The organism is Pseudorhodoferax aquiterrae, assembly GCF_014652235.1.
GTDB classification, from domain to species: domain Bacteria; phylum Pseudomonadota; class Gammaproteobacteria; order Burkholderiales; family Burkholderiaceae_C; genus Pseudorhodoferax; species Pseudorhodoferax aquiterrae.
In genome coordinates this window covers 55,234-110,195 of the sequence record NZ_BMYK01000023.1, presented here as the reverse complement: position 1 = coordinate 110,195, position 54,962 = coordinate 55,234, and the positions used below count along the sequence as shown (strand labels likewise).

Genomic DNA, 54,962 nt, shown 5'->3' with positions numbered 1-54,962 from the left:
GCAGGCTCCAGTTCGCCCGCTTGCTGGACGGCTTTCACGGTAACGGGGTGGTTCCATGTCAGTCCGCCTTGGCGCCCGAGGTCTTGACGATCGGCGTCCACTTCCTGACCTCGGCTTCGATCAGGGCCTTGAACGCGGCCGGCGTCGTGCCCTCGATCAGGAAGCCGCGCGCGGCGAAGAAGTCGGCGATCTCCGGCGTCTTGATGGCCTTGTTGACCTCCGTGCTGATCTTGGCGACCAACTCGGGCGGCGTGGCGCTCGGGGCAAACAGGCCCTGCCAGGACAGCGCCTCGAAGCCCGGGTAGCCGCTCTCGGCCACGGTCGGCACCTTGGGCAGCATGGGGTGGCGCTGTTTGGAGGTGACGGCCAGCGCGCGCAGCTTGCCGGCCTCCAGCTGCGGCATCACCACCAGCAGGTCGCCGAAGGTCGCCTCGATCTGGCCGCCCATGAGGTCTTGCAGCATGCCGGCGCTGCCGCGGTAGGGGATGTGCACCATCGAGGTCTTCGTGGCCTGCTTGAACATCTCGCCCGTCAGGTGCATGGAGGTGCCGTTGCCGGCCGAGCCGTAGCTGATGGCGCCGGGCCGGGCCTTGGCCAGCGCGATGAACTCGGCGAGCGTCTCGGCCTTGACCGTCGGGTTCACGGTGACCACCAGCGGCGAGCTCACGACCATGGAGACGGGCGCGAAGTCCTTCACCACGTCGTAGGGCAGCTTGGGGTACAGCGCCTGCGCAATCGCGTTGCTGCCGGTCACGCCCATCAGCAGCGTCATGCCGTCGGGCGCGGACTTGGCCACGTAGTCGGCGCCCACGGTGCCGCCCGCGCCAGCGCGGTTCTCCACGATCACGGTCTGGCCCAGCGCCACCGACAGCTTCTCGCCGATGCGGCGCGCCAGCAGGTCGGTGCTGCCGCCAGGCGGAAAGGGCACGACGATGCGCATGGTCTTGCCGCCCTGGGCGCGGGACAGCAGCGGCGCGGCGGCCAGGGCGGTGCCGGCGGCCAGGCGGCGCAGGGACTGGCGGCGGGAGATGGGCTGGGTCATGGGGCACTTTCGGAGATGGAAGGGAATCGGGGCGGGCGTCATGCGGTGGCCTCGGGCGCTGGCGGCCCCCAGCCGCCGCCGCCCGCGGTCTCGACCACGAGCCGGTCGCCGGCCTGCCACTGCGCGCGGGCCTTGGCGGGCAGATGTTCGACGCTGCCGTCGGCGCGCTCGATGCGTGCGGCCGCGCAGGCACCGGGCAGGCCGCCGGCCGCGCCCTGGGGCGCGATGCCGTGGCGCTCGCCGCGGTAGGAAATGCTGCCGCTGCCGTGCAGCAGGCGGTAGACGCGGACCACGCCGTCGCCGCCGCGGTGGCGGCCCGCGCCGCCCGAGCCCGCGCGCAGCGCCACGCGTTCCACGCGCAGCGGCGCCTGGGCTTCGATGGCCTCGGCCGGCGTGCTGCGCGCGTTGCCCACGTCGGTGGACACGCCCGAGCCGCCCCGCCCCGTGGGTGCGCCGCCGGCCGCCGAGGCGATGATCTCGGTCAGCAGCCAGGGTGTGCCGTCGGGCCGCGTGCCGCCCAGCGAGAGCACCACGGCCTCGGCCGCGTTGGGCGCTGGCATGCGTGCCGGCAGGGCCTGCGCCCAGGCGCCCAGCAGCGCGTTCGCCAGCAGCTTGACGAGGTTGGTGCGCGCGTTGACGGCGGCCGGGAAGGCCGGGTCGGCGATGCTGCCGGGCCGCGTGACCAGCGTGAGCGGCGCGAGGCTGCCGTCGTTGGGGGCGGCCTGCGGCGCGAGCATGCGCGCGAAGTAGGCCACGGCCGCCTGCACCGCACCGCGTGCGGCGTTCACGGGGCCCTGGGTCTGGTCGGCGCAACCCGAGAGGTCGAGTTCCGCGCGGTCGCCGCGCTTGCGGATGCAGACCGCTACGCGCACGGGGTTGGCGCTGACGCCGTCGCCATCGAGCGCGTCCTCGAAGCGGTAGTCGCCATCGGGCGCGGCGGCCAGTGCGGCGCGGGCCGCCGCCTCCGAGGCCGCCAGTGCGTCCCGGCACTGCGCGGCCGCTTCGGGCGTGCGTTGCCACAGGGCGGCCAGCTCCGCGGCGCCCTGCGCAAGGCAGGTCCACTGCGCCGCCAGGTCGCCTTCGAGGTTGTCGGGCATCCGGCTGTTGGCGCGCAGCAGGCGCAGCAGCGCGGCGTCGACCGCGCCGGCGCGGACCAGCGGCGTGGGCGGGATGCGCAGGCCCTCCTGCTGGATGCTGGTCGCGTGCGTGGGCACCGAGCCCGGCGTGATGCCGCCCACGTCCTGGTGGTGCAGCACGCAGGCCACGAGCGCCACCGTGCGGCCGGCCACGCAGACCGGGCGCACGAGCGTGAGGTCGGGCAGGTGTGTGCCGCCATGCCAGGGGTCGTTGAGCAGGTAGCCGTCGCCTTCGGCCATGGTTTCGGCGGGGTACAGCGCAAGCAGCCCGGCCACGGCCGGCGACAGGCTGCCCAGCAGCAGCGGCAGCGTGCGGGCCTGGGCCACGAGCCGGCCGTCGGGCAGGAAGATGGCGGCCGCGCAGTCCATGGCCTCGCGCACCACGCTGGAGACGGCCCCGGCCACGAGGCGCTGCTGCATGCGATCGGCCAGCGCCTCCAGCTGCTGGGGCAGGCCATCGTCGGGCGCGGGTGCAGGGGGGGCGGCCGGCGCCTGCAGTCCCAGCGCCTGCACGGTCGCGAGCGTGCGCTCGTACTCGCCGTCCTGCGCCAGCACCGCGTGCGAGCAGGCCACGGGCAGGTCGGGCCACAGCTGCGCGATGCGCTGCGCCAGCGCCTGCTCGTGCGCGGGGTTGCGGTGGGCGAACAGCAGGCAGATCGCGATGCCGGTAGGCGGACGCGGCAGCGCGGCCAGCGCGTCGAGCACGCCGGCCATGTCCAGCGGCTCGGCCTCGGCGCCGGCCGCGTCGATGCGGCCGCGCGCCTCGATGCGCCAGGCGGCCGGCAGCAGCTGTGGCCAGGGCGAGGCCTGCACGTGCAGCGCGTAGGGGTCCGCGCGGTTCTGCCGTGCCAGCGTCAGCACGTCGGCGAAGCCTGCCGTACAGATCAGCGCGATGTCCGGCATCTCAGAAGCGGTCCGGTCGGAACGGCGTGAGATCGACCTGCGTGGGCCGGCCCGCCACGAGGTGCGCCACCTCGCGCCCCGTGCTCGCGCCCATGCACATGCCCATGTGGCCGTGGCCGAAGGCCAGCCAGGCGTTGTCGGCGTGGCGGGCGCGGCCCACGACGGGCAGGCTGTCGGGCAGGCAGGGCCGGTGGCCCATCCACTGCGTGGTCTCGCTGGTGTCCAGGTGCGGGAACAGCTGGCGGCCCAGGCGCAGCAAGGCCTGCGCACGCTCGTAACGCGGCGGCGCCTTCAGGCCCGCGAACTCCACCGTGCCGGCCAGCCGCAGGCCCATGGCCATGGGGTTGACCATGAGGTTGTTCTCCACCGCCATCACGGTGTGGCGCAGCCGCAGGTTGGAGCTGCGCACCGTGACGTGGTAGCCGCGCTGCGTCTCCAGCGGCACGCGCGAACCCAGCTGGGCCGCGAGCGGGCCCGACCAGGCGCCGGCCGCCACCACCACGCCGTCGACGGGCAGGCAGGCGCCTTCCTCGGTGCGCACGCCCGTGATGCGCCGGCCCTGGCGCTCGAAGCCGGCCACGCGCTTGCGCAGGTGAACGGCCCCCTGCGCCATGCAATGCGCGTGCAGGGCCTTGACCAGGGCCGAGGGGTCGGTGGTGGAGCCGTTCTCGGGCGCCAGGATGCCGAAGCGAAAGCGGCCCTTGAGGTCGGGCTCCAGCTCCTCCAGCTCGTCCTGCTCCACGTCGCGCATCTGCACGCCCAGCGAGCGGCGCAGGTTCATGCCCCAGGCCCATTGCGCGGCCTTCTCGCGCGAGGAGTAGACGTAGAGGCAGCCGCTGCGGCGCACCAGATCCGTCGCCTGGGCGTCCTGCAGCAGCGGGCCATAGCAGTCGAAGATGGGCACGAGCAGGCTGCGCAAGGCGGTGGCGATGCGCGTGACCTCCTCGCGGGAGGAATGCCGCAGCATGCGCACCAGCCAGGGCAGGACCAGCGGCGCATGGCGCCAGCGCACCGTGAGCGGACCCAGTGGGTCGAGCAGCCAGTTCGGCACGCGCTTGGCCATGCCCGGCATGCCCACGGGCAGGCAGGCGCTGGGCGAGAGCGAGCCCGCGTTGCCGAAAGAGCAGGCCTCGCCTGGCTCCAGCGGATCGAAGAAGGTGACCTGGTGACCGTCGCGCTGCAGCCAGGCGGCGGTGCAGGTGCCGACGATGCCGGTCCCGATGATGGCGACATGCATAGGCGGCGGATTGTGCGAGCCCTGAGCACATCAGGCCAACGAATTCATTTGATTTGTGCATCAGGATTTCTGATTCACAGGCCGCGTCGGCGCCACAATGGTGCGGCCATGAACATCACCCTCCGCCAGATGCGTGCGTTCTCGGTCGTGGCACGCAGCGCAAGCTTCACGCTGGCCGCGCGCCAGCTGCACCTGACCCAGTCGGCCGTCAGCATGCTGGTGCAGCAGCTCGAGGAAGAGTTGGGCGTCAAGCTGTTCGACCGCACGCGCCATGCCGTCACGCTGACCGAGGCCGGCCAGCAGCTGCTGCCGCTGGCGCGGCGCATGCTCGACGACCTGCGCCAGATCGAGGAGGGCGCGGGCGACCTGCGCAGCTTGAAAAGCGGCGTGCTGCGCGTGGTGGCGCCGCAGCTGATGGCCTGCACCTGGGTGGCCGGCGCGCTGGCGCGGTTCGAGCGCGCGCACCCGCAGGTGGGCCTGCGCATCGTCGACGGCTCGGCCGACGACATCGTGGGCACGGTGCGCCGCGGCGACGCCGAGCTGGGAATCGGCCCGGAGCGCGCCATCGGCGAGGACGTCACGCGCAGCTTCCTCATGCACGTGCCCATGCGCCTGGTCTGTGCCGCCGCGCACCCGCTGGCCGGCCGCGAGGCCGTGCAGTGGCGCGAGCTGCAGGGCGAGCGCTGGGTGGTGTACTCGGGTGATTTCAGCCGCTATGTGGAGCAGCGCCTGCAGGAACACGATGCCTCGCTCTCGATGCAGACCGCGACCGAGGTGCGCTACCTCACGACCGCGCTGGCGCTGGTCGGCGCCGGGCTCGGCGTGGCCATGGTGCCGGACTACGCGCGCAGCTTCGCCGCCAACTTCGGCATCCGCTTCCTGCCGCTGCGCGCGCCGGCGCTGAACCGGGAGTTCTTCGTCTACCAGCGCCGCAGCCTGGCGCTGTCGCCAGCGGCCCAGGCCTTCGCCCAGATGCTGCGCGCGCAGTCGCGTGAGCGCTGATCCGGCGCGGCCGCCTCAGCGGAACGCGCCGGCGTGGTCCGCCATGTACTGCGCCAGCGTCCGTGCCGGCCGCCCCGTCATGCGCTCGACCGCGTCGCTGACCTGGGCGGTTTGGCCCGCGCGCACGGCCGCGAACAGCCCGGCCAGCATGCGGCCATGGTCTGCGGGAACGCCAGCGGCCTGCAGGTTGGCCACGAAGCGCGCGTCGTCGATGGCCTGGTAGACGATGCGCCGGCCGGCGGCCTGCGACAGCAGCGCGGCGGCCGCGCCGTAGTCCAGCGCCTGCGGCCCGGTCAGCGTGAAGGCCTGGCCGTTGAAGCGGGTGCTGGTCAGCGCGGCCAGCGCGCAGGCCGCGATGTCGCGCGCATCGATGAAGCTCGACGCGCCCGTGCCGGCCGGCAGCGCGATGACGCCCTGCGCCACGGCGGGTGCCCACATGCCGTGGAAGTTGTCGGCGAACCAGTTGGGGCGCAGGACCACGGCGGACGGCAACGCGCGCTGCATGGCCAGCTCCACCTGGCGGTAGGGGTTCTGCGGCTCGTGCTCCACGCCCATGACGGACTGCAGCACGGTCTTCACGCCGCGCGCTGCGGCCGCGGCGATGACGGGCAGCAGGTACTGCTCCACCTGCAGGTTGTCGGCCGGCATCAGCAGGTAGAGGCTGTCGATGCCGTCCAGGGCCGGCCCCAGCGTGGCCGGATCGGCGAAGTCGAAGCGCGCCGCCTCGGCGCCCGCGAAGGGCCTGGCGTGGCGCGAGGCGGCGCGCACGCGCTGGCCGGCCGCGACCAGCGCCGGCACGAGCAGGGAACCCACGGTGCCGCTGGCACCCAGGACGAGAATGTTCTGCATGGCATGGTCCTTTCCGATATTGAAGTGCAGATGAATGAGGCGTCTACGGTACGGTGCGCCTGTCATTGGCGGAAGTCGCCACGGCGTGCAAGCTGCGTTAAGCTGGGCTTCACGATGGACGACCTCAAGCACTTCGCGCTGTTCGCCGAGGTGGTGCGCGCGGGCTCGCTGAGCGCGGCCGCGCGGCACCTGGGCATCAGCACCTCGGCCGTGAGCCAGCAGCTGCGCGCGCTCGAGCAGCGCCATGGCGTCACCTTGCTGCACCGTTCCACGCGCAAGCTCGGCCTGACCGAAGCCGGCCGCAACCTGGCCGAGCACTGCGCGGCGCTGACGGCCACGGCCACGCGGGCGCGCCAGCAGCTCGCGCTGGCGCGCGATGCGCCCGAGGGCGAGCTGCGCATGTCGGCGCCGGTGGGATTCGCGCGCTGTGTGGCGCCTGCCCTGGCACCGTTGCTGGCCGACCATGCCGCGCTGCGCCTGCACCTGGAGATCGACGACCGCATGATCGACCTTGTCGATGCGCGCATCGACCTGGCCATCCGCGTCGGCGAGATGGCGGACTCGGGTTGGAGCGCCAAACGCCTGTGCGGCGTCGCGCTGTTGCTGTGCGCGGCGCCGGCCTACCTTGCGCGTGCGGGTGTGCCGCAGTCGCCGCACGAACTGCCGTCGCACCAGTGGCTGACGCCTCGCGGCCGCCGCGCCATGCCTGTGCAGATGACCGGGCCCGACGACGTGACCGAGTCCATCGAGGTCGTGCCGCGCATCACGAGCAACAGCCAGATCTCGCTGCAACAGCTGTGCGTGTCGGGCCTGGGTCTGGCCTTCGTGGTCGGCACCGAGGCTGACGAGGATCTGCAGGCGCGGCGGTTGGTGCAGGTCTTGCCCGCCTGGCGTGTGCCACCCATGCCGTTGTGGGCCGTGACGCCGCAGCGCGACGCCAAGCCGGCCAAGGTGCGCCACGCGATCGCGGCGCTCCAGGCATACCTGCGCGGCTTTCCCGGCACGTCCGACTAAGCCTCAGCGTGGCACGCGCGCCGGGATGAAGTGCGCCAGCACGCCGGCCGCCGCGAAGGCCACCAGGCCGATGCTCGCGATGCCCCAGCCCAGCGACAGCGCGCCGGCCAGGAAGGACAGCAGCGCCGGGCCGCTGGACGAGCCGATGTCGGCCATCAGCCGCCACACGCCCAGGAAGTGCGCGCGGCCGTGGCGCGGCGAGTGGTCGGCGCCCAGCGTCATGATCAGCCCCGAGCCGATGCCGTTGCCAAAACCGATGGCCAGCGCCGCGGCCAGCAGCGTGTTGAACCCGGTGGTGAATGGCATCGCCAGCAGGCCCAGGCCCATGATGACCATGGACGGCACGGCGACCCAGCGCCGGCCCTTGAGGTCCATGAGCTTGCCCGCCGGGTAGAACACCAGCATGTCGATGCCGCCGGCCAGGCCGTAGACCAGCGAGGCCACGGCTGGCGCCAGCATCAGGTGGTCGGCCCACAGCGGGATCACGACCTGGCGCGAGGCGCGCACGGCGCTCAGCAGCGTGACGCCCAGGCCCAGCGTGAGGAAGGTGCGGCGGTGGTCGCGCAGCGTGGAAGCGATGCTGGTGGCGGCCGGTGCGGCCTGCCCCGGCGGCGCCTTGGGCACTTCGAGATCGGGCACGCGCGAGCCCAGGGCCGCCGCGGCCAGCACGCCCGCGATGCCCACGCCGTAGGCGCCCGACAGGCCGAAGGCATGCACGGCCGCCGCGCCGAGGAAGGGGCCGACAAACATGCCGATGCGCATCACGCCGCCCAGCGTGGACAGCGCGCGGGCACGGTACTGCAGCGGCACGGCCTCGGTCATGTAGCTCTGGCGCGCGAGGTTGTAGACGGCCTGCGACATGCCCACCATGAAGCAGCCCAGCGCGAACAGCGCCAGGTGCCCCGTGAACACGCAGATCGCCATGCCCAGCGCGCTCCACAGGCCGGCGGCGACGATGGCGCCGCGTTCGCCCCAGCGCATGGTGAGCAGCGAGGCCGGGATGTTGCTGAGCAGCGAGCCCAGGCCGATCAGCGTGACCATCAGCGCAGCGGCGGGCACGGAGCCGCCCATCTCGCGCACCATGAGCGGCACGATCGGCAGGATCGCGCCCTCGCCCAGGCCGAACAGCAGCGAGGGGCCGAAGGCGGGGATGGCGATGCGGCGGAAGGAGAACGCGGGGGAGGAGGCGGGCGCGGCAGGCGGGGCGGACATGCGGGAGGCGGCGGTGCGGGCCGAAGGGAACGGGGTGCGGGGCGCGATTGTGGCGCTGCCCGAATCCTCCTGCGTTGCGCTCAGGCTCTGCGCGGTGCCGCGGTCATGGCGTGCGCCGCGTGCGCGGGCGCTTGGATGTCGTCGCCTCGGGCGCGCTCAGCGCATAGAACTCGTGCAGCTTCGCCGCCAGCAGCTGCCGGTCTGGCAGCTGCGTCTGGTACTGCGCGACCAGCGCGGGCGACAGCGTGCGGCTCAGTGCGTACTCCACCACCTCCGCGTCCTTGCTCGCGCACAGCAGCAGGCCGATCGCCGGGTTCTCGTGCGGCTTCTTCACGTCACGGTCCAGCGCTTCGAGGTAGAAGTTGAGCTTGCCCAGATGTTCCGGCTCGAAGCGGTCGACCTTGAGCTCGATGGCCACCAGGCAGTTCAGGCCGCGGTGGAAGAACAGCAGGTCCAGGGCGAAGTCCCGCCCGCCCACCTGCAGGGGGAATTCCGAGCCGACGAAGCAGAAATCGCGTCCCAGCTCGATCAGGAAGCTGCGCAGTTCGGCCAGCAGGCCGCGGTGCAGGTCGGCCTCGGTGTGGCCAGCGGGAAGATTGAGGAATTCGACGGCATAGGCGTCCTTGAACGCCGCCGCCGCCGCATCGCCGTGGATTTGTGTCAGCGCTGCTGACACTTTTGGTGCAGCCAGCACCACCTGTTCGAAGGCGCGCAGGCGCAGCTGCCGCTCCAGCTCCCGGCTGCCCCAGCGTTGCTGGATCGCCATGCGCAGGTAGAACACTCGTTCTTCCGCGCGTTTGGCCTGGCTCAGGATCAGGAGGTTGTGCGTCCATGGAAGTTGTGTCAGCAGTGCTGTCACCACTTCATCGCCGCGGTAGGTCTCGAAGAACTGGCGCATGCGGAACAGGTTGCGGCGCGTGAAGCCGCGCTGCCCGGGCAGCGTGCGCGCCAGGTGTGCTGCCAGCTTGTCCACCACGCCTTCGCCCCATTCGGAGGCGGCCAGCTTGCCACTGATGTACTCGCCGATCTGCCAATACAAGCCCACCAGTTCGGTGTTGACGGCCTGGTAGGCGCGCTGGCGCGCCTGTTCGATGAGCTGTACCACTTCGGCGAAGGCAGACTCCACCGGTAGGGACGCGACTGCGCCAGGCTTCTTGGATGACGGCTTGCGGGGACGCATCGTTGGATTGTCATCCACCGGCCTCCCCGCATCACCTCACCCCGCCGCCAGCATCCCTTCGACCACCCGCCCCACATGCAGCACCAGCTCGTCCGCATAGCGCCGCCCCACCACCTGCAGCCCGAACGGCAGGCCCTGCGCGTCGCGCCCCAGCGGCAGGCTCAGCGCCGGCTGCTGCGTGAGGTTGAAGGGGTAGCAGTAGCCGTTGCCGGCGAACCAGTTGCGCGGCTGCGTGTCCGGCGCCGCAGGTAGAGGTGGCGCCACGGTCGGTGCGGCCGGCGTCAGCAGCACGTCGATGCCGGCGAACTGCTGGGCCAGCGCGCCGGCCAGGCCGCGCAACTGGGCACGGGCGCGCGCCAGCCGCGCGGGCGCGACTTCGGCGCCCTGTTCCCACAGGCGCTGCAGCGCCGGGGCCAGCGCGGCGCGCTGCGCGTCGCTCCAGTCGACGAAGGACTCGTGCACGCGCGACTGCCAGACGGTCCACATGGCCTGGTCGGCGTCCAGGCCCAGCGCCGGCAGCGCCACCAGTTGGTGGCCGGCCGCGGCCAGACGCTCCAGCAGCGCCTGCAGGGCCCGGGCGATGGCCGGGTCCAGCGGGGTCGGCGCGCCCAGCGCCAGGCTCCAGCCGATGCGCAGCTGCGCCGGACGCTGCGCGGGCGTGCGCGGGTACAGCGAGGCCGGGTCGCGTGCGTCGGCTTGGCCCAGCACGGCCATGGCGCGCGCGCAATCGGCCACGCTGCGCGTGAGCGGGCCGAAGTGCGCGAACTCGGCGAAGGCGCTCTGCGGCGCCGCTGGGATCGCGCCGAAGGTCGGCTTGAAGCCGACCACACCGCACCAGGCGGCGGGGATGCGCACCGAGCCGCCCGCGTCGCTGCCCACGGCCAGCGGGCCCCAGCCGGCGGCCACCTGGGCGGCCGCGCCGCTGCTGGAGCCGCCTGCGCAGCGCGACGCATCACGCGGGTTGCGCGTGGTGCCGGCGTGCGGGTTGCTGCTTTCGATGGTCCAGCCGAACTCGGTGGTCGTGGTCTTGCCGAACAGCACAGCGCCGGCCGCGCGCAGCTGGGCCACGAGCGGTGCGTCCTGCGCGGCGGGCGGGTCGCCGGCCGTGGACAGCGAGCCGCGCCGCGTGGGCCAGCCCGCCACGGGCAGCAGGTCCTTGATGGAGACCGGCACGCCATCCAGCGGGCCCAGTGCCCGGCCGGCCTGCCAGCGCGCGGCCGAGGCCTGCGCCTGGGCCAGCGCGCCTTCGGCATCCAGGTGGCAGAAGGCGTTGAGGCCCTGCGCGTCGGCACCGACCTCGGCCAGCAGGGCCTGCAGCACGGTCACAGGCTCGTGCACGCCGCGCGCGTAGGCGGCGGTCAGCGCACCGATGTCCAGCTTCAGGGCCTGGGCGCTCATCCCTTGGTCGCCGGGTAGGTCTCGAATTCCACGTTGGCCAGCACCTCGCCGACCTTTTCGACGCGGCGGATGTACTGGTCCTGCACGATGTCGCGCGTCTTCGCGTCGATGGCGATGCGCCCGCGCGGGCTGTCCAGCTGCAGGCCCTGCATGGCCTGCAGCAGCGCGGCGCCGTCGGCGTTGCCGCCGGCCTTCTGCAGGGCCGCGTAGATGGCGGCCATGCCGTCGTAGGCGGCCACGGCCATGATGGTGGGCCGCGCCTTGGCGTCGCGCTGGGTCTTGAAGTCGCGCACGAAGCGGGCGTTCAGTTCCGACTTGTGGTGCATGGAATAGGGGTAGACCGTGGTCAGCCCCAGTGCGCGCTCGCCGATGGTCTCGATGATGGCCTCGTCGACGATGTCGCCCGTGCCCACGAGCTGGATGCCGGCCTGCTCCAGGCCCTTTTCTCGGTACTCGCGGATGAAGGCCGGCGCCACGTCGCCGCCATTGACGAAGGCGAACAGCAGATCGGGCCTGGCGTCCTTCACACGCTGCATGTAGGGCGAGAAGTCCAGCGTGACCAGCGGCGTGCGCACGCTGCCCACGATCTCGCCGCCCGTGGCCTTGTAGGCAGCCAGGAAGGCGGCCTCGGCGTCGTGGCCGGGCGCGTAGTCGGCCACGATCACGTAGGCCTTCTTCGAGCCCTTCTGCGCGGCCCATTGCGCGATGGGCGGCACGGTGTTGGGGTAGTCGAACGAGGTGCGCACCATGAAGGGCGACTTCTCGGTCAGCCTGGCCGCGGCCGCGTTCATGACCACCATGGGCACCTTGGCCTGCGTGGCAATGGGCGCGACCGACAGCGCATTGGGCGTGAAGCCGAAGCCGGCCAGCACGCTGACCTTGTCGCGCACGATGAGTTCCTGCGCGTGGCGCTTGGCCAGCTCGGGGTTGGGGCCGGCCACGTCCTTGACGATCACCTCGACCTTGCGGCCCGCGACGCTGTCGCCGAACTGCTTCTGGTAGACCGCGATGCCGGCCTGCATCTGGCGGCCGAACTCGGCGAAGGGGCCGGACATCTCGGCGATGAGACCGATGCGGACGGGGTCCTGCGCAGCGAAGGCGCGGGGCAGGGCCAGGCCGAGGGCGCTGGCGGCGAGCAGGTGGCGACGGTGGAACATTGGGGGACTCCTTGGAAAGGGTGGGCTGCGTCAGGCGGGCTCTTCCTCGATGCCGACGCCGAGCAACTTGTCGAGCAACGCGTGGTCCGCGGCCAGCGCGGCACTGGGGCCGGCATGCACCACCGTGCCGCGCTCCAGCACGATGGCCTGGTGCGTCATCTCCAGCGCCAGCACCGGGTGCTGCTCGACGACGATGGAGGCCAGCCCCTCGCTCTCGCAGAGCCGGCGGATCGCCTCGGCGAGTTCCTCGACGATGATGGGCGCCAGGCCCTCCATGGGCTCGTCTAGCAGCAGCAGCAAGGGGTTGGTCATCAGCGCGCGGGCGATGGCCAGCATCTGCTGCTCGCCGCCCGAGAGCTGGTTGCCGTAGTTGCCGCGGCGCTCGCGCAGTCGGGGAAACAGGCCGTACACGCGGCCGAGGTTCCAGGCGCCGGGGCGGGCGACGACGGTCAGGTTCTCTTCCACGGTCAGCGAGGGGAAGACCTCGCGTTCCTGCGGCACCCAGCCCAGGCCGGCGCGGACGCGCTGGTGGGCGGGCATGCGCGTGATGTCCTCGCCGCGCCAGCGGATGGCGCCGCCCGTCACGCGCGTGTTGCCCATCAACGTCTCCAGCGTGGTGGTCTTGCCCACGCCGTTGCGGCCGAGGATGGCCAGGCTTTCGCCCGCGCGCAGCGAAAAGCCGAGTCGGTCCAGCACCACGGCATTGCCGTAGCCGGCGGTCACGCCATCGAAGGCCAGCAGTTCAGACATGGGTGGCCTCCTTGCGGATGTTGACGTGGGTCTTGCCCAGGTAGACCTCGCGCACGCGCGGGTCGTGGCCGATCTCGGCCGGGCTGCCTTCGGTCAGGACGCGCCCGGCCACGAGCACCGAGATGCGGCGCGCGAAGCGGAACACCAGCTTCATGTCGTGCTCGATGAACAGTACGCTGATGTCGTCGGGCAGCTCGGCGATGACGTCGAACAGCTCACCGCTCTCGTCCTCGGGCACGCCGGCGGCCGGCTCGTCCAGCAGCAGGATGCGCGGGCGCGCGGCCAGGGCCAGCGCGATCTCCAGCAGCCGCTGCTTGCCGTAGGGCAGCTCGGCCACGGGCACGTCGGCCAGCGTGTCCAGCCGCAGCCGGGCCAGCAGCGCATGGGCTTCGTCGAAGGCGGCCTTGCTGCGACAGAAGGGGCGCCACCAGGTCGCGCCCTGGCCTTCGCGTTCATGGATGGCCAGCACCACCGACAGCAGCGGCGTGAGGCTGGGGAACAGCGTGTTGATCTGGAAGGTGCGCGCCAGCCCGCTGCGCGCGCGCCGGTCGGCCGGCCAGGCCGTGATGTCCTCGCCGTTCATGCGGATGCTGCCGGCGCTTGGCTTGTAGATGCCGGTCAGCAGGTTGATCAGCGTGGTCTTGCCGGCGCCGTTGGGGCCGATCAGGGCCTGGCGTGCGCCGGGCTCCAGCGAGAGGTTCACATCGGCCACGGCATGGAAGGCGCCGAAGCGGATGCCCAGGCCTTGCGTCACGAGCGCGCTCATGCCGAATGCTCCTTGGTGCGGATGCGGCGCGACAGCGCGCCCATGATGCCGCCGCGCCCCAGCATGACGGCCGCGATCATGAAGATGCCGAGCCAGAACATCCAGTACTCGGGGTTCATGTCGGCGAACCAGTCGTGCACCAGCATGTAGACGATGGCGCCGACCAGCCCGCCGTACAGCCGGCCCGTGCCGCCCAGCACCAGGATGATCAGCACCTCGGCCGAGCGGTTGAAGCCGATGGACTCGATGCCCACGAACTGCGTGGTCTGTGCCAGCAGCGCGCCGGCCACGCCGGCCACCGCGGCCGAGAAGCCGTAGGCCATGCGCAGCCGTGCCTCCACGGGCGAGCCGATGGCCAGCATGCGCTTGCGGTTGTCGTGGATGCCGCGCAGCGCCAGACCGAAGGGCGAGCGCAGCACCAGACGCACGAGCCCGAACATGGCGAGCACCACGCCGAAGGCGTAGAGGAAGGCGGTTTGGCCGAACAGGTCGAACTCGAACACGCCGAACACGGGCGACACGTTCATGCCCTGCAGCCCGTCGCTGCCGCCCGTGATGGACGAGAGCCGGTTCGCGAGTTCGTACAGCAGCACGCACACGCCGATGGTGATCATGAGCCGCGTGAGGTCGGCACCGCGCACGATCAAATAGCTCAGCGCATAGCCCAGCGCGCCGGCCACGAGCAGCGCGGCCAGCAGGCCGCTGAAGGGTTCGCCCCAGCCGTGCTTGGCCAGCAGGCCCGCCGTGTAGGCGCCCGCACCGAAGAAGGCCGCATGGCCCACGGTCAGGATGCCGGCGTAGCCCAGCGCCATGTCCAGCGCCACGGCGAACAGGCCGAAGACCAGCACCTGCGAGAGCAGCGTGAGATGGTTGGGCGCGAGGAAGAAGCTGGACGCCAGCGCGAGCCAGAACAGGACCTCGGCCGCGCGCAGCTGGCCCGGGCTCAGGATGACGGGTTTCATGCAATGCCCTTCTTGGGGACGATGCCGTTGGGCCGCAGCAGCAGCATGGCGATCATGAACACGTAGATCAGGAAGGCGCCAGCCTCGGGCAGGTAGTACTTGCCGGCCACGTCGACGATGCCGACCAGCAGCGCGGCGATGAAGGGCCCGGTGATGGTGCCGGCCCCGCCCACGCAGACCACGATCAAAAAGTACACCATGTACTTGAGCGGGAACGAGGGCTCCAGGCCCAGCATGCCCAGGCTCAGCGCGCCGCCCAGGCCGGCCAGGCCGCAGCCCAGCGAGAAGGTCAGGAAGAACAGCCGCTGCACATGGATGCCGGTGCCGCCCGCCACGCGCTGGTTGTCCACCGCGGCGCGCACCATGGCGCCGTAGCGCGTGCGGCCCATGGCCAGCATCAGCAGCACCAGCACGGCCACGCCGCAGACGATCAGGAAGGCGCGGTAGCGGCTCAGCTCCAGGCCGGCGATGCCGAACTGGCCTTGCAGCGCGGGCGGCAGGTGGAACGGCAGCATGGTCGGGCCGAAGAAGTAGGTCAGCGCGGCGATCGACACGAACACCACGCCGATGGACAACAGCACCTGGTCCAGCGGGTGCGCGCGGTACAGGCGCCGGTAGAACACCAGCTCCAGCACCGCGCCCAGCAGCGCCGCCGCCACGAAGGCCGCCGCGAGCGCGCCCCAGTAGTTGAGGCCCGCCTGGTTCATGAGCACCGCGGCCGTGTAGCCGCCCACCACCGCGAAGCTGCCGTGCGCGAGGTTGACGAAGTTCATCAAGCCCATGGTGATGGACAGGCCCACCGCCATGAGGAACAGGAGCATGCCGTAGGCCACCCCGTCGAAAAGGACGATTCCCATTGGATTCCCGATGCGGGGCACGCAGCACCACCGCGGGTGCCACGTGCCGGGTTCAGCGCCTTGGCGCGCGCTTAGGCCTTACTTCGCTTCCTTGGCCGGGTCCTTCACGCGGTCGAACTTGTCGAACTCCACGTTCACGAGCTTGCCGTTCACTTTCTCGGTCTTGCGGATGTAGACGGTCTGCACGATGTCGCGCGTGGTGGCGTCGATCTCGATGGGGCCGCGCGGGCTCTCGAACGCCAGGCCCTTGAGCGCACCCATGAGCTTGTCGCCGCTCGCATCGCCGCCGGTCTTCTTGAGCGCGAGGTCGATCGCGGCCATGGCGTCGTAGGCCGTCACGGCGAAGTAGCTCGGGCGCATCGCGCTGCCGAACTGGGCCTCGAAATCCTTCACGAACTTCTGGTTCTTGGCCGAGGGGTGGCCGTAGGAGTAGTGGTGGCTCGTGACGAGGCCCAGGGCCACGTCGCCCGTGGCGTCCAGGTAGCTGTCGTCGGTGGCCTCGCCCGTGGCGTAGAGCTTGATGCCGGCCTCTTCCATGCCGCGCTCCTTCCAGACCTTCAGGAAGGCCGGCGGCATCACGCCCGAGGGGAAGAAGAAGAACACGGACTGCGGCTTGGCGTCCTTGATGCGCTGCACGTAGGCCGAGAAGTCGGGGTTGTTCATGGGCGTGCGCAGCTCGCCCACGACCTTGCCGCCACCTTCCTCGAAGGCCTTCTTGAAGGCCGTCAGCGCGTCCGTGCCCGAGGCGTAGTCGGCTACGACCACGTAGGCTTCCTTGGTGCCGTTCTTGAGCATCCAGCGCGCCATCGGGTCGGACACCTGCTGCACCGTGAACGACAGGCGCGCCACATAGGGCGAGCTCGTCGTGATCGCCGAGGACGAGGCGTTCATGACCACGGTCGGGATCTTGGCCTGGGTGGCGATGCCGGCCACGGCGTAGGCGTTGGGGCTGAAGTCCAGGCCCGTGAGGATCTGCACCTTGTCGCGCACGATGAGTTCCTGCGCGATGCGCTTGGCGGCATCGGGCGCGGGGCCGGCCGTGTCCTTCTTGACGATCTCCACCGTGCGGCCCGCGATCTTGCCGCCATGCTCCTTGAGGTAGAGCGCCACACCGGCGTCGAACTGGCGGCCGTAGTCCGCGTAGGGCCCGGAGTAGGTGCCGATCAGGCCGATCTTGAGTGCGTCCTGGGCGTGCGCGGCACCGGCGATGCAAGCCAGCGCCGCCATGGCGGAGGCGGCGAGGAGGGAGCGTTTGGTCATCGTCATCGTGGGGAACTCCGTGGGGAAGGATCAGCCGCGGGGCTGGGGGATGGAAAAGGGTTTGAGATCGGCCGCGGGGTCGGCCAGAACCTCTGCTGGGATCTGTGCCGCGTTGGCGATCAGCTTGCGCGCCAGCATGTGTTCGGCCGGCCGGTTGACCGTGTGCGCCGCCACCACCGCGCCATCGCGCAAGTAGAACAGCGTGAAGCGATCGCTGGCCATGTCGCCGCGCAGCACGGTGGGGTCGCCGTGGGCTGGGATGCCCGCCATTTGCAGCTTGAGGTCGTGCTGCTCGCTCCAGAACCAGGGCACGGCCGTGAGCGGCTGCGGTTGGCCGACCAGCACCGAGGCCGCGGCGCGCGCGCCGTCGTTGGCGGCCTGGATGGATTCGAGGCGCAGGCGGCCAAGATCACCGGGCAGATGCGGCAGTTCCATGTTGGCGACGTCACCTGCGGCCAGCACGTTCGGCGCGCTGGTGCGGCCGCAGCCGTCGACGAGGATGCCCCCCGCGCAGGCGATGCCGGCGGCCTCGGCCAGCTCCACGTTGGGCAGCACGCCGATGCCGAGCACGACGAGGTCGCAGGGGAGCGTGCGGCCGTCGTCGAGCAGGACCGACTCGACATGGCCAGCGGCGTTGCCCAGCAGCGCCTCGACGCCCCGGCCCAGTTCCAGCGCCACGCCGCGTTGGCGGTGCGCCTGGGCCACGTAATCCGACATGGCGGGCGGGAAGCTGCGCGCGAGCAGGCGCGTCTGGCCTTCGAGCACGGTGACCTGGGCACCGGCGGCCGTCAGCGCGGCCGCGACTTCCAGGCCGATGAAGCCGCCACCGACCACGCAGGCGCGCGTGCCGGCGCGGGCGCCCGAAACGGCGCCGTGCACGGCCAGCGCGTCGTCCAGCGTGCGCAGTTCGTGCACGCCTTGCAGCGCAGCGCCGGGCACGCGCAACGGCCGGCAGCGCGCGCCGGTGGTCAGCGCGAGCCAGCCATAGTCCAGGTGGCTGCCATCGGCCAGCTGCACGCGCCGGGCCGCGAGGTCGAGCGCGGTGGCGCGCGTGGCGAGGCGCAGTTCGATCTTCTGTTCCGCGAAGAAGCCGGGCCCGCGCAGCGCGAGCTGGTCCACGGCCGTCTTGCCGGTCAGCAGGCCCTTGGACAGCGGCGGGCGCTGGTAAGGCGCATGCACCTCGTCGCCGAGCAGCACGATGGGCGCGTCGAAGCCCAGTTCGCGCGCGGACGCCGCGAGCTGCACGCCCGCGTACGACGCACCGACGATGACGAGCGCATCCGCCATCAGACCTGCGTCTCCGGCACGCGCACCGTGAGGCCGTCGAGGTCCGCCGTCACCGGGATCTGGCACGACAGCCGGCTGTTGGGCGCGCGCGCGCTGGCCGTGCCGTCCAGCAGCTCGTCTTCCATCTCGTCGGGCGGCGTGAGCTTGCCGAGAAAAGCCTCGTCCACGTAGACATGGCAGGTCGCGCAGGAGCAGCTGCCGCCGCACTCGGCGTCGATGCCGCGGATGTTGTGGTGGATGGCGGTCTCCATCACGCTGGCGCCGGGCTTGGCCTCGACACTGCGCGTGCTGCCGTCCTTGAGGATGTAGTGGATGGTGGGCATGTCGTTGTTTCTAGAACATATCGAAGTACTCGCGGTGTTCCCACTCGGTGACTTCGAGGTTGAACCTGGCGATCTCGGCCTGCTTGATGTGGCAGTAGTAGTCGACGAAGCCTTTGCCCAGGCCTTCGACCAGCACGGGATCGGCCTGCAGCGCGGCCAGAGCGGCGTCGAGCGAGCGCGGCAGTTGCTCGGCCGGCGTTTCGTAGGGCACGTCGGCCGAGGGGCCGGGGTCCATGGCCTGCTCCACGCCATCCAGGCCCGAGAAGATCTGCGAGGCCAGGTAGAGGTAGGGGTTGGCCGTGGGCTCGCCCACGCGGTTCTCGATGCGCGAAGCGGTGTCGCCGGGCGCGCCCAGCACGCGCAGCATGGCGCCGCGGTTGTCCTGGGCCCAGATCGCGCGGTCGGGCGCGAGCGAGAAGGGCCGGTAGCGCCGGTAGCCGTTCAGCGTGGGGCTGGCCAGTGCGGCGGCGCCGACGGCATGGGCTTTGAGGCCGGCCAGGTACTGCATGCCGAGCGGGCTCAGCGGATGCGCATCGGCACCGCCGACCGCGGGCATGAAGGCGTTGGCGCCACCCTGGGTGTGGCGCAGCGACTGGTGCAGATGCCAGCCGCTGGACATCACGCTCGGGATCTTGGGCCGGCACATGAAGGTGGCGTGGTAGCCATGGCGCTGGCAGATCTGCTTGATCGCGCTGCGCAGCAGCACCATGGTGTCGGCCGGCAGCAGGCCCATGGTCGGGCCGAACACGAGCTCGAACTGGCTGGGGCCGAACTCGATCTCCAGCGAGTGCAACGGCAGGCCCAGGGCCTGCAACTGCTGGCGCAGCAGGTCCATGAGCGCGTCCACGCGGTCGTAGCGCAGCTCGGTCAGGTACTGGTGGCCGTGCGTGAGCAGCGAGACGGCGGGCGGCGTGCCGGGCTGGCCCGCGTCGCTGAGCGCCATCGGAGCCTGGTCGAGCTTGAACACGTGGAACTCGACCTCCAGGCCGGCCACGAACTCCAGGCCGCGCGTCGCAAGGCGGTCGATGGCGCGCTGCAGGATGCGGCGCGTGGCGAAGGGGCAGGCCTGGCCGTCCTTCATGTAGGCGTCGCACAGCACCCAGCCCGTGCGCGGCGCCCAGGGCAGCATGCGGAAGGTGGCCGGGTCGGGCAGCACCGTGAAGTCGGCCCCGCCCTGCAGGCCTTCGAGCGCGAAGCCGCCGCCGGCCGAGAACACCGGGAACACCGAGCGGTGCGAGGTGTCCTTGGCCAGCAGCGTGGTCGTGAGGTTGATGCCGCTGGCCAGGGCGCCGCGCGCGGCCGCAGCCACCAGCGTCTTGCCGCGCAGCACGCCGTGCTGGTCGGGCCAGGCGAAGCGCAGCACGTCGAGTTCGCCCGCGTCGATGCGGGCGACGATCTCGGCGGCCTGGGCCTGTTGGTCGGCGCTCCACAGGCCGAAGCGTTCGGCAAAGCTGCTCATGTCAGGCCGCCACCAGGCGGGCCGCGGCCCAGTCGGAGCCCTGGCGGCGCGCCAGGTCGGCGTCGAGGCAGTAGCTGTCGGTCTTGTCCGCCGCGGCCACGCCGTCGATGGACGGCGGGCCGGTGAAGCTGCCGGCTTGCTCTGCAGTCGGGTGCATGGGCACGGCCTCGCCGGCCTGGGCCGCCTCGATCGCCTTCACGAGCTGGCGCCGGTACAGCATGATGCCTTTGTCCGTCGTGCCCAGGTGCTCGCGCGTGCGGTCCTGGATGCTGCCCATGGATTCGCAGGCCCACTGGTCGTGCACGTTGATGTCCTCGCCCATGCCCGTGTAGGTCTTGGTGCGCTGTTCCTCGGCGCTGTAGCCGTACTGGTTGCGCTTGTTCTTGCGCGAGGTGTAGTCGGGCAGGTCGATGGTTTCCAGGCGCTGCGCGCGCATCTGCGCCTTGTCCACCGGGCCCGTGAAGCTCGTGAAGATCGCGTACCAGTAGCAGCTGTGGTCGTCCACGGGCACGTGCCACTGCGAGATCGTCATCTCCGTGCTCATGGGGATCACGAAGGCCTGCGGGAACACCACGTTGGTCACGCGCACGTGCGTCTGTTCGGGCGAGAGCGTGCGCAGCGTGGTCAGGCGCATGCCGTAGGGCGCGGCCTCGGCGCGGATCTCGGGGCGGTCGTACTCGCGCAGCACCTGGGTGATGGCCATGTCGGAGTCGGCCGAGGCGCCGCGGAACTGTTTGCCGTAGCTCTCCGCCGTGTCTTCGTCCTCGTAGAAGCGGTGCAGGAAGGAGGCGTGGGCCGGGTCCATGCCCACCTCCAGCGCCTGCAGCCAGTTGCATTCCCACAGGCCCTTGAACGCGAAGGTGTGGCTGTCGGGCGCGACGAAGCAGTCGAAATCGGGAAAGGCCGGCGGCTCGCCCTCGCCGATGTAGGCGAACACGATGCCGCTCTTCTCCACCACCGGATAAGCGCCCTGCCGGATGCGCGTGCAGAGCTTGCTGCCGGCGGGCTCCGCCGGCGTCTCCAGGCACTGGCCGCTGGCGTCGAACAGCCAGCCATGGAAGGCGCAGCGCAGGCCGCCGTTCTCCAGCCGGCCATAGGCCAGGTCGGCACCGCGGTGCGGGCAGTCGCGGTCCAGCAGGCCGAGGCGGCCCGTTTCGTCGCGGAACAGCACGAAGTGCTGGCCCATGAGCTGCACGGGCTTGAGCGGGCGCGGTCCGCGCAGTTCCTCGGACAAGGCCACGGGCTGCCAGTACTTGCGCAGCAGGGTGCCGGCCGGCGTGCCGCGGCCGACGCGGGTCATGAAGTCGTTCTGTTCGGCGCTGATCATCGTGGGGGCTCCAGGGGTGAGTTCAGGTCTGCACGCCGTTGCATGCAATGGGATTCATTGTCTGCATGATCTGATCTGCGTCAAAGCCTTGTCACACTGGATTGCTCGGGTTTTGGGGCGGAAGGCAGGGTTTGCGTTGCGTCAAAGTGGTGCGTGCGCGTTTGCTCTCTTGCATTTTGAAATCTATGCATGCAGAAATCGGGCCAAACAGCCTGGTGCTGCGTGCATCGAAGCCGACTCCTACAATCCCTGGCGGAAACTTGCATGCAACGAGGCCCCTCATGGACTCCCAACAATCCCGCGTGCTCGTGCAGCTGCGCGACATGATCCTGAAGGGCGAATTCGGCCCGGGCGAGCGCCTGGCCGAGATTCCCCTGGCCGAGAAACTGAATGCCTCGCGCACGCCCGTGCGCCTCGCGCTGGCCAGCCTGGAGCACGAGGGGCTGATCGAGCCCTCTCCGGCCGGCGGCTACCAGATGCGGCGCTTCACTTCGCAGGAGATCGCCGACGCGATCCGCGTGCGCGGCGTGATCGAGGGGCTGGCGCTGCGCCTGCTGGCCGAAGACGGCGCGCCGCGCCAGCTGCTGCGCGAGCTGCACGACTGCCTGGACGAGGGCGACAAGGCCGTCAACAAGCCCACCATGGAGCTGGACGACTACGCGGCCTATGTGGAGATGAACGACCGCTTCCACCGGCTGGTGGTGGAGGGCTGCGGCAACGCGGCCGTCAAGCGCATCATGGATCTGCTGGACAGCCAGCCCTTCGCCGCGCCCAGTGCCATGCTGCCCATGCAGTCCTCCATGCAGGAGGGCCAGCAATGGATGCAGCAGGCCCACCGCACGCACCACGCCATGGTGCAGGCGATCGAGAAGGGCCAGGGCTACCGCGCCCAGGCCCTGGGCGAGGAGCATGTGGAGATCGCGCGCATGAACCTGGACTACGCGCTGGAGCGGCCCGAACTGGCGGCCGAACTCATGCCGGGCATGAAGCTGGTGGCGGCGCGGCGCTGAGCGCCTGGCGATGTCGATCCGGCCCGCCCTCGTTCGTCGAGGGGGACGGGGTGTGCCTGGACGGGCGCGCCGACCGTTCAACCCAACCGGAGTCAAGACATGTCCTACATCGATGGTTTCGTGATCGCCGTGCCTACCGCCAACAAGCAGAAGTTCATCGAGCACGCGCGCCAGCTCGACCCGATCTTCCTCGAGCTGGGCGCGCTGCGCGTGATCGAGGGCTGGGGCGACGACGTTCCCCCGGCAAGCTCACGGATTTCTACCGCGCCGTGCAGGCCACGCCCGAGGAGACGGTGGCGTTCTCCTGGGTCGAGTGGCCGGACAAGGCCACGCGCGACGCCGGCATGAAGAAGATGATGGAAGACCCGCGCATGGACCCTTCCGCGCCGGGCAACCCGCCGATGCCGTTCGATGGGAAGCGCATGATCTTCGGCGGCTTCGCGCAGGTGGTCGAAGTGAAGAAGGACTGAACGGCGCGGCAGGGCCGTCCGCTAGCGCCGGCCACGGGCTGGGACGCTGGCGCCGCTGCTCAAGGTCAGCGCAGTGATCACGCACAGAGCGCCCAGCCATTCCTGCGCTGCCGGGTGCTGGCCCAGCGCCGCACCCATCAGCAGCGCTGAGACCGGCACCCCGTTGAGGAACAGCGAGCCCCGCGCCGCGCCCAGCTGGCGCACACCGTAGTTGAAGGCCAGTACCGCGGCGACCGTGGGGACCACCGCGATGTAGAGCAGCTGCGGCAGCACGGCGGACAGCTCCGACCAGCGCGGCGCCTCCACCACGCCGGCCGCCGTGGCGCTGGCCGAGACCAGCAGCAACACCGGAACCGCCATCACGGCCGTCAGACCCGAGTACTCCAGCGCGCTGAAGCTCGGCCACCGCGCACCGCCGCGGGTGTAGAGCACCCAACCGACGGTGCCCAGCAACATGATCGCGTCGCCGGCCAGGGCGCGGGGCGTGGTCGCGGCGCCGCCGGCCAGCCCGGACACCAGCACCACGCCGGCCAGGGCCAGCACCGCCGCGCCCGCCACGCGCGGGCCGGGCCGCTGGCTGTCCAGCGCCCAGCGCAGCAGCAGCGTGGTGAGCGGCACCGTCGCCATCAGCACGGCGCCGTGCGAAGGCTGCGACAGCAACAGGCCCGTCATCGTCGCCACGCCGAAGAAGCCATAGCCCAGCAGGCCCAGCACAGACAGGCCGGCCCAGTGCTGGCGCAGCTTGCGCCAGGGCCGATCGCCCAGGCAGCACAGCAGCAGCGACAGCGGCAGCGCCGCGAAGACATAGCGCAGCGTGGTGAACCACAAGGGCGAGACGCGCGCGACCACCGGCTTGCTGACCAGGAACATGCTGCCCCAAGCGCAGGCGGCGAACAGCAGGGCCAGCACCGGCGCGAGGCCCGGCGTGGCGCGAACAGGAAGGGTGCTCATGGCAGTGGGAATTCCGTGCGGTGAAAGAAGGCTGCGCAGTCTCCTGCGAAGGCCGCGAGCCGGCCATGCGTTTGAACGGGCGTTCGAGGAAACCGAATGCAGCGCAGGCTGCCGCGCCACACAATCGCCGCCATGGAGCTCTACCAGCTGAAAAGTTTCCTGGCCGTGGTGGCCGAGCGCAATCTCACGCGTGCCGCCGAGAAGGTCTTCACCAGCGGCCCCGCCGTCAGCGCGCAGATCAAGGCGCTCGAAGAGGAACTGGGTATCCAGCTGTTCGAACGCAGCTCCCGCGGCATGTCGCTGACGCCCGCCGGCGAGCGCCTGGCCGACGAGGCGCGCCGCACGCTGGACGCTGCACAGCGCCTGCGCCAGGCGGCGGCGCAGATCCGCGGCGAGGTCGAAGGCGTGCTGCGCATGGGCACGGTCAGCGACCCCATTTCGCTGCGCCTGGGCGAAGTGATGGTGCGCCTCGCCGAGCGCCATCCCAAGGTGGCACTGCAACTGCACCAGCGGCTCTCTCTGCACAGCCTGCAGGCGCTCCAACGCGGAGACGTCGACTGCGCCTACGTCCTCAACGGGCAGGATGCGGTCGAAGGCGTGCGGATCCAGCGCCTGAGCCAGATCGAACTCGCCGTCGTGCTGCCGACGCGGCTCGCGGCATCGGCCTGGCCCCAGGATCTGCCGCAGCTGCTGGCGCTGCCATGGGTCGCCACGCCACCGGACTGCGGCCTGCGTCCGGCGATGGAGGCGCTGTTCGGCGCGCAGTCGCGCGAGCTGCCCCAGGGGCTGATGGCCGAAACCGAAAGCGCAGTGCGCGGCATGGTCGCCAGCGGCCTGGGACTCGGCCTGCTGCGGCGCGACCAGGCCGAGGCGGCCGAGCGCGCCGGCGAGTTGCGCATCTGGCCGCACTGGCAGGGCGCCACGTGGCTGTGCTGGTTGCAGCGCGCGTCGCCGCACGAAGAGCCCGCGCTCGCAGCCTTGCGCGAGCTGGTGACCGAGGTCTGGCGCTGAGGTCGGGTGGGCACGGGTCCGCGCGCAGGTGGGCTCAGCACGTACGCCGCCCGGGCGGCCCACGACCGCCTGCCCGCTGTCGGTCCGCGACTACAGCGCTTCGCGGCAGCGGCCGGGCGGCATGGGCACGGCCGCGGACGATCATCGGCTCCTGTACCCCGAGAGCGCCATGACCTTGTCCCACCGCCCCCCACGCCGCCACGGCGAAGACGATGGCGAGCCCGAACCGGGCGGCATGCCCGTGGAGCCTGGCGACGGCGCACCCGAGCCCGGCCGGCCAGCGGAGCCGGACCCCGATGGCGCGCCGCCGCAACCAGGTCCTTGAACGGGCGGGACGGCCCGACCGCCTCGCGCTGCTGCTGGCCGACCCGGCTGGCTTCGCCTGGCGCGTGCTCAAGGCCTTCAAGGCCAACCAGGGCCTGCTGCTGGCCGGTGCGGTGGCCTACTACGCGCTGCTGTCCATCGTGCCCATGCTGATCCTGACGGTCATCGCGCTCTCGCACTTCATCGACGAGGCCGCGTTGCTGGCCACGTTGCGGCATTACCTGGCCTGGCTGCTGCCGGGGCAGTCGGGCGCGGTGGTGACCGAACTGGCCAACTTCCTCGCGCACCGCGAGGTGCTGGGCTGGGTGCTGCTGGCCAGCATGCTGTTCTTCAGCTCGCTGGCCTTCACGGTGCTGGAGAACGCGATGTCGGTGGTGTTCCACCACCGCGTGGTGCGGCGCCGGCACTTCGCCGTCTCGGCCGTGCTGCCCTACGTCTGCATCCTCGTGCTGGGGATGGGCCTGCTGGTGGTCACGCTGGTGTCGGGCGCGCTGCAGGCGGTCGGCCGCGAGGAACTGCATTTCCTGTGGCTGAACTGGTCGCTGGACCATGTCTCCACGGCGCTGTTGTACCTGCTCGGCTTCGCCGGCGAGGTGTTCGTGCTGACCGCCATCTACCTGGTGTTGCCGGTGGGGCGGCCATCGCCCGCGCATGCGCTGATGGGGGCACTCGCCGCGGCCGTGCTGTGGGAGATCTCGCGCCGCGTGCTGGTCTGGTACATGGCCACGCTATCGCAGATCGGCCAGGTCTATGGCTCCCTGACCACGGCCATCGCGGTGCTGTTGAGCCTGGAACTGGCGGCGGCGCTGCTCTTGCTGGGCGCGCAGGTCATCGCCGAGTTCGAGCGGCTCGGCCACGCTGAACCCGCGGCGGCTGCGGGTTTTCGCACGCCCAGCGCGTCGCACGGGTAGGCTCGCCGCATGTCCGCGCCCTCCCCTGGCCAGCCCAGCCAGCGCCTGTGGCAGATCGACGCGCTGCGCGGCCTCATGCTGGTGCTGATGACCTTCACGCACCTGCCCACGCTGTTCGCCTCGCCCACGGGCCAGCCCTTCGGCTTCGTCTCGGCGGCCGAGGGCTTCGTGCTGCTGTCGGGCTTCATGGCCGGCATGGTCTATGCGGGCCGCGAGCGCAAGGAGGGCGAAGAACGCATGCGTGCGGCCTTTTACCGCCGCGTGGCCAAGATCTACCTGTGCCAGGCCGCCATGCTGCTGTTCCTGTTCAGCGTGGTGGCGCTGATCGCCGTGGTGCTGCAGGAGGACGCCATCACCGGCCTCATGAAGTACTACCTGCACGAGCCGCTGCACGCGCTGGTCGGCGCGCTGCTCTTGATCTACAGCCCGCCTCTGCTTGACATCCTGCCGCTGTACGTGCTGTTCATGCTGATCAGCCCCATGGTGCTGCTGCACGGCCTGCGCCATGGCTGGGGCGGCATCCTGGCTTGCAGCGTGGCGTTGTGGCTGGCGGCGCAGTTCAAGGTCGGCGCCTGGCTCTACGAGGCGCTGGCGCCGGCCGCCGGCATCCGCGTGCCGCTGGTGCAGACCGGCGCCTTCGACGTGCTGGCCTGGCAGTTCCTCTGGATCATGGGGCTGTGGATGGGGGCCGAGCGCGCCGCCCAGCGCCCGCCCGTCGTGTTCCCGCGCTGGCTGCTGCACACCGCGATCGTCTATGCGGCGGTGTGTTTCGTCTGGCGCCACGTGGTCGGCCAGGTGCCCATCCCGCAGGACGCCGGCTTGAACATGCTGTTCGACAAGTGGCAGCTGGCGCCGCTGCGGCTGTTCAACCTGTTCGCCCTGCTGGTGCTGGCCATGCACTACGCGCCATGGCTGGCCACGCACCTGCCGCGCGTGCGCGCACTGGAGACGCTGGGGGCGGCCTCACTGCCGGTGTTCTGCGGCCACCTGGTGTTGGCGCTGCTGGCACTGGCGCTGTTCGGTGCGCCCACGCCCGCGCGCAGCGCGTGGATCGACGTGGGCATCGTGGTGGTCTCGTTCGCCGCGCTGTACGGTGTGGCGCTGCTGAGCCAGGAGCTGGACCGCCAGGCGGCCGCGCGGCGCAGCGCGCGCGCCGCGCGCCGCATCAAGGAGCAGGCGGGGCCGACGCCGTCTTCCGCAGCGCTGCCGCGTTGAGCCCGGCGGCCTGGGGCTGCTGCGGCAGCAGGTGCGGCGTGATCGTGCTTTTCCAGATCGCGTAGCCGGCCGGGTTCATGTGCAGCGCGTCGGCCGAGTAGAGGTCGGTGCGGGGCTTGCCATCGGCATCGAGCATGCGCGAATAGATGTCGATGAAGTCCAGGTTGGGCGTGTTCGCGCTGTAGCCCGCGATGAGCGCGTTGGCCTGCATGGCCTGCGGCATCAGCGCCGCGCGCGAGGGGCTGGGCTTGATCGACAGGTAGGCGATGCGCGTGTGGGGCAGTTCGGCGCGCACGCGTTCCACGAACTCGGCGAAGCTGTCCAGCACCTGCTGCGGCGTGCGGCCTTCGGCCAGGTCGTTGTCGCCAGCGTAAACGACGATCAACCGGGGCTTGTAGGGCAGCACCAGCTGCTCCACATGGGCGGCCACATCCAGCATGCGCGAGCCACCGAAGCCGCGCTTGATCACCGGCATCTTGTCGAACTGGGTCTCCAGATCGTCCCAGAGCCGGATCGAGGAACTGCCGACGAACAGCACGCCGCCGGTCTGCGGCGCCTGCTGCAGGTCGGCCGCGGCGAAGGCGTCGAAGCTCTCCTTCCAGCGCGTGTCCACGGCCGTGGCGGCGCGCTGCTGGGGCGCCCCGCGGCCGGTCTGCAATGGCATGGTCTGCGCCCCTGCCGAGGCGCCGAGTCCCAGGCTGTACAGCGCGAAGGCGAGCTTGGTCAGGCGGCGTTTGGTTGTGCGCATGGACGCAGCATGCCACGGCAGGTCGCCCGCAATGTGTCGGAACAGGCCCACGCCGGCTGTGCGGCCGTGCGTACGGAAAGGCATCTCTAACATAGCAATCTGCTATAAAGTGCTGTGCCGACCAAGTTGATCTCCAACCGCGCGCTGCGTGAGTTCGCCACTGTCCATGCGGATGCGGCGCAGCCTCTGCAGGACTTCCGGCGCAAGATCGAAAAGGGCAGCTTCGCGCACTTCGCCGATCTGCGGGCGGTGTTTCCCGCGGTCGACAAGGTCGGCGAACGCTATGTGTTCAACATCGGCGGCAACAAGTACCGCCTGGTCGCCGCGCTGGATTTCGCGCGGCGCATGCTGTGGGTCAAGGCCGTGCTGACGCACGCCGAGTACGACAAAGGAGCCTGGAAATGAACGTGCGCGATGTGGCCGGCCATTGGGTGGCGTTGCATGAAGCCCTGGGCCTGGGCGCTCCCATTGCGGACGAGGCGGCCTATGCGCAGGTGCTGGCTTTTATCGACCAAGTGTTCGACCAGGTGGCCGCCGACCCTGCCCACCCGCTCGGTGGCCTGGTCGAACTGCTGGCCGATCGCGTGCGCGAATACGAGGACCGGGTCCACCCCTGGCCCGACACCAGCACGCCGGCCTCGGTGCTGGCCAGCCTCATGGAAGAGCATGGCCTGAAACAATCCGACCTGCCCGAGATCGGCGCCCAGAGCGTGGTCAGCGCCGTGCTGGCCGGCAAGCGGGCGCTGAACCTGCGCCAGGTCAAGGCGCTGGCACAGCGCTTTTCCGTGCCGATGGAGATGCTGGCCTGAAGCCTCAGCGCATCAGCGCCTCGATCTCGTCGGCCTTCACGGGCACGCCGCGCGTGATGAGTTCGCAGCCGTCGGCCGTGACGATGGCGTCGTCCTCGATGCGGATGCCGATGCCGTGGAACTGCTCCGGCGCCTCGGTGCCGGGCCGCACGTAGATGCCGGGCTCGATGGTCAGCACCATGCCGGGGCGCAGGATGCGGCTGGGGCGGTCGGTGATGGTCTCGCCCGACAGCGCATCCTTGCGCTGGCTGCCATTGCCGATCTCGCTGGGCTCCACGTAGCTGCCGCAGTCGTGCACGTCCATGCCCAGCCAGTGGCCGGTGCGGTGCATGTAGTAGGCGAAGTAGGCGCGCTTCTCGACCACGTCGTCGACGCTGCCGACCTTGTTCCTGTCCAGCAGGCCGAGGTCCAGCATGCCCTGGGCCAGCACCTTGACGGTGGCCTCGTGCGGGTCGTTGAAGCGCTTGCCCGCCCGCGTGGCCGCCACGGCCGCGTCCTGGCTGGCCAGCACCAGGTCGTACAGCGCGCGCTGCGGGCCGGTGAATTTGCCATTGGCCGGGAAGGTCCGCGTGATGTCGCTGGCGTAACCGTCGAGTTCGCAGCCGGCGTCGATCAGCACGAGTTCGCCATCGCGCACGGGCGCGGCGTCGGCGCGGTAGTGCAGCACGCAGGCGTTGGCGCCGGCCGCCACGATGGAGCCGTAAGCCGGGTACTGCGAGCCGCCCATGCGGAAGGCGTGCAGCAGCTCGGCGTCCAGGTGGTACTCGCGCACCTCTTTGCCTTCGCGCAGCATGCGCGCGCTGGTCTGCATGGCGCGGATGTGGGCCTCGGCGCTGATCTGCGCGGCACGGCGCATGATGTCCTGCTCGTGCGCGTCCTTGACCAGCCGCATCTCGTCCAGGATGCCGCACAGGTCGCGCTGCGACTCGGGGCACAGCGCGCCGAAGCGCACGCGTGCGCGCACCGAGGACAGCCAGCCGTCGATGCGCGACTCCAGCCCCTTGTGGATCGCGAACGGGAACCAGACCGTGCCGCGGTTCTCCAGCAGCTTGGGCAGCTGGGCGTCCAGCGTGGCCACCGAGTGGGCCGCGCTCACGCCCAGCGCCTCGGGCGCGGCCTCCGGGCCGAGACGGTAGCCATCCCAGATCTCGCGCTCCAGATCCTTGGGCGCGCAGAACAGCGTGCTGCTGCCGTCGCCGGTGATGACCAGCCAGGCATTGGGCTCGGTGAAGCCGGTCAGGTAGTAGAAGTAGCTGTCGTGCCGGTACAGGAAGTCGCTGTCGCGGTTGCGCTGGCGCTCCGGTGCGGTCGGGACGATGGCGATGCCGTCGCGCCCGATCTGGCGGGCGACTTCGGCGCGGCGTTGGGCGTAGGGCGTGGTCATGCGGCGATGCTAACGCCGCGCGGCCTAGCCGCGCTGCATCTGGCCCGACAGCAGAAGGCTGCGGCCCGGCGCGCCGCGTGCGACGGAGGACACCAGCGCATGGGCCACGTCGCCGGCGCGGATCGCGCGGTAGTTGGCCGGGATCAGCGGCCGCAGCCAGCGGCTGATGGCCTCGCCGACGACCTCGCCGCGGCGCTCGGGCTGGCCCAGCGGGCCGCGGTCGCCGACCAGCAGCGAGGGCCGTGCGATGACCAGGGTCTCGAAGCCGATCTGCGCAACGGCCTGCTCGACCTCGCCCTTGACGCGGTTGTAGAACACGCGCGAGCCGGCGTCCGCCCCCATGGCGCTGACCAGGCCCAGCCGGCGGGCGCCCGCGGCCCGCGCCGCGCGGGCCACGGCCAGCACGGCATCGTGGTCCACGGCGCGGAAGGCCTCCTGGCTGCCGGCCACCTTGATCGTGGTGCCCAGGGCGATGAAAGCGCTGTCCAGCGGCGGCAGCGTCGGGATGCTGCGCAGGTCCGAAACATGGTGGTGCAGCTTGGCGTGCGGCGTGGGCGGCGCGCGCCGGCCCAGCGTGTGGACGGCTGCGACACCGCGGTCGGCCAGCAGCAGCGCGAGGATTTCGCGGCCGACCAGGCCCGTGGCGCCGGCCAGCAGCACCTTCACGGGGCGGCTCCGTCCAGGGCCGCCAACTGGGCCGGCGTGCCGATGTTGTGCCAGGCACCGTGGTAGACCTCGGCGCCGATCTGGCGGTCGCGGATCGCGGCCTTCAGCAGCGGGCCCAACGCGGCTTTCTGGCCCACGGGCACGCCGGCGCACAACGCCTTGCGCATCAGCGCGAAGTTGGCGTAGGTCCAGCGCCGGCCATCCGGGCCGGCATCGGCCAGGGCCAGGCCGTCGGCGGCGATGCCGAAGTCGCCGGTGGGGTGGAAGTCGGGATTGGGCACCAGCCACAGGTGGGCCAGAAGCGCGGGCTGCGCCACGAAGGCCGCGGCCCGCGCGGCGTCGTAGGCGAAATCGGGCGCGTGGATGTCGCCCGAGACCAGCCAGAAGCACTCGTCCAGCCAGGGCAATGCCTTGGCGATGCCGCCGGCCGTCTCCAGCGCACCGCCATGGTCGCGGCCTTCCATGGAGTAGTGGATCGTGAGGCCCCAACGGCTGCCGTCGCCCAGCGCGGCCGGGATCTGCTCCTCCAGCCAGGCCGTGTTGACGACGACGCGCTGCACGCCCGCGCGCGCCAGCGCCTCCAGGTGCCAGACGACCATGGGCTTGCCATGCACGGCCAGCAGCGGCTTGGGGGTCTGGTCGGACAGCGGCCGCATGCGCTCGCCGCGGCCGGCAGCGAGCACCATGGCGCAGCGGACGGGCTGCGCAGGGGAGGTCGGGGAAGGCATGGTCCCGATTATCGGGACCGGGCGGTGGTTCAGCCGAACAGCTTGGCCGCCGTCTTGGCCACCAGCTCGCCCTGGTGGCGTGCGCCGGCCAGTTCGATGTCGCTGGGCTGGCGCGAACCGTCGCCGCCGGCGATCGTGGTCGCGCCATACGGGGCGCCGCCGACGATCTCGTCCAGCGTCATCTGACCGCCATGGCTGTAGGGCAGGCCCACGATCACGAGGCCGAAGTGCAGCAGGTTGGTGATGATGGAGAACAGCGTGGTCTCCTGGCCGCCGTGCTGGGTGGCCGTGGAGGTGAAGGCCGCGCCGACCTTGCCGTTCAGCGCGCCTCGGGCCCACAGGCCGCCGGCCTGGTCCAGGAAGGCCGCCATCTGCGAGGACATGCGGCCGAAGCGCGTGCCGGTGCCGACCACGATGGCGTCGTAGTTCGCGAGGTCCTCGACCTTGGCCACGGGCGCCGCCTGGTCCAGCTTGAAGTGCGACTTCCTGGCGATCTCCTCGGGCACCGTCTCGGGCACGCGCTTGATGTCCACCTGGGCGCCCGCGGCGCGCGCGCCTTCGGCGATGGCGCCGGCCATGGTCTCGATGTGACCGTAGGTGGAGTAGTAGAGGACGAGGACTTTGGCCATGGTGTGCTTCCAGGTGGGTGAAGAGATGGCTGCATTGTTGGCGGCCTCAACCCGGCCGGCATCGCCCAAAGGTGAAGGCAGCATTCAAGCCTTTTGAATGGAGCCCCTCACTTGGCGCGCAGCAGTTCGCCCACCTCGAGCAGCACGAGCTCGTTGTCGTCGGCCTGGTCGGGCACGCGGCTGCTGCTGAACGGCAGGTTGTTGTCGTTGCCGACCACGATGTGCGTGGCGTCCACGATGTCCACGTTCTCGATCGTGAAGAACGGGAAGGTCAGCACGCCGTTCGTCAAGGGCTTCTTCGCCAGCTTGTTCGGGTCCTGGATGGCCATGAGGTCGATGTAGCCGATCTTGCGCACGGCCTGGCCCACGTTGGCCTGCGTCATCTCGATCTTGTAGACGCGCTTGAACTTGGCCAGGTCGTGGAAGCAGTCGTTGCGCTTCTCGCCGGCGGGGCAGGCCTTGTCCAGCGTGCCTTCGCCGTTGTCGCGCTCGATGACGAGGCCGGTCGTCGCGTCGACCATGTTGAAGTCGCCGATGGCGTGGTGGCCGGCCTCCAGCGGGTACTTCCAGTGGCGGCCGGTCCAGGCCTTCTTCTGCACGTCGAACTCGAGCACGCGCAGCGCGGTCTTGCCGTCCACCATCTCGTTGGAATGGGTGGCGGCGTTCCAGAGCGGGCCTTCCAGCAGCGCGTAGAGCTTGCTGCCGTCGGGCGAGGCGGCCATGCCCTCGAAGCCCTTGGAACGGCGCACCTCGAAGGCCGGCAGCGCAGCGTCGGGCGCGCCCGGCATCGCGACGGCCGGGTGGTCGGGCGAGCGCACGGTCTTGCCGTCCGCCTGGGTCTCGAACACGGCCAGCACCTTGCCGTCCAGGTCGGCCTGGATCAAGTAGGGCCCGAACTCCTCGCCGATCCACAGCGCGCCGCCGGCGAACTGGAAGCTCTCGGGGTCGAAGTCCGCGCCGGTCAGGTAGCGCTTCTCGCTGCCCTCCTGGACGATGCGGAAGGGCACCTTGCGGTCGGGATCGTGCAGGAACACGGTCTTTTTGCGCTCGAAGCGGCCGCTTTGGAAGTCCACCGCGTAGTGGTTCAGGTAGAGCATGAAGTCCGGCGAGTTGGCCTTGCTGCCGGCGCCGTTGTCCGTGAGGATCCAGAAGCTGCCGTCGGCCATGCGCTTGATGCCCGAATGGCCTTGGGCGGGCTGGCCTTGGAACGGCAGGCCAATGCCCGTGGGCCGGCCGCCGGACAGGCCCATCACCGCACCGGGTTGGTCCGCGCGCTGGGCCGTCGTGAACTTGCCGGCCATGCGCAGGTCGGCCGGCGCATCGGCCGGCGGCGCGATCAGCGTGAGGGCGGGCAGCACGGCGTGGCCGGCCAGCGTGACCGGGTAGGCCTGCTGGGCCTGGGCGGCGGGGGACAGGGCGGCGGCGCAGGAGAGCGCGGCGAGGGTCAGGCGGAACATGCGAAGGGGTCCGGGGTGGAAAGACAAGCCCGCGAGCCTGCCCGCGCCGCATGACAGCCACGTGAACGCTAGCGGTTGACCAGCAGTGCCCCCTCGCGCGCCGCGGCACCCGAGCGCAGCAGGTCCTCGACCAATGTTGCACCCCAGGCGTCGATGGGGCCGGTATCGGCGAAGTGCCGCACGTGCAGGGTCTGGAAGTAGGGCGTGCGCCGGGCCCAGTCCAGGAGCGCGGCCTCGCCGATGGACTGCAGTTCCAGCAGCTTGAATTTCAGCAGCACCTTGGCCGCGTACAGCGCATGCTTGCGCGGCGCGGCGACGAAGCCGTCCAGCCGCCGGCGCGCGCGCTCCAGCGCCGGGCCCACGTCGTCGAAGGCGCCGCCATGGCCCGGCACGACGGTGGCCGGGGCCAGCCGTTCGATGAGGTCCAGCGAGGCACCGACCTCGGCGAAGGCGGATGCCCCTTCGAGCTCGGGGAACACCACGCCGAAGCCGTTGTGCCACAGCGCGTCGCCGGCCACGAGCAGCCGCCAGGAGGGCTCGAACAGCAGCACGGCATGCGGATCGTGGCCGGGTGCCGCATGCACCTGCCAGTGCCCGGCGCCCAGGGCGACCTCCTGGCCGGGTTGCAGCAGGCTGTCGAAATTGAAGCGCGGGCACAGCTGGCCCGTGGGCGCGTAGCTCAGCGCGTCGGCGTCCCAGTCGCGCACCGCCTGGGCCTGGCCCGGCGGGATGGCCGTGTGCAACGCGGGGTAGCGCTGTTGCAAGGCCGCGTTGCCGCCGCAATGGTCGCTGTGCAGGTGGGTGTTGAGCAGCCGGTCCAGCGGCGCGCCGCCCAGGGCCTGGTCCAGCAGCGCCAGCGTCTGCGCGGCATGCGTGCAATAGCCTGAATCGACCAGCGCGGCCGGGCCCGCGCCGCGCGGATCGGTCAGCAACAGGTTGTTCGAGGAGAGCCAGCCGCGCTCGAACAGCACGACGCCAGCGGGAAGAGAAGGCATGGGCAGGGGCCAGGTGGTGGAGCCTTGGCGACTGTAGGGCAGAGCCGTGGCATGGCCGCCTCGCTAAAATCCCGGGTTTCCCCCGATTTCGACCGGAGCTGCCCACCCATGGCGAACACTGACACGCTGGCCTCTTCCACCCCCGTCGTTGAGGCCGCCGCGCCCGCCAGCCGCATGGCCAACGCCATCCGCGCGCTGGCCATGGACGCCGTGCAGCAGGCCAATTCCGGCCACCCGGGCGCCCCCATGGGCATGGCCGACATGGCCGTCGCGCTGTGGGCCCGCCACCTCAAGCACAACCCGCGCAACCCGGCCTGGTTCGACCGCGACCGCTTCGTGCTGTCCAACGGCCACGGCTCCATGCTGCTGTACGCGCTGCTGCACCTGACGGGCTACGCGCTGCCGATCGAAGAACTCAAGAACTTCCGCCAGCTGCACAGCAAGACTGCCGGCCACCCCGAGCACGGCATCACGCCCGGCGTGGAAACCACCACCGGCCCGCTGGGCCAGGGCATCACCAACGCAGTGGGCATGGCGCTGGCCGAGAAGCTGCTGGCCGCTGAATTCAACCGGCCGAACTTCCCCGTCGTCGACCACCGCACCTACGTGTTCCTGGGCGACGGCTGCCTCATGGAAGGCATCAGCCACGAGGCCGTGGCCCTGGCCGGTGCCTGGAAGCTGGACAAGCTGGTCGCGCTGTACGACGACAACGGCATCTCCATCGACGGCAAGGTCGCGCCCTGGTTCATCGACAACACGGCGCTGCGCTTCGTCGCCAGCGGCTGGCAGGTGCTGGGCCCGGTCGACGGCCAGGACGCCGAAGCCGTCTCCAAGGCCATCGAGGAGGCCAAGGCCTCGCAGGGCAAGCCCACCCTGATCATCTGCAAGACCGCCATCGGCAAGGGCTCGCCCAACCGCGCCGGCACGGCCAAGGCCCACGGCGAGCCGCTGGGTGCCGAGGAAATCAAGCTCACGCGCGAAGCGCTGGGCTGGGATGCCGCCCCCTTCGAGATCCCCGAAGACGTCTATGCCGCCTGGGACGCCAAGGCCAAGGGCCTGGCCGCCGAGGCCGACTGGGACGTGCTGTTCGCCGGCTACAAGGCGGCCCACCCGCAACTGGCCGCCGAGCTGACGCGCCGCATGCAGGGCGAGCTGCCCGCCAGCTTCGCCGAGACCGCCGCGCGCATCGCCTCCGAAGCCCATGACCTGGCGGCCACCGTGGCCAGCCGCAAGGCCAGCCAGCTGGCGCTGGAAGGCTTCACGGCCGCCTTGCCCGAGCTGCTGGGCGGCTCTGCCGACCTGACCGGCTCCAACCTGACCAACACCAGCCACACACCGGCGCTGCGCTTCGAGGCCGAAACCGGCGCCGTGGTGCTGGGCGCCGCGCCCGACCGCAAGGCCGGTGCCGAGGACGAGAAGGCCGCCCCGGTGGAGGAGCCGCCGCACGGCGTGATCGGCCGCCACATCAACTACGGCGTGCGCGAATTCGGCATGGCCGCCATCATGAACGGCGTGGCGCTGCACGGCGGCTACATCCCCTACGGCGGCACCTTCCTGACCTTCAGCGACTACAGCCGCAACGCCATCCGCATGGCCGCGCTCATGAAGCAGCGCGTGGTGCACGTGTTCACGCACGACTCCATTGGCCTGGGCGAGGACGGCCCCACGCACCAGTCCATCGAGCATGCCGCGAGCCTGCGCCTGATTCCCAATTTGGACGTCTGGCGCCCGGCCGACACGGCCGAGACCGCCATCGCCTGGGCCGTGGCCCTGGCCCAGAAGAACCGGCCGACCGCGCTGCTGCTGTCGCGCCAGAACCTGCCCTACGCGCCCAAGAGCGAGGACGCGCTGGACCACATCGCCAGCGGCGCCTACGTGCTGAGCGAGCCCGCCGACGTGGGCCTCAAGGGCAAGGCCCGCGCCGTGATCATCGCCACCGGCTCCGAAGTGCAGCTGGCGCTGGCCGCCCAGAAGCAGCTGGCAGAACTGAAGATCGCCGTGCGCGTGGTCTCCATGCCCAGCACCACCACCTTCGACCGCCAGAGCCTGGCCTACAAGAAGGCCGTGCTGCCCGAAGGCCTGCCGCGCATCGCGGTGGAAATGGGCGTGACCGACGGCTGGTGGAAGTACGGCTGCGCGGCCGTGGTCGGCATCGACACCTATGGCGAGTCTGCCCCCGCGCCCGTGCTGTTCAAGCACTTCGGTTTCACGTCCGAGAACGTGGCGGCCACCGTGCGCAAGGTTTTGTCCAAGTAAGTTTCAACCTCAGGAGAGAAAGCAATGGCGATCAAGATCGGTATCAACGGCTTCGGCCGCATCGGCCGCAACGTGCTGCGTTCGGCGGTGCAGAACTTCTCCGACATCGAAGTCGTGGGCATCAACGACCTGCTCGAGCCCGACTACCTGGCCTACATGCTGCAGTACGACTCGGTGCATGGCCGCTTCAAGGGCGACATCGCCGTGGACGGCAACACGCTGATCGTCAACGGCAAGAAGATCCGCCTGACGCAGGAGCGCGACCCCGCCGCGCTGAAGTGGAACGAGATCGGCGCCGACATCGTGGTCGAGTCCACCGGCCTGTTCCTGACCAAGGAAACCGCGCAGAAGCACATCGACGCCGGCGCCAAGAAGGTCATCATGTCGGCCCCGTCCAAGGACGACACGCCCATGTTCGTGTTCGGCGTGAACGACAAGAGCTACAAGGGCGAGGCCATCATCTCCAACGCCTCGTGCACGACCAACTGCCTGGCCCCGCTGGCCAAGGTGCTCAACGACAAGTGGGGCATCAAGCGCGGCCTGATGACCACCGTGCACGCTGCCACCGCGACGCAGAAGACCGTGGACGGCCCGTCCAACAAGGATTGGCGCGGCGGCCGCGGCATCCTGGAGAACATCATTCCCTCCAGCACCGGTGCCGCCAAGGCCGTGGGCGTGGTGATCCCCGAGCTGAACAAGAAGCTGACCGGCATGTCCTTCCGCGTGCCGACCTCCGACGTGTCGGTGGTCGACCTGACGGTGGAACTGGTCAAGGAAGCCAGCTACAAGGACATCTGCGCCGAGTTCAAGGCCCAGTCCGAGGGCGCGCTCAAGGGCGTGCTGGGCTACACGGAAGACAAGGTGGTCGCCACCGACTTCCGCGGCGACGCCCGCACCTCGATCTTCGACGCCGAAGCCGGCATCGCGCTGGACGGCACCTTCGTCAAGCTGGTCTCCTGGTACGACAACGAGTGGGGCTACTCGAACAAGGTGCTCGAAATGGTCCGCGTGATTGCGAAGTAAGAGCGCCAAGTAAGCGAAGCGCTGCGCCGGGCGGCTTGTCCCGGCGCTGGCGGGCGCGCTACGATGTGCGCCCGCCTTGTCCCAGAAGTTCCACCATGTCCCAGCCTTCCAACGATGCCCAGGCCGCCAAGCACCTGGAGCAGGCGATCGAAAAGGCCAAGGAGGTCGCCGCCGACATCCGGCAGGCGGCCGACGACCTGGCCGTGGCCAACACCGTGCTCGACACCCACCTGAGCGAGGAAGCGCGCACGCGCGAGATCGAGCAGGCGCTGGGCCACACGGGCGCCGTCGAGAAGACGCTGACCCAGTCGGCCGAGACGCTGGACGAGGTCAACACCGCGCTGGACAAGGCCGCCGCGCCACCGCGCGGCTGAGCCCCCCTCCTTCCACCCCCCAGAAAAAGGGCCGGTCGAGACCGGCCCTCCTGTTTTCCATGGACAAAGAAGTCGCACCCGCCGTCCTGGCGGTCATCAACGAGAAACGCCTGTCCGGCGACAAACGCACGCCGGTGGAGATCATCGCCAAGATGGGCGTGTTCGACGCGCGCGACACGGCCTCCGACCTGGCCTGGCTGGCGACCGGCGACAACATCATCGTGACCATCTGGGCCGAGCTCGTCAGCGTGGGCGAGGGTGGGCGCTGGTTCCTGCTCGAGTCGCTCGACCCGCTGCACCGCATCGGCGGCGGCGAGCGCACCGACCTGCGCATCCAGCGCACCAAGGACCGCATCCAGCTCATCAAGCGGGCGCTGGACGCCGACCAGCCCCTGCGCGCCGTGCTGCAGACCAACCGCGTGGCCATCGCCGACATCGAGACCGACAAGGCCGCCCGCATGTCGGTGCGCGTGCCCGACGACGAGCCCTGGCACGTGGCCGTCTGGAGCCCCGAGCAGCGCCATGTGGTGCTGGTGCGCGGCCCGCGCGGCTGGGTGCCGAACGAGGCCGAGATCCAGGCTGCGCGTGCGCGTGCCGGCATCGTGGACGCCGCGCCCGATGCGCCGGCCATCGAGGTCGGCGGTGGCGGCGACCTGCACAGCGCCGCGCTGGACCACCTGACGCGCCATTTCGCCGGCTACGGCTACAAGACCGAGCTGCTGGAGGCGCCCAACCCGGGCTACGAGGCCGAGGTGCGCGACAAGAAGGGCAAGACCCTGCTCAAGCTCGTCGTGAAGGGCACGGCCACGGGGGCGACCGGCTATGCGCTGACGGCCGGGCAGCGCGCCTTCGCGCGGCGCGACCCGCAATGGCGCCTGGCCGTGGTGTCCGACGTGGGCAGCCCCGCTGCCCAGCACAAGCTGTACAACGGGGCCGACATGGACAAGGCGCCGGGCCTGGCGCCCGAGCTGGGCTGAGGCCCGGCCGCGCAGACCCTCAGGCCATCTTGCCCGACAGGTCCCACATGGCATCGACCAGCGCGTCGATGTCGTTGGCGTCGTGCCACAGGTGCGTGGAGACGCGCATCGCGTAGTGGTTCGAGGCGGCGCCGATCACCGGGAAGCTGGCGTTGCGGATGATCAGGCCCTGCGGGTACTCGGCCTGCAGGCGCGAGACGAACTGCGTGGCCTTGGCCGAGTTCATCACGTCGTCCTTGTTGCGGAACGGGTTGAACGAGGTCAGCGCGCACACCAGCTTGGGGTCGTCCTTGGGCGAGTACAGCGACTCCACGCCCCAGCGCTCGACGATCTTCTCCTTGAGGTAGGCCGACAGCGTGAGGTCGTAGGTCTCGATGTTCTTGCGGCCGATCTGGTCCCACAGCTGGCAGGCGCTGACCAGGGCCTGGAACAGCGGCGTGTGCGTGCTGCCGCAGCTGGTCACGCTGGCCGCGATGTCGTAGGTGGCCGTGCCGTTGGTCGTGCGTTCGCGCGTGGAGTAGGTGCTGGTGTGCACCGGGTACCACTTGGGCAGCGGCAGCGGGTTGGAGGCGCGGATCTTGTTGCGGATGATCAGGATGCCGGTGGAGCCCGGGCCGCACTGCCACTTGTGGCCGGCGCCGGACATGAAGTCCATGCCCAGCGCGCCGTAGTCGTAGTGCATCATGCCCGGCAGGTGGGCGCCGTCCACGATGCTGATCAGCCCGTGCGTCTTCACCACCTCCATGATCTCGGCGATCGGCAGCAGCGTGCCGGTCACGTAGGTCGGTGAGGACCACATCACGGCGCGCACGTTTTTGCCGGCCGCCTTGAGCGTGCGGATGCGCTCGTCGAACAGGTTCTGGTAGGTCGCCGCGGTCTGGTTGTTGCCCACCGGCATCTCGATGCGCGAGATCTCGATGCCGTAGCGGTCCACCGCGATGTTGAGCGGCGTGTTGCCGCCGCCATGCTCGTGGTTGGTCGTGACCACCACGTCGCCGCGCTGCCAGGGAATGCCCAGGATGGCGTGGCACATGCCCGAGGAGGTGTTGGCCGAGAAGGCCAGCTCGTCCACATCCACGCCGAAGGCCGGCGCCACCAGCGCGCGCAGCGCGTTGTGGTCCGTGTAGCCGTTGCCCGATTCGCGGGCCTTCTTGCGGTTCTCGGTGTCGAACAGGTCCAGCGCCACCTTGGGCATGGAGCCGGCCGTGCCGATGTTCATGAAGGTCTTGGCCGGGTCCAGCGTGAACATGTTCTGCACGTCGGTCCAGAAGGCCTCGTTGGCCGCGAGCTGGGCACGCAGCTCGGCGGCCGGCGTGGCCGAGTTGCTGCTGCCGCAGGCCATGAGCGCCGGGCCCAGCGCGGCGGCGCCGGCACCGTAGCCCAGCATGCGCAGGAAGTCGCGCCGCTTGGACGGCCAGCGCGTGGTGTCGGCCGCAGCCAGTGCCTCGAGGTTTGCGGTGCGGGCGGTGACGATCTGTTGGTCTTGCATGGTGTGGGTGCTCCAGAGGGGTTCAACGGCGACCGACGATGACGGCGATCTCGACCTTCACGTCACGCGGCAAACGTGCCACTTCGACGGTGGCGCGCACGGGCGCATTGCCGGGCTTGAAGTACTCCCCGTAGACCTTGTTCATCGCGGCGAACTCGTTGAGGTCCTTCATGAACACCGAGGACGAGAGCACGTCGGTGTAGTCCAGCCCCTGGGACTTGAGCATCGTGCCGATGTAGCGCAGCACGGCATGGGTCTGCTCCTCGATGGTGGTGCCGACGACGGCGTTGCCGGCCTCGTTGAGCGGGATCACGCCCGAGAGGTACAGCGTGTTGCCGTGGGAAACCATCTGCGAGTACGGGCCGATCGCCGGCGGCACGCCGGTCGTGGACAGCACGGTGCGTTGGGTCGGCATGGCGCAGGCCGTCATGAGCAAGGCTGCAGTGCAGCCGGCCACCACCTTGGTGAAGCGGCCGGCACGGATGTTGTTGGGCATGGAGCCACCTTTCCTACTTCTGGAATCGAGAACCGCGCGGGGCTGGGGACCCTGCGCAGCGACAAGAAGCCAGACCCTCCCGGGACGTTTTGCTGCAGTGCAATGCGGTCTAACTTGCGATGAATTCTAGGAATGGCAACGCTGTGCGCGACGTTTCATTTCCCTTACGTGGTAGTACGCAGCAGGGCCGCACGACGCCTGTTTTTGCCGCGGCGCAGCAGTGTTTCAAAATGAAACGTCACTGGCTGGCACCGGGTTTGCTCTGCACATTCACGCTCGCCATGCACGTTGCTACACATTCCGAAAATTTGGTGCACCGGGTCCCCGGAGTGGGGCGCTGAGATGCAGTTGCGCCTCAAGCTGGTGCTGCTCTCGGGGGTTCCCATCGTGGTCGCCCTGCTGCTCATGGGCGCCACCATGCAGCAGCAGACCTACAAGCTCGTGCGCGAGGAGCAATCGCTCGTGCAGAAGGCCTTCATGCAAAGCAAGGAGGCCGAGCTCAAGCACTACGTCGAGCTTGCGCGCAACACCTTGGTGCGCATCGCGGAGGGGCCGGGCGAGGTCGGCGCCCGCAAGGAGCAGGCGCTGGCCACGCTGGCGCGCATGCAGTTCGGCGAGAACGGCTACTTCTTCGTCTACGACCAGCATGGCCAGCTGCTGATCGACCCCAAGACCTTGCCCATGCAGGGCGTGGACTTCTGCGATCCCAACGATCCGGCCGGCGCCGATTCGGCGCAGCGCATCCTCCATGTCGCGCGCCGCGGCGGCGGCGTGGTGCACTACAGCTGGAGCAAGCCGAGCTCCCGGTCGGTCGTGCCCAAGATGGCCTATGTGCTCACGGTGCCGGGCTGGGACTGGGTGATCGGCACCGGCATCTACCTGGACGACGTGCAGGGCGCGCTGCAGGCCATCGAGAGCGGTGCGCGCACCAACATCGAAGCCACGCGCCAGCGCATCTACGCCATTGCCGCGGTCTGCGTGGTGCTGATCGGGCTGGGCGGCCTGGTGCTCAACCTCAAGGACCACCGCGTCTCCAGCGACAAGCTGCGTCGCCTGGCGCGCCGCGTGGTGCGTTCGCAGGAGGACGAGCGCGTGCGCGTGGCGCGCGAGCTGCACGACGGCGTGGTGCAGGTGCTGGCCTCGTCCAAGTTCCTGCTCGAGACCGCGCAGCTGCAGCTGGCCGACCCGGCCACGGCCGCCCCGGCGGCGCCGCGCCAAGCGCTGGACCAGGGGCTGGCGCGCCTGTCCAGCGCGCTGGTGGAGATCCGGCGCGTCTCGCACGGGCTGCGCCCGGCCCTGCTCGACGACCTGGGCCTGGCGCCGGCGCTCACGCTGCTCGCGCAGCAGGTGCAGGAAAGCGGTGCCTTCGCGGTCGGTCTGGTGTGCCGGGGTGCGACCGGGCCGCTGCCGGCCGAGCACGGCACGGTGCTGTTCCGCATCGCACAGGAAGCCTTGCAGAACTGCCGCAACCACGCCCAGGCCTCGCGCGTGGACATCGTGCTGGACGGTCAGCGCCGCGGCGTCGGCCTGCAGGTCGTCGACGACGGCCGGGGCTTCGACCTGCGCAGCGTCACCGGCGACGGCACGCGCGGCATCGGCCTGCGCAACATGCGCGAGCGTGCCGAGAGCCTGGGCGGCACGCTGTCCATCGAATCCGGCCGCCACGGCACGTGCATCACGGCCTGGCTGCCCTTGCCGCAGGCTGCTGCCGGGCCCGCGCGTGCGGCGCCTGTTTCCGCGACTCCACCGATGCCCCTGGCCTCGTCCACACCATGACCCAAGAACCTGCCACCGTCCGCGTGCTGCTGGTCGACGACCACCCGCTGCTGCGCGACGGCGTGCGCATGCGCCTGCATGCCACGCCGCACATCCGCGTCGTCGGCGAGGCCGGCAGCGTGCGCGAGGCCGAAGAGCTGGCCGCCACGCTGCAGCCCGACATCGTGGTCACCGACATCCGCATGCCGGACGCCAGCGGCATCCAGCTGGCCGGTCTGTTCCGCACGCGCTTTCCCGCGCTCAAGCTGCTGGTGCTGTCCATGCACCAGGACGCCGAGTACGTGCGCCGCGCGGTCGCGCTGCAGGTGCAGGGCTATGTGCTCAAGGACGGCCCGGGCCACCACCTGGTCGAGGCCATCGACGCCGTGCACGCGGGCGGGCGCTACTTCAGCCCGGGCCTGCCGCTGCCGATCGAGCCCGCGCCGCCGCCCGTCACACGGGCCTGGGGCCATCTCACGCCCAAGGAATCGGCCGTGCTCTCGCTGCTGGCCGACGGCTGCTCGAACCGAGAGATCGCCGATGCGCTCGGCGCCTCGGTGCGCACGGTGGAGACGCACCGGCTGCACCTGCGCCGCAAGCTGCGCATCGAAGGCCAGGCCGCGCTGGTGAAGTACGCGGTGTCGTATGCCGACCTGCAGGTCGGCCATGCGTGACGCTCAAGTCGACGCAGGCGGCTGCGGCAGCCAGCGGTAGGCCAGTGCGCCCAGCAGCAGCGCCGCTGCGATCGCCAGCAGCGGTGCCGTGAAGGTCTCTGCGCCCCAGCCGGCTGCCTGTGCCGCCACCCAGCCCGTGCCCCATTGCATGAGCGCCACGCCCATGAACATGGCCATGGTGAACACTGACAGCGCGCGGCCGATCATGGCCGGCGGGTAGGCGGCGCGCACGTCGGCGTACTGCAGCACCATGTAGCCGGACAGGCAGGCCACGGCCACCGCCAGCAGCACGTCGGCCACCAGACCGCGCAGCAGCGCCATGGCCACGAACAACGCCGCCATGGCCAGCGTGCAGCGGCCGATGCGCCGGCGCCGCGCCGCCATGCCGCCGGGGTCGAAGCGGCCGAACAGCGGCGGGCTGACCAGCGAGACCACCGACACCAGCAGTGCCACATGGCCGCTCACGAGCAGCGACAGCCCATGGCGCTCGACCAGCATCGGGCCCAGCCACAGGCCACGCAGCGTCAGGAAGGAGGCGTAGTTCACGGCCGACATGCAGACGATGCCCCAGGTGTGCGGCATCAGGAACAGCGCGCCAAAGGCGCGCAGGGCCTGGCCCAGCGATTCGCGCGCCGCGGCGGCAGGCGGCCGGTGCGGCACCTTCCACCAGACCAGCGCCCAGGCTGCGGCCGAGCCGGCCGCCAGCAGCCACATGCCCCAGCGCCAGCCATGGGCCTCGATCAACCAGGCCAGCGGCGTGCCCGTGAACAGCATGCCCGTGCCACCCAGCATGAGCACCAGGCCCGACAGCATGGCAAAGCGCTCAGCCGGGAAGTTCTGCGCGATGAAAAGCGTGCAGGCCAGGAAGGCCGGCGCGCAGCCCACGCCGATCAACAGCTGGCCCAGGATCAGCCCGCCCTGGCCCGTGGCCAGCGCCGACACGGCCGCGCCCGCGATGGCCAGCGGAAACGCCGTCAGCACGGTGCGGCGAAGGCCGTGCAGGTCCATGCCGATGCCGATGAACAGCTGCAGCGCACCGAAGGCGAAATGGAAGCTCGCCGCGAACAGGCCGAGCTGTTGCGGCGAAAGATGGAACTCGGCCTGCAGCGGCGGCGCCAGGATGGCGGCCAGCGTGCGGAAGGCCTGGCTCATGGCGAAGGCGGCCGTCAGCGCCAGCAGCATGGGCCAGGCGGTGCGCGGGGAAGGCAGGGAAGGCGTGGACATGGCGGGGCGCGAGCCTACCCGAGCCCGCGCGTGCCTACTGTCGCTTGTAGGTCGCCGTCATGAAGCGCTTCCACTGGCCGTCCTGGCCCAGCGTCTGCGAGTGCAGCGTGCGCGTGTTCGCGTCGACCAGCGTGATCACGTCCTGGTAGCGCACCGTCGTGCCGTCGCCGGCAAAGCTCGGGCCTTCGGTGTCCAGCGTGAGCACCTTGCCCGTGGCGTCGAGCTGGCCCTGGTAGACCCACATCAGCGTCATCATCGAGCCGACCCAGTTGCCGACGAAGGCCTGGCGGTCCGGGTCGTAGCCCAGCGTCATGCGCATGTGGCCGGTGTCGCCGCCCTCGGGCATCTGGGCCTGGCCTTCCAGCACCACCCACAGTTCGCCGAGCATGCGCACGCTCTCGGTGCCCGTGCTGTGGCTGGGCGGTTCGCCGGGGCCCATGTCGGCCTCGCCCTGCATGGTCCATTCGCCGACGAGCTGCTGCAGCCAACGGTGCTGAGCAAGGGGCTTGGTCGGTTCCATCGCAGTGGCCTCCGGTTCAGCGCGTGGCCTGGTTGGGATCTTGCGCGACGACCATCCACTGCACACCGAAGCGGTCGGCCACCATGCCGAAGGCCGGACTGAAGAAGGTCTTGGCCAGAGGCATCTGCACCTGGCCGCCATCGGCCAGCGCATCGAAACGCTGCTGTGCCTCGGCCGCGTCGGCCACCAGCAGCGAGAGCGAGATGCCGGCGAAGCTCGGCTTGCCGCTGACCATGCCGTCGGTGGCCATCAGCGTGGAGTCGCCTATGCGCAGCTCCGAATGCATGATCTTTTCGCCGTCCGGCGGCGGGCCGCCGGCGCAGCCCTCGGGCGCAGGCTGGTCCATGGGCGGCGCGTCCTTGAAACGCATCAGAAAGCCGACCTGGGCCCCGAGCTTGTCGCGGTAGAAGTCGAGGGCCTCCTGGCAGCGGCCCTCGAAGGAAAGATATGCCTGAACCTGCATGGACTGCCTCCTTTGGATCAATGTGAACAGCGTCCACAAAGATTCTGGCAGCAATAATGGACGCTGTCCACATGGCAGAAAACACACCTCCGTCCCGCACCCGGACCCTGCCCGCGCGCGGCAGCTACCGGCATGGCGACCTGCGCCGCGCACTGCTGGAGGCCGGGCTGGCCTTGGCCGCCGAGGGCGGGCCCGATGCCGTGGTGCTGCGCGAGGCCACGCGCCGCGCCGGCGTGGCGCCCAACGCGGCCTACCGCCATTTCGCCAACCGCGAGGATTTGCTGGACGCCGTGCGCGCCGGCGCCGTGGCCGCCGTGGCCGAGGCGATGGAGGCGCGCATGGCGCAATTGCCCGCGCAGGGCGATGCGGTGGCGCGCGCCCGTGCCCGCGTGCGTGCCGTGGGCGCGGGCTACCTGGGTTTCGCGCAGGCGCACACGGGCTTGTTCCGCACCGCGTTCGGCGGGCGCTTTGCGCTCGCGGCCACGCCCGATCCGGCCAAGGCCGGCCGGTCCGGCCTGGATCCGTTCCGCCATCTCGGTGCGGCGCTCGACGCGCTGGTGGCGGCCGGGGCGCTGCCGCCAGAGCGCCGGCCGGGGGCCGAATTCCTGGCCTGGTCCACCGTGCACGGTCTGGCGCTGCTGCTGCTGGACGGGCCGCTGCGCGGCCTGCCGCCCGCCCAGGTGGACGCCCTGGGAGAACGCCTGCTCGACATGGTGGAACGCGGCTTGTAGCCCCGCGTCGGCGCGGGCTTCATTGCGGCACCGCACAATCGGCACGTGCCCCTGCATTTCTGGACCACCGTCACCCACCTCGGCAACTCTGCGCTGCTGCTGCCCGCCGCGCTGGTGCTGGCGCTGTGGCTGGTCAAGACACGGCATGCGCCGCTGGCGCTGGTGTGGGTGCTGTCTTTCGGCACCGCCGTGCTGCTGGTGCTGGCCAGCAAGCTGGCCTTCATGGGCTGGGGCATCGGCAGCGCCGCGCTGGATTTCACGGGCATCAGCGGCCACGCGACGGTCGCGACCGGGGTGTTCACCATGGGGGCATGGCTGGCAGTGGCCGACCGGTCGCGGCGCCTGCAGGTGCTGGGCATCGCCGCCGGCCTGCTGGTGGGCGTGCTCGTCAGCGTCTCGCGCGTGGTGTTGAACGCGCACTCGGTGTCGGAGGTCGTAGCCGGCTTCGCGCTGGGGGCGCTGGCTGCTGCGCTGCCGATCGCCTGGGCTGCGGGCCGCACGGTGCGCCTGCGCCAGCGCTGGGTGCCGATGGCGCTGGCCGGCATGCTGGGCCTGATGCCGCAGATGGGCCAGCCCGCCGAGACCCATGGCCTCGTGCAGAAGATGGCGCTGCTGGCCTCCAGCCGCGACGCGGTCTACACGCGCCACATGCTGCACCGCGAACAGCGCCGGCGCTGATCAGTGGTGGTGGCCGTGGCCGCCGTGCACATGGCCGTGGGCGATCTCCTCGGCCGTGGCCGCGCGCACGCCGCCCACCTGCAAGGTGAACTTGAGCGCCTTGTCGGCCCAGGGATGGTTGGCGTCCAGCAGCACCTGGTCGCCCTTGATCTTCATGACCGTGAAGAACTGTTCGCGACCGTCCTCGGTCATGCCGCGCAGCTGGCCGCCGACCTTCACGCCGGGCGGGAAGTCCTTCTTGGAGATGGTGCGCGCCAGCGCCTCCTCGCGGCGGCCGAAGGCGTCCTCGGGCTGCAGCTCCAGCGTCACGCGAAAGCCGGTTTCCTGGCCTTCCAGCGCCTCCTCGATCTTGGGCAGGGTGTTGCCGTAGCCGCCGTGCAGGTAGTCCGTGGTTTCGCGGCTGGCCAGCGGCTTGCCATTGGCTTCGGTCACGCTGTAGTGCAGGGTGACGGCGGTGTCTTTGCTGATCTTCATGGTGCTGCGGAGTCGGTGGGCGCGGTCGCGCGAGGGCGCCGATTGTCGTGCAAGCCGGTGGGGCGTCACACGCTGTCATGCATTTCCCACGCGGCGTACCACCGCGCCGTGCTACAACGCCGCGCATGCTCAAATTCATCGCTGCTGCATTGCTCGCTGTTCCGCTGCTGGCCCCGGCCCAGACCAGCCAGGAGCCGGTCCGCAACCTGATCGTGCGGCTCAAGCCGCAGGCCGAGTCCACGGCTTCGACGCGCGAGGCGCCGCAGGCGGCGCGCGAGCGCCTGCGCTCCGTGGCCAACGCCGCGGGCGTGGGCTTCGAGGACGAGCGTACCGTCGGCCGGCACCACCAGCTGCTGCGCATGCCGGCCGCGCAGTCCGGCGCCCAGCTCGAGGCCACGGTGCGGCGCCTGCGCCTGAATCCCGATGTGCTGGACGTGGAGCCCGACGTGCGCGTGCGGCGCCTGGCCGTTCCGAGCGACCCGGACTATGTGAGGCAGTGGCACTTGCAGGCGCCGACCACCTACGCCGCAGCCATGAACATGCCGGCCGCCTGGGACGTCACGACGGGCAGCGGCTCGGTGGTCGTGGCGGTGCTGGATGTCGGCGTGCGCCTGAACCACCCCGACCTGGCGGGCCGCCTCGTCGCGGGGTACGACTTCGTGAGTGAAGTGGAGTACTCCAACGATGGCGATGGCCGCGACGCCGATCCCAACGACCCGGGCGACTGGGTCAGCGAGTCGGACAAGCGCTCGCCGCTGTTCTCCACCTGCGACACGGAGGCCAGCTCCTGGCATGGCACCTTCATCGCCGGCCAGATCGCAGCGGCCACCAACAACGGCCTGGGCGTGGCCGGCATCGACTGGCAGGCCAAGGTGCTGCCCGTGCGCATCGCCGGCAAGTGCGGTGCGCTCCTGTCCGACCTGCTGGACGGCATGCGCTGGGCCGCGGGCCTGAGCGTGGCCGGGGCACCGGCGAACGCCACCCCGGCCCGCGTGCTGAACCTGAGCTTCGGCGGCGACGCCGCCTGCAGCCCCAGCTACCAGGACGTGATCGACGAAATCACCGATGCCGGTGCGCTGCTGGTGGTGGCCGCGGGCAACGAGGCCGGTGCCGTGGCCAGGCCGGCCGACTGCAATGGCGTGCTGGCCGTCGGCGCGGTGCAGGAGGATGGGCGCAAGACCGCCTATTCCAACTACGGCGCGCGCGTTGGCATCTCTGCGCCGGGTGGCACCCAGACGCGGCCGATCTATTCCCTGGACAACAACGGAATCACCACGCCCGGTGTAGACACCTACGGCGAAAAGCTGGGCACGAGCTTCTCCTCGCCGCAGGCGGCAGGCGTGGCGGCGCTGATGCTGGCCGTCAACCCGGCGCTGACCCCGGCACAACTCGTGGTGCGCATGCAGGATGCGGCGCGGCCCCACGTGGCGGTCGCCGGCGCACTGCGGTGCAGCACCAATGGCACGGTGCCATGCAACTGCGACACCAGCACCTGCGGCGCCGGCCTGCTCGATGGCGCGCAGGCCGTGCTGGCGGCGGGTTCTTCGCTCGTGCCGCGTGCTGTCGCCGCACCCGTGACCACCGTTCCGGCGGGCAACGCCGTGGCGCTGAACGGCAATGGCAGCACGGCCAGCACGGGGGCCAGCATCGTGGCGTACCGCTGGGCCCAGGTTTCTGGCCCCGCCACCGCGTCCATCGCCAACCCGTCCGCGGCGAACACCACGGCGACCTTGCCCGTGGCCGGTTCCTATGTGTTCAGCTTGACCGTGACGGACAACGCCGGTCAGCGCGACGTGGCCAGGCTCGCCGCCACGGCCAGCGCGAATGGCAGCGGCGGTGACGGCGGTGGTGGTGGTGGCGGAGCCAGCGGCTGGTGGTGGGGCGCCGGCCTGTGGGCGCTGGCGCTGCTGGCCTGGCGCCGGCGTGCCGCCTAGCGAATCCGTGCCCCGCATCGGGGCTTGCGGCGCGGCGGCGACGTGCCGAGGCGGCCTGGGCAGAATGGCCTTCTTTTGCGCACCGCCGCCATGAGCACCGTCCACAGCCGCCTCAAGATCGGCCTGTCCGCCTGCTTCTCGCACGCGGACCCGGCGCGCTCGCTGTTCACGGGCAAGACGCTGCAGTACGTGGAGCAGTCCATCGCGCACTGGCTGATGTCCACCGGCGCGATGGTCGTGATGGTGCCCTGCCCCACGGGCAGCACCCAGCGCGGCGACGTGACCTACGAGCACTATGCGCAGTGGCTGGACGGCCTGGTCATGCACGGCGGCGCCGATGTCTGGCCCGGCAGCTACGGTGAGGAGCCGCTGCACGAGAACTGGGCCGGCGACCGCATCCGCGACGAATACGACAAGGCCCTGGTGGCCGCCTTCGAGGCCGTGGGCAAGCCCATCTTCGGCGTCTGCCGCGGGCTGCAGCTGCTCAACGTGGCCTTCGGCGGCACGCTGTACCAGGACATCAACACCCAGGTGCCCGATTCCTTCGTGCACCGCGATGCGGTGACCTACGACCTGAACTACCACAGCGTCAACATCCTGCAGGGTTCGCGGCTGTCGCGGCTGTACCCGGGCGTGGAGCGCGTGCGCGTCAACAGCATCCACCACCAGGCCATCAAGCGCCTGGCCGACGCCTTCGAGGCCGAGGCCTTCAGCGTCAGCGACGGCATCATCGAAGCGATCCGGCGCAAGGATCCGGCCAAGAGCTATGTGGCGGCCGTGCAGTGGCACCCCGAGTTCCACCAGCCCGGCTCGGACACCATCGACGACGCCGCCATGCTCAAGGACTTCCTGGACGCCGTGGCCGCGCGCCGCGCGGCGAACAGCCCCTTCGCCAAAAGCTGATGGCCGCGGGTGCGCAAATCGCGCACCATCGCGGCATGAGCACCACCACGCCCTCTTCTTCGACCGAGCTGGACCATTTGCGCGGCTGGATCGGCCGCAGCGAATCGCGCCGCGACCTGCTGACGCTGCAGCCCGTGGCCGCCATGTCCGCCACGCTGGACCGCGAGGACCCTGCGCCCGTGGCCGGCGACGCGCTGCCGCCGCTGTGGCACTGGCTGTACTTCCTGCCCCTGGCACCCGCGCGCGAGATCGGCGAGGACGGCCACCCGCGCCGCGGCGGCTTCCTGCCGCCCGTGCCGCTGCCGCGCCGCATGTGGGCCGGCGGCCGGCTGCAGTTCCACCGCCCGCTGCGGCTGGGCGCGACCGTCGAGCGCCATTCGCGCATCCTGGACGTGAGCACCAAGAGCGGCCGCAGCGGCGCGCTGGTGTTCGTGACGGTGGAGCACAGCTACGGCGACGCCGACGGCGTGGCGCTGACCGAGCAGCACGACATCGTCTACCGCGACGCGCCGCAACCCGGCGCCCCGGCGCCCGCGCCGCAGGCCGCGCCCACGGACGCGCAGTTCGAACGCGTCATCGTGCCCGACCCGGTGCTGCTGTTCCGCTACTCGGCGCTGACCTTCAACGGCCACCGCATCCACTACGACCGCAGCTATGTGACCGAGGTCGAGGGCTATCCCGGCCTGATCGTGCACGGCCCGCTGATCGCCACGCTGCTGCTGGACCTGGTGCGGCGCGAGCGGCCCGGCCAGAGCGTGCGCAGCTTCTCGTTCAAGGCGGTGCGGCCGATCTTCGACATCCACCGCTTCAGCGTCTGCGGCCGCGACGAGGGCGACGGCAAGCTTAGGCTGTGGGCGCGCGACCACGAAGGCGCGCTGGCCATGCAGGCGCAGGCCGAGCTGGGCGGAGCATGACCTACGCCTTCCTGAACCGGCTGCGCGTGGTCGAAAGTTCGGCCTTCATCGCCGCGCCGCTGGCCGGCCTCACGCTCGCACAGTTCGGCGCCGACGTGATCCGCGTGGACATCCCCGGCGGCGGCATCGACTATGCGCGGCTGCCGCGCATGCCGCACCCCGAGGGCCGTGGCCGCAGCATCTATTGGGCCGGCCTCAACAAGGGCAAGCGCTCGGTCGCCATCGACATCCGCAAGCCCGAGGGCCGCGAACTCGTGCAGGCCCTGGCCACGGCGCCGGGTGCCGATGCCGGCGTGCTGCTGACCAACATCGGCACGCCCTGGCTCGCCCACGAGGTGCTGGCTGCGCGCCGCGCCGACATGATCAGCTGCACCATCCAGGGCAACGCCGACGGCAGCACGGCGGTGGACTACACGGTCAACTGCGCCACGGGCTATCCGTACGCCACGGGCGGCGGCGCGCGCGAGCGGCCCGTCAACCACGTGATGCCGGCCTGGGACGTCGCCTGCGCCTACCAGGCCGCGTTCGCCATCGTGGCCGCGGTGAACCGGCGCCAGCGCGAGGGCGTGGGGACCGAGCTCAAGATCGCGCTGTCGGACGTGGCCTTCGCCACCTTGTCCAACCTGGGCGTGCTGGCCGAGGCCGAGCTGCTGCAGCAGGAACGCCCCTCCATCGGCAACCACATCTACGGCGCCTTCGGCCGCGACTTCGCGACGGCCGACGGTGAACGCATCATGGTCGCGGCGATCTCGGCCGGGCAGTGGCGTTCCCTGGTCCAGGCCTGCGGCATCGCCGAGGCCGTGGGCGCCACGCAGCAGCGCCTGGGCCTGGACTTCGACGACGAGGCCCAGCGCTACGAAGGCCGCGAGGCGATCGCCGCACTCGTCGAGCCCTGGTTCGCCGCGCGCGGCACGGCCGAGGTGGAGCGCGCGTTGCAGGCGAACAAGGTCTGCTGGGGCCGCTACAAGACCGTGGGCGAGCTGCTGGCCAGCGACCGGCGCGTGAGCACGGAGAACCCGGTGTTCGAACGCACGAACACACCGGGCATGGGCGAGCACCTGGTGGCCGGCAGCGCCGTGCGTGCACCGGCCATGGAGCGCGTGCCCACGCGGCCCGCGCCCACCATCGGCAGCGACACCGACGCCGTGTTGGCGGAGGTGCTGGGCCTGGATGCCGGCGCCATCGGCCGGTTGCACGACAGTGGGGTGGTTGCCAGCGCGGCCGACTGAGCGCCGGCTCTGCGCAGGCGCACCATGCTCAGCTCCAGAACACCACCGCGCAGATGGTGGCCACCACCAGGCCCGAGAGGACCGGCATCAGCAACGCGCGCACGGCATCGAGCACCGGCACCCGCGCAAAGCCGGCCACCGCGATCAGGGACGACCATGCGATCAGCGTGCCGCCGCCGGTCCAGACTGCGCCCATCTGGCCGACGGCGGCCAGCGTCTCGGCCTGCATGCCGGCGGCAGGCGCCAGTGCGCCGGACAGGGTTCCCGTCAGCGGCAGGCCCGCGAAGCCGGAGCCGTCGATGCCGGTGATCATGCCCACCAGCAGCACGCCGAACGCCACGAAAGCGTGGCTCTTGGGAATCAGGTGCTGCGCGCTCTGGATCAGCTCGAACAGCAGGTGCGGCGGCTTCAGGCCGTCGGCCACACCCAGGATGGCGCCCGAGGTCTCGCCCGCGCCGATGAAGAAGAAGCCCGCGATGGGCAGCACCGAGCCCATGGCCTTGAAGGCGAACACGAAACCATCGGTGATGTGCTCGGCGCTGGTGTCCAGCATCTTGCGCGGGCCTTCGGCGGCCAGCGTGGCCAGCATCATGAGCATGGCCGCCATGCCGCCCACCAGCGTGGCGGCGGCGCCGCCCTTGAGATCGGGCATGGAGGTCATGACCTTGGGCAGCACCATGGCGGTGATCACGGCCATGAAGGCCAGCGGTGTCACGACGGCGAACACCTTGGACCACATCACGCGGCCTGCGTCTGCGCCCAGCGCGGAACTGATCTGTGCGGCGCTCAGCAAAGGCGCGTCGCGGCTGGTGCCGCGCGCAAGCTCGGCCTTGTCGAAGGTGCCGGCCGATTCGACGGCGGGGGTGTTGCTGGACGACTGGGCCTGCCAACGCGCGAGCAAGGCGTTGCTGGCCGGCACGATCTGGCCGCGCAGCGAGAAGTAGCCGATCAGCAGCGCCACGCTGCCCGTGATGAGCGACAGCACCAGCGCGCGGTCGGCCACCACCGAGGCCACGGCACCGGCGGCCTTGGCACTGATACCGGGCGCCACGCCGATCACGTAGTCCGACGACAGGGCCATGCCCTGCCCTGCGATGGCGATGGCCACGGCGCCGGCCAGCGGCGGCAGGCCGGCGGCAATGGCAGCCGGCAGCAGCACGGCCGAGACCAGCGGCACCGCCGGCGTGGGCCAGAAGAACAGCGAGATCGCGTAGGTGATGCCGGCCAGCACGAAGTAGGCCGTGTGGCCGTTCTTCATGACGGCGCGAAACGGCTCGACCATGCGGATGTCCGACTGCAGCGTCTTGAGCGCATTGAGCAGCGCGGTCATCAGCGCGATCACCAGGAAGATGTTGAACAGCTCCTTCGCGGCCACGAAGCTCGCATTGAAGATGCTGCCGAGCGCCGAGATCGGGCTTCCCGTCCACGCCAGCGCCACGCAGAACGTGGCGACGATGGACGGGACGACCACATTGGCACGCAGGACCATCGTGAGAACGATGACGGCGACGCCGGCCAGGTACACCCAATGGGCGGCTTCGACAGGGACAGCAGGGTTCATGGGCACTCCTTGAACGAGAACGTGGGGTGTTGGAATACAGTATTCCAAGCATGGCGCATGATGCAAGTTGCGTACCTGGGGTGAACCCGCAAAACAGCCCTTGAACCCGGACGAACGGTTGCCGAAGCGGGCATCCATCGTCAGATTGCATGGTTTTGGTGCGCGATCTGCTTCAAAACGGGGTCCCGGCGAGGCGGTTTTCGGGCGCTGGCGGAGATTACCCGTCGAAAAGCCTGGGTAACTCCCAAGTGTAGGAATACAGTATCCCAACTAATCTGCGAGCGGTTTCTCAGGTTGGCGCAGCTAGCGCGCCCGTCTTGCCGTGTCTGCGGCGGATCGGGTATGCGAATTGCATACTGTATGTTTTCTTGCCCTTCAACCGCTTTTCCAGGAGATCCCCGATGCCCCGCCCTCCGCTCCTTTCCCGCCGTCGTGTGCTGCAGGCTGTGCCCGCCTTGGCCGGCGGCGGTCTCGCATTGCCTGGCTGGGCGCAGACCGCGGCACCGGTCAAGGTGCGCTATGAAGAAGTCGTGCGCTCGGTGCTGTACGTGCCCATGTACGTCGCACTGGGCCAGGGCTTCTTCAAGGAGGCCGGCCTCGATGTCGGCATGAAGACCTCCCAGGGCACGGACAAGGGCATGGCTGCGCTGTTGACCGGCAGCGCCGATGTCGTGCTGATCGGACCCGAGGCCTCGGTCTACGTGGCCAACAGCGAGTCGCCGGTCAAGCCCCGGATCTTCGCGGGCCTGACGGCCACCGATGGCTTCCTGCTGATGTCGCGCAGCAAGATCGAGAAGTTCGACTGGAGCCTGCTCAAGGGCAAGACCGTCATGGCGTTCAGGCCCGGGTCCAACCCGG

General features: G+C 70.4%; 54 protein-coding genes and 1 pseudogene (1 of these 55 running past the window's edge). 23 read left to right on the top strand and 32 right to left on the bottom strand.

Annotation, left to right across the window (positions count from 1 at the left end; translation table 11 throughout):
• Positions 1-58: 58 nt before the first annotated feature.
• From IE209_RS26015 to IE209_RS26005, 3 genes are read right to left on the bottom strand one after another with little or no spacing between them, the layout of a single operon-like run.
• A complete protein-coding gene (locus IE209_RS26015; RefSeq protein WP_189689779.1) occupies positions 59-1,042 on the bottom strand; it encodes a tripartite tricarboxylate transporter substrate binding protein in 984 nt (327 codons plus the stop codon).
• Between the two features lie 38 nt (positions 1,043-1,080).
• Positions 1,081-3,081, bottom strand: coding sequence for a hydantoinase B/oxoprolinase family protein (locus tag IE209_RS26010; RefSeq protein WP_229883054.1), 2,001 nt, complete (start codon positions 3,079-3,081; stop codon positions 1,081-1,083).
• 1 nt (position 3,082) lies between these two features.
• The gene (locus IE209_RS26005; RefSeq protein ID WP_189689778.1) at positions 3,083-4,318 is read right to left on the bottom strand and encodes an NAD(P)/FAD-dependent oxidoreductase; all 1,236 of its coding nucleotides are present in this window, start codon (positions 4,316-4,318) and stop codon (positions 3,083-3,085) included.
• A 108-nt stretch (positions 4,319-4,426) separates the two neighbouring features.
• Between IE209_RS26005 and IE209_RS26000 the strand changes: the two genes are divergently transcribed.
• Entirely contained in the window at positions 4,427-5,320 is an 894-nt protein-coding gene (locus tag IE209_RS26000) for a LysR family transcriptional regulator (RefSeq protein WP_189689777.1), read from the top strand.
• 15 nt (positions 5,321-5,335) lie between these two features.
• On the opposite strand, the gene IE209_RS25995 is transcribed toward IE209_RS26000, so the two are convergent.
• Positions 5,336-6,169, bottom strand: a complete 834-nt coding sequence (locus IE209_RS25995; RefSeq protein ID WP_189689776.1) for an NmrA family NAD(P)-binding protein — start codon at positions 6,167-6,169, stop codon at positions 5,336-5,338.
• Between the two features lie 114 nt (positions 6,170-6,283).
• On the opposite strand from IE209_RS25995, the gene IE209_RS25990 reads away from it, so the two are divergent.
• Entirely contained in the window at positions 6,284-7,183 is a 900-nt protein-coding gene (locus IE209_RS25990) for a LysR family transcriptional regulator (protein WP_189689775.1), read from the top strand.
• A gap of 3 nt (positions 7,184-7,186) precedes the next feature.
• Here IE209_RS25990 and IE209_RS25985 read toward each other — a convergent pair whose 3' ends face one another.
• From IE209_RS25985 to IE209_RS25925, 13 genes are all read right to left on the bottom strand, one after another.
• Entirely contained in the window at positions 7,187-8,395 is a 1,209-nt protein-coding gene (locus IE209_RS25985; protein ID WP_189689774.1) for an MFS transporter, read from the bottom strand.
• A 103-nt stretch (positions 8,396-8,498) separates the two neighbouring features.
• Positions 8,499-9,521 (bottom strand): PDDEXK nuclease domain-containing protein, encoded by a 1,023-nt coding sequence (locus IE209_RS25980; RefSeq protein WP_229883053.1) that lies wholly within the window; start codon positions 9,519-9,521, stop codon positions 8,499-8,501.
• Positions 9,522-9,611: 90 nt separating this feature from the next.
• A complete protein-coding gene (locus tag IE209_RS25975; protein ID WP_189689772.1) occupies positions 9,612-10,973 on the bottom strand; it encodes an amidase family protein in 1,362 nt (453 codons plus the stop codon).
• Positions 10,970-12,130: an ABC transporter substrate-binding protein gene (locus IE209_RS25970; RefSeq protein ID WP_189689771.1), complete on the bottom strand. Its 1,161-nt coding sequence runs from the start codon at positions 12,128-12,130 to the stop codon at positions 10,970-10,972. Before IE209_RS25970 ends, IE209_RS25975 begins: the two co-directional genes overlap by 4 nt.
• A 30-nt stretch (positions 12,131-12,160) precedes the next feature.
• Complete coding sequence (locus IE209_RS25965) at positions 12,161-12,880, bottom strand: ABC transporter ATP-binding protein (RefSeq protein WP_189689770.1); 720 nt, start codon at positions 12,878-12,880, stop codon at positions 12,161-12,163.
• On the bottom strand, positions 12,873-13,646 hold the full coding sequence (locus IE209_RS25960) for an ABC transporter ATP-binding protein (RefSeq protein WP_189689769.1): 774 nt from the start codon (positions 13,644-13,646) through the stop codon (positions 12,873-12,875). Before IE209_RS25960 ends, IE209_RS25965 begins: the two co-directional genes overlap by 8 nt.
• A complete protein-coding gene (locus IE209_RS25955; RefSeq protein ID WP_189689768.1) occupies positions 13,643-14,608 on the bottom strand; it encodes a branched-chain amino acid ABC transporter permease in 966 nt (321 codons plus the stop codon). The genes IE209_RS25960 and IE209_RS25955 overlap by 4 nt, the downstream gene beginning before the upstream one ends.
• Positions 14,605-15,465 carry a branched-chain amino acid ABC transporter permease gene (locus IE209_RS25950; protein ID WP_189689767.1) on the bottom strand — a complete coding sequence of 287 codons (861 nt, stop codon included), beginning with the start codon at positions 15,463-15,465 and terminating at the stop codon, positions 14,605-14,607. Before IE209_RS25950 ends, IE209_RS25955 begins: the two co-directional genes overlap by 4 nt.
• 78 nt (positions 15,466-15,543) lie before the next feature.
• Complete coding sequence (locus tag IE209_RS25945; RefSeq protein ID WP_189689766.1) at positions 15,544-16,731, bottom strand: ABC transporter substrate-binding protein; 1,188 nt, start codon at positions 16,729-16,731, stop codon at positions 15,544-15,546.
• 24 nt (positions 16,732-16,755) lie between these two features.
• Positions 16,756-18,012, bottom strand: a complete 1,257-nt coding sequence (locus IE209_RS25940) for an NAD(P)/FAD-dependent oxidoreductase (protein WP_189689765.1) — start codon at positions 18,010-18,012, stop codon at positions 16,756-16,758.
• Complete coding sequence (locus IE209_RS25935) at positions 18,012-18,335, bottom strand: 2Fe-2S iron-sulfur cluster-binding protein (protein ID WP_145551787.1); 324 nt, start codon at positions 18,333-18,335, stop codon at positions 18,012-18,014. Before IE209_RS25935 ends, IE209_RS25940 begins: the two co-directional genes overlap by 1 nt.
• A 10-nt stretch (positions 18,336-18,345) precedes the next feature.
• On the bottom strand, positions 18,346-19,794 hold the full coding sequence (locus tag IE209_RS25930) for a glutamine synthetase family protein (protein ID WP_189689764.1): 1,449 nt from the start codon (positions 19,792-19,794) through the stop codon (positions 18,346-18,348).
• 1 nt (position 19,795) lies between these two features.
• Complete coding sequence (locus tag IE209_RS25925) at positions 19,796-21,121, bottom strand: aromatic ring-hydroxylating dioxygenase subunit alpha (RefSeq protein ID WP_189689763.1); 1,326 nt, start codon at positions 21,119-21,121, stop codon at positions 19,796-19,798.
• 281 nt (positions 21,122-21,402) lie between these two features.
• On the opposite strand from IE209_RS25925, the gene IE209_RS25920 reads away from it, so the two are divergent.
• Together IE209_RS25920 and IE209_RS25915 are read left to right on the top strand one after the other, a co-directional pair.
• The gene (locus IE209_RS25920; protein ID WP_189689762.1) at positions 21,403-22,131 is read left to right on the top strand and encodes a GntR family transcriptional regulator; all 729 of its coding nucleotides are present in this window, start codon (positions 21,403-21,405) and stop codon (positions 22,129-22,131) included.
• Positions 22,132-22,230: 99 nt separating this feature from the next.
• Positions 22,231-22,601, top strand: a pseudogene (locus IE209_RS25915) (DUF1428 domain-containing protein).
• 21 nt (positions 22,602-22,622) lie between these two features.
• Here IE209_RS25915 and IE209_RS25910 read toward each other — a convergent pair.
• The gene (locus IE209_RS25910) at positions 22,623-23,552 is read right to left on the bottom strand and encodes a DMT family transporter (protein ID WP_189689761.1); all 930 of its coding nucleotides are present in this window, start codon (positions 23,550-23,552) and stop codon (positions 22,623-22,625) included.
• 132 nt (positions 23,553-23,684) lie between these two features.
• On the opposite strand from IE209_RS25910, the gene IE209_RS25905 reads away from it, so the two are divergent.
• From IE209_RS25905 to opgC, 4 genes are all read left to right on the top strand, one after another.
• Positions 23,685-24,563: a LysR family transcriptional regulator gene (locus tag IE209_RS25905; RefSeq protein ID WP_189689760.1), complete on the top strand. Its 879-nt coding sequence runs from the start codon at positions 23,685-23,687 to the stop codon at positions 24,561-24,563.
• A 169-nt stretch (positions 24,564-24,732) separates the two neighbouring features.
• Positions 24,733-24,888 (top strand): hypothetical protein, encoded by a 156-nt coding sequence (locus tag IE209_RS25900; RefSeq protein WP_189689759.1) that lies wholly within the window; start codon positions 24,733-24,735, stop codon positions 24,886-24,888.
• Positions 24,860-25,798 carry a YihY/virulence factor BrkB family protein gene (locus IE209_RS25895; RefSeq protein ID WP_189689758.1) on the top strand — a complete coding sequence of 313 codons (939 nt, stop codon included), beginning with the start codon at positions 24,860-24,862 and terminating at the stop codon, positions 25,796-25,798. Before IE209_RS25900 ends, IE209_RS25895 begins: the two co-directional genes overlap by 29 nt.
• Before the next feature lie 9 nt (positions 25,799-25,807).
• Positions 25,808-27,013, top strand: coding sequence for an OpgC domain-containing protein (opgC, locus tag IE209_RS25890; protein ID WP_189689757.1), 1,206 nt, complete (start codon positions 25,808-25,810; stop codon positions 27,011-27,013).
• Here the strand turns inward: opgC and IE209_RS25885 are convergent.
• A complete protein-coding gene (locus IE209_RS25885) occupies positions 26,964-27,761 on the bottom strand; it encodes an SGNH/GDSL hydrolase family protein (RefSeq protein WP_189689756.1) in 798 nt (265 codons plus the stop codon). The genes opgC and IE209_RS25885 overlap by 50 nt on opposite strands.
• Before the next feature lie 114 nt (positions 27,762-27,875).
• Here IE209_RS25885 and IE209_RS25880 point away from each other — a divergent pair, with 114 nt between their 5' ends.
• The gene (locus IE209_RS25880) at positions 27,876-28,166 is read left to right on the top strand and encodes a type II toxin-antitoxin system HigB family toxin (protein WP_189689755.1); all 291 of its coding nucleotides are present in this window, start codon (positions 27,876-27,878) and stop codon (positions 28,164-28,166) included.
• Positions 28,163-28,570, top strand: a complete 408-nt coding sequence (locus IE209_RS25875; protein WP_189689754.1) for a helix-turn-helix domain-containing protein — start codon at positions 28,163-28,165, stop codon at positions 28,568-28,570. Before IE209_RS25880 ends, IE209_RS25875 begins: the two co-directional genes overlap by 4 nt.
• A 4-nt stretch (positions 28,571-28,574) precedes the next feature.
• On the opposite strand, the gene IE209_RS25870 is transcribed toward IE209_RS25875, so the two are convergent.
• The 6 genes from IE209_RS25870 to IE209_RS25845 form a co-directional block, all read right to left on the bottom strand.
• On the bottom strand, positions 28,575-29,954 hold the full coding sequence (locus tag IE209_RS25870; protein ID WP_189689753.1) for an aminopeptidase P N-terminal domain-containing protein: 1,380 nt from the start codon (positions 29,952-29,954) through the stop codon (positions 28,575-28,577).
• Between the two features lie 24 nt (positions 29,955-29,978).
• A complete protein-coding gene (locus tag IE209_RS25865; RefSeq protein ID WP_189689752.1) occupies positions 29,979-30,620 on the bottom strand; it encodes a Rossmann-fold NAD(P)-binding domain-containing protein in 642 nt (213 codons plus the stop codon).
• On the bottom strand, positions 30,617-31,348 hold the full coding sequence (murU, locus tag IE209_RS25860) for an N-acetylmuramate alpha-1-phosphate uridylyltransferase MurU (RefSeq protein WP_189689751.1): 732 nt from the start codon (positions 31,346-31,348) through the stop codon (positions 30,617-30,619). Before murU ends, IE209_RS25865 begins: the two co-directional genes overlap by 4 nt.
• A 29-nt stretch (positions 31,349-31,377) precedes the next feature.
• Positions 31,378-31,977, bottom strand: a complete 600-nt coding sequence (gene wrbA, locus IE209_RS25855) for an NAD(P)H:quinone oxidoreductase (protein ID WP_189689750.1) — start codon at positions 31,975-31,977, stop codon at positions 31,378-31,380.
• 107 nt (positions 31,978-32,084) lie between these two features.
• Entirely contained in the window at positions 32,085-33,434 is a 1,350-nt protein-coding gene (locus tag IE209_RS25850) for an esterase-like activity of phytase family protein (protein ID WP_189689749.1), read from the bottom strand.
• Positions 33,435-33,502: 68 nt separating this feature from the next.
• Complete coding sequence (locus IE209_RS25845) at positions 33,503-34,429, bottom strand: MBL fold metallo-hydrolase (protein ID WP_189689748.1); 927 nt, start codon at positions 34,427-34,429, stop codon at positions 33,503-33,505.
• A 174-nt stretch (positions 34,430-34,603) separates the two neighbouring features.
• Here IE209_RS25845 and IE209_RS25840 point away from each other — a divergent pair, with 174 nt between their 5' ends.
• The 4 genes from IE209_RS25840 to IE209_RS25825 all read left to right on the top strand — a co-directional run bounded on the left by IE209_RS25840 (position 34,604) and on the right by IE209_RS25825 (position 39,059).
• Complete coding sequence (locus tag IE209_RS25840) at positions 34,604-36,685, top strand: transketolase family protein (protein WP_229883056.1); 2,082 nt, start codon at positions 34,604-34,606, stop codon at positions 36,683-36,685.
• A gap of 24 nt (positions 36,686-36,709) precedes the next feature.
• Positions 36,710-37,708, top strand: a complete 999-nt coding sequence (gene gap / locus IE209_RS25835) for a type I glyceraldehyde-3-phosphate dehydrogenase (RefSeq protein ID WP_189689746.1) — start codon at positions 36,710-36,712, stop codon at positions 37,706-37,708.
• Between the two features lie 95 nt (positions 37,709-37,803).
• Positions 37,804-38,082, top strand: a complete 279-nt coding sequence (locus IE209_RS25830) for a hypothetical protein (RefSeq protein WP_189689745.1) — start codon at positions 37,804-37,806, stop codon at positions 38,080-38,082.
• 59 nt (positions 38,083-38,141) lie between these two features.
• A complete protein-coding gene (locus tag IE209_RS25825; RefSeq protein ID WP_189689744.1) occupies positions 38,142-39,059 on the top strand; it encodes a hypothetical protein in 918 nt (305 codons plus the stop codon).
• Between the two features lie 19 nt (positions 39,060-39,078).
• Here the strand turns inward: IE209_RS25825 and IE209_RS25820 are convergent, their stop codons facing one another.
• A complete protein-coding gene (locus IE209_RS25820; RefSeq protein WP_189689743.1) occupies positions 39,079-40,548 on the bottom strand; it encodes an aminotransferase class V-fold PLP-dependent enzyme in 1,470 nt (489 codons plus the stop codon).
• Between the two features lie 22 nt (positions 40,549-40,570).
• Positions 40,571-40,978, bottom strand: coding sequence for a Rid family detoxifying hydrolase (locus IE209_RS25815; RefSeq protein WP_373305432.1), 408 nt, complete (start codon positions 40,976-40,978; stop codon positions 40,571-40,573).
• 408 nt (positions 40,979-41,386) lie between these two features.
• Between IE209_RS25815 and IE209_RS25810 the strand changes: the two genes are divergently transcribed.
• Together IE209_RS25810 and IE209_RS25805 are read left to right on the top strand one after the other, a co-directional pair.
• Positions 41,387-42,820, top strand: a complete 1,434-nt coding sequence (locus tag IE209_RS25810; protein ID WP_189689742.1) for a cache domain-containing protein — start codon at positions 41,387-41,389, stop codon at positions 42,818-42,820.
• Complete coding sequence (locus IE209_RS25805; RefSeq protein ID WP_189689741.1) at positions 42,817-43,473, top strand: response regulator; 657 nt, start codon at positions 42,817-42,819, stop codon at positions 43,471-43,473. Before IE209_RS25810 ends, IE209_RS25805 begins: the two co-directional genes overlap by 4 nt.
• Before the next feature lie 3 nt (positions 43,474-43,476).
• Here the strand turns inward: IE209_RS25805 and IE209_RS25800 are convergent, their stop codons facing one another.
• Genes IE209_RS25800 through IE209_RS25790 form a run of 3 tightly spaced genes read right to left on the bottom strand, consistent with a single transcriptional unit; the run spans position 43,477 to position 45,680 of the window.
• Entirely contained in the window at positions 43,477-44,697 is a 1,221-nt protein-coding gene (locus IE209_RS25800) for an MFS transporter (RefSeq protein WP_229883051.1), read from the bottom strand.
• Positions 44,698-44,731: 34 nt separating this feature from the next.
• Positions 44,732-45,217: a DUF1579 domain-containing protein gene (locus IE209_RS25795; RefSeq protein ID WP_189689740.1), complete on the bottom strand. Its 486-nt coding sequence runs from the start codon at positions 45,215-45,217 to the stop codon at positions 44,732-44,734.
• Between the two features lie 16 nt (positions 45,218-45,233).
• Positions 45,234-45,680, bottom strand: a complete 447-nt coding sequence (locus tag IE209_RS25790) for a VOC family protein (protein WP_189689739.1) — start codon at positions 45,678-45,680, stop codon at positions 45,234-45,236.
• Between the two features lie 71 nt (positions 45,681-45,751).
• Here IE209_RS25790 and IE209_RS25785 point away from each other — a divergent pair, with 71 nt between their 5' ends.
• Together IE209_RS25785 and IE209_RS25780 are read left to right on the top strand one after the other, a co-directional pair.
• Positions 45,752-46,411, top strand: a complete 660-nt coding sequence (locus tag IE209_RS25785; protein ID WP_229883050.1) for a TetR/AcrR family transcriptional regulator — start codon at positions 45,752-45,754, stop codon at positions 46,409-46,411.
• 45 nt (positions 46,412-46,456) lie between these two features.
• Positions 46,457-47,089, top strand: a complete 633-nt coding sequence (locus IE209_RS25780; RefSeq protein ID WP_189689737.1) for a phosphatase PAP2 family protein — start codon at positions 46,457-46,459, stop codon at positions 47,087-47,089.
• On the opposite strand, the gene IE209_RS25775 is transcribed toward IE209_RS25780, so the two are convergent.
• Entirely contained in the window at positions 47,090-47,563 is a 474-nt protein-coding gene (locus IE209_RS25775; RefSeq protein WP_189689736.1) for an FKBP-type peptidyl-prolyl cis-trans isomerase, read from the bottom strand.
• Between the two features lie 125 nt (positions 47,564-47,688).
• On the opposite strand from IE209_RS25775, the gene IE209_RS25770 reads away from it, so the two are divergent.
• The 4 genes from IE209_RS25770 (at position 47,689) to IE209_RS25755 (ending at position 52,543) form a co-directional block, all read left to right on the top strand.
• Positions 47,689-49,497: a S8 family peptidase gene (locus tag IE209_RS25770; RefSeq protein WP_189689735.1), complete on the top strand. Its 1,809-nt coding sequence runs from the start codon at positions 47,689-47,691 to the stop codon at positions 49,495-49,497.
• 90 nt (positions 49,498-49,587) lie between these two features.
• Positions 49,588-50,400, top strand: a complete 813-nt coding sequence (locus tag IE209_RS25765) for a gamma-glutamyl-gamma-aminobutyrate hydrolase family protein (protein WP_189689734.1) — start codon at positions 49,588-49,590, stop codon at positions 50,398-50,400.
• Positions 50,401-50,435: 35 nt separating this feature from the next.
• A complete protein-coding gene (locus IE209_RS25760) occupies positions 50,436-51,314 on the top strand; it encodes an HTD2 family dehydratase (protein ID WP_189689733.1) in 879 nt (292 codons plus the stop codon).
• Complete coding sequence (locus tag IE209_RS25755) at positions 51,311-52,543, top strand: CoA transferase (protein WP_189689732.1); 1,233 nt, start codon at positions 51,311-51,313, stop codon at positions 52,541-52,543. The genes IE209_RS25760 and IE209_RS25755 overlap by 4 nt, the downstream gene beginning before the upstream one ends.
• A 28-nt stretch (positions 52,544-52,571) precedes the next feature.
• Here IE209_RS25755 and IE209_RS25750 read toward each other — a convergent pair whose 3' ends face one another.
• Positions 52,572-54,104 carry a hypothetical protein gene (locus tag IE209_RS25750; protein WP_189689731.1) on the bottom strand — a complete coding sequence of 511 codons (1,533 nt, stop codon included), beginning with the start codon at positions 54,102-54,104 and terminating at the stop codon, positions 52,572-52,574.
• A 401-nt stretch (positions 54,105-54,505) separates the two neighbouring features.
• On the opposite strand from IE209_RS25750, the gene IE209_RS25745 reads away from it, so the two are divergent.
• Positions 54,506-54,962 carry the 5' portion of an ABC transporter substrate-binding protein gene (locus IE209_RS25745; RefSeq protein ID WP_229883049.1) on the top strand. 560 nt of this gene lie beyond the right edge of the window, so 457 of the gene's 1,017 nt are visible here — the first part of the coding sequence; it begins with the start codon at positions 54,506-54,508; the stop codon falls past the right edge of the window.

Bases quoted from the DNA above. Each gene is read 5' to 3' on its own strand.
- IE209_RS25965 (WP_189689770.1), bottom strand. From the start codon at position 12,880: ATGTCTGAACTGCTGGCCTTCGATGGCGTGACCGCCGGCTACGGCAAT.
- IE209_RS25955 (WP_189689768.1), bottom strand. From the start codon at position 14,608: ATGAAACCCGTCATCCTGAGCCCGGGCCAGCTGCGCGCGGCCGAGGTC.
- IE209_RS25950 (WP_189689767.1), bottom strand. From the start codon at position 15,465: ATGGGAATCGTCCTTTTCGACGGGGTGGCCTACGGCATGCTCCTGTTC.
- IE209_RS25755 (WP_189689732.1), top strand. From the start codon at position 51,311: ATGACCTACGCCTTCCTGAACCGGCTGCGCGTGGTCGAAAGTTCGGCC.
- IE209_RS25895 (WP_189689758.1), top strand. From the start codon at position 24,860: ATGGCGCGCCGCCGCAACCAGGTCCTTGAACGGGCGGGACGGCCCGAC.
- IE209_RS25800 (WP_229883051.1), bottom strand. From the start codon at position 44,697: ATGTCCACGCCTTCCCTGCCTTCCCCGCGCACCGCCTGGCCCATGCTG.
- IE209_RS25930 (WP_189689764.1), bottom strand. From the start codon at position 19,794: ATGAGCAGCTTTGCCGAACGCTTCGGCCTGTGGAGCGCCGACCAACAG.
- IE209_RS25785 (WP_229883050.1), top strand. From the start codon at position 45,752: ATGGCAGAAAACACACCTCCGTCCCGCACCCGGACCCTGCCCGCGCGC.
- IE209_RS25845 (WP_189689748.1), bottom strand. From the start codon at position 34,429: ATGCCTTCTCTTCCCGCTGGCGTCGTGCTGTTCGAGCGCGGCTGGCTC.
- gap (WP_189689746.1), top strand. From the start codon at position 36,710: ATGGCGATCAAGATCGGTATCAACGGCTTCGGCCGCATCGGCCGCAAC.
- IE209_RS25830 (WP_189689745.1), top strand. From the start codon at position 37,804: ATGTCCCAGCCTTCCAACGATGCCCAGGCCGCCAAGCACCTGGAGCAG.
- IE209_RS25970 (WP_189689771.1), bottom strand. From the start codon at position 12,130: ATGTTCCACCGTCGCCACCTGCTCGCCGCCAGCGCCCTCGGCCTGGCC.
- murU (WP_189689751.1), bottom strand. From the start codon at position 31,348: ATGCCTTCCCCGACCTCCCCTGCGCAGCCCGTCCGCTGCGCCATGGTG.
- IE209_RS25870 (WP_189689753.1), bottom strand. From the start codon at position 29,954: ATGACCACGCCCTACGCCCAACGCCGCGCCGAAGTCGCCCGCCAGATC.
- IE209_RS25925 (WP_189689763.1), bottom strand. From the start codon at position 21,121: ATGATCAGCGCCGAACAGAACGACTTCATGACCCGCGTCGGCCGCGGC.
- wrbA (WP_189689750.1), bottom strand. From the start codon at position 31,977: ATGGCCAAAGTCCTCGTCCTCTACTACTCCACCTACGGTCACATCGAG.
- IE209_RS25985 (WP_189689774.1), bottom strand. From the start codon at position 8,395: ATGTCCGCCCCGCCTGCCGCGCCCGCCTCCTCCCCCGCGTTCTCCTTC.
- IE209_RS25885 (WP_189689756.1), bottom strand. From the start codon at position 27,761: ATGCGCACAACCAAACGCCGCCTGACCAAGCTCGCCTTCGCGCTGTAC.
- IE209_RS25795 (WP_189689740.1), bottom strand. From the start codon at position 45,217: ATGGAACCGACCAAGCCCCTTGCTCAGCACCGTTGGCTGCAGCAGCTC.
- IE209_RS25995 (WP_189689776.1), bottom strand. From the start codon at position 6,169: ATGCAGAACATTCTCGTCCTGGGTGCCAGCGGCACCGTGGGTTCCCTG.
- IE209_RS25810 (WP_189689742.1), top strand. From the start codon at position 41,387: ATGCAGTTGCGCCTCAAGCTGGTGCTGCTCTCGGGGGTTCCCATCGTG.
- IE209_RS25960 (WP_189689769.1), bottom strand. From the start codon at position 13,646: ATGAGCGCGCTCGTGACGCAAGGCCTGGGCATCCGCTTCGGCGCCTTC.
- IE209_RS26015 (WP_189689779.1), bottom strand. From the start codon at position 1,042: ATGACCCAGCCCATCTCCCGCCGCCAGTCCCTGCGCCGCCTGGCCGCC.
- IE209_RS25935 (WP_145551787.1), bottom strand. From the start codon at position 18,335: ATGCCCACCATCCACTACATCCTCAAGGACGGCAGCACGCGCAGTGTC.
- IE209_RS25760 (WP_189689733.1), top strand. From the start codon at position 50,436: ATGAGCACCACCACGCCCTCTTCTTCGACCGAGCTGGACCATTTGCGC.
- IE209_RS25975 (WP_189689772.1), bottom strand. From the start codon at position 10,973: ATGAGCGCCCAGGCCCTGAAGCTGGACATCGGTGCGCTGACCGCCGCC.
- IE209_RS25945 (WP_189689766.1), bottom strand. From the start codon at position 16,731: ATGACGATGACCAAACGCTCCCTCCTCGCCGCCTCCGCCATGGCGGCG.
- IE209_RS25770 (WP_189689735.1), top strand. From the start codon at position 47,689: ATGCTCAAATTCATCGCTGCTGCATTGCTCGCTGTTCCGCTGCTGGCC.
- IE209_RS26005 (WP_189689778.1), bottom strand. From the start codon at position 4,318: ATGCATGTCGCCATCATCGGGACCGGCATCGTCGGCACCTGCACCGCC.
- IE209_RS25920 (WP_189689762.1), top strand. From the start codon at position 21,403: ATGGACTCCCAACAATCCCGCGTGCTCGTGCAGCTGCGCGACATGATC.
- IE209_RS25850 (WP_189689749.1), bottom strand. From the start codon at position 33,434: ATGTTCCGCCTGACCCTCGCCGCGCTCTCCTGCGCCGCCGCCCTGTCC.
- IE209_RS25875 (WP_189689754.1), top strand. From the start codon at position 28,163: ATGAACGTGCGCGATGTGGCCGGCCATTGGGTGGCGTTGCATGAAGCC.
- IE209_RS25990 (WP_189689775.1), top strand. From the start codon at position 6,284: ATGGACGACCTCAAGCACTTCGCGCTGTTCGCCGAGGTGGTGCGCGCG.
- IE209_RS25765 (WP_189689734.1), top strand. From the start codon at position 49,588: ATGAGCACCGTCCACAGCCGCCTCAAGATCGGCCTGTCCGCCTGCTTC.
- IE209_RS25815 (WP_373305432.1), bottom strand. From the start codon at position 40,978: ATGACGGCCTGCGCCATGCCGACCCAACGCACCGTGCTGTCCACGACC.
- opgC (WP_189689757.1), top strand. From the start codon at position 25,808: ATGTCCGCGCCCTCCCCTGGCCAGCCCAGCCAGCGCCTGTGGCAGATC.
- IE209_RS26000 (WP_189689777.1), top strand. From the start codon at position 4,427: ATGAACATCACCCTCCGCCAGATGCGTGCGTTCTCGGTCGTGGCACGC.
- IE209_RS25820 (WP_189689743.1), bottom strand. From the start codon at position 40,548: ATGCAAGACCAACAGATCGTCACCGCCCGCACCGCAAACCTCGAGGCA.
- IE209_RS25825 (WP_189689744.1), top strand. From the start codon at position 38,142: ATGGACAAAGAAGTCGCACCCGCCGTCCTGGCGGTCATCAACGAGAAA.
- IE209_RS25910 (WP_189689761.1), bottom strand. From the start codon at position 23,552: ATGAGCACCCTTCCTGTTCGCGCCACGCCGGGCCTCGCGCCGGTGCTG.
- IE209_RS25750 (WP_189689731.1), bottom strand. From the start codon at position 54,104: ATGAACCCTGCTGTCCCTGTCGAAGCCGCCCATTGGGTGTACCTGGCC.
- IE209_RS25900 (WP_189689759.1), top strand. From the start codon at position 24,733: ATGACCTTGTCCCACCGCCCCCCACGCCGCCACGGCGAAGACGATGGC.
- IE209_RS25905 (WP_189689760.1), top strand. From the start codon at position 23,685: ATGGAGCTCTACCAGCTGAAAAGTTTCCTGGCCGTGGTGGCCGAGCGC.
- IE209_RS25790 (WP_189689739.1), bottom strand. From the start codon at position 45,680: ATGCAGGTTCAGGCATATCTTTCCTTCGAGGGCCGCTGCCAGGAGGCC.
- IE209_RS26010 (WP_229883054.1), bottom strand. From the start codon at position 3,081: ATGCCGGACATCGCGCTGATCTGTACGGCAGGCTTCGCCGACGTGCTG.
- IE209_RS25840 (WP_229883056.1), top strand. From the start codon at position 34,604: ATGGCCAACGCCATCCGCGCGCTGGCCATGGACGCCGTGCAGCAGGCC.
- IE209_RS25940 (WP_189689765.1), bottom strand. From the start codon at position 18,012: ATGGCGGATGCGCTCGTCATCGTCGGTGCGTCGTACGCGGGCGTGCAG.
- IE209_RS25805 (WP_189689741.1), top strand. From the start codon at position 42,817: ATGACCCAAGAACCTGCCACCGTCCGCGTGCTGCTGGTCGACGACCAC.
- IE209_RS25775 (WP_189689736.1), bottom strand. From the start codon at position 47,563: ATGAAGATCAGCAAAGACACCGCCGTCACCCTGCACTACAGCGTGACC.